The organism is Actinophytocola sp., assembly GCF_045807065.1.
Classification (GTDB): domain Bacteria; phylum Actinomycetota; class Actinomycetes; order Mycobacteriales; family Pseudonocardiaceae; genus Actinophytocola.
The window spans coordinates 1-44,959 of the sequence record NZ_JBJMIE010000698.1 but is presented as its reverse complement, the minus strand read 5'-3'; the positions used below and the strand labels follow the sequence as shown (position 1 = coordinate 44,959).

Here is a 44,959-nt window from a genome sequence, read left to right as displayed (position 1 = left end):
GTGGGTGGATCCGGCCTCGCCCACCCTGTTCGCCGACCCACCACCCGGGTCGCAGCTGACCCAGATGGGCTGGGCGGTCTACCCGGACGGCCTGCGTCAGATCCTGCACCGCGCCGCCCGGACCGGGTTGCCGCTCTACGTCACCGAGAACGGCATCGCCACCGAGGACGACGACGAACGCCTCGGCTATCTCCAGTCCCACCTGGCCGCACTGGCCAAGGCCCGTTCCGAAGGCGTTGACGTGCGGGGCTATCTGCACTGGTCGGCCTTCGACAACTTCGAGTGGGCCGAGGGCTACCGCCCGAAGTTCGGACTCATCGCCGTCGACCGCGACAAGAACTTCACCCGCACCCCCAAGTCCAGCGCCCACGCCTTCGCCCGCCTCGCCGCCACCGGGTGCCTCGACGCCCTGCGCGAACCAACTGTCCACACCGCACAGGACCCGTCGGCGGACCCACTGGTCACCGGCTGACACTTCACCGTCCACAAGTGGCCGGTCCGCGGCCACCGCCACCGAGGAGTAGACCGATGTCCGTTCCGAGCGACCAAGCAACAGCGAGGCACAGCAGTTTCCTCATCGGCGGAACCTGGACCGCGGCCGAAGGCCCCGATGTCGTCACCGTCAGCTGCTCCACGACCGGGGAGGCCCTTGGCGCCTTTCCGGACGCGACCGAAGCGGACATCGATCACGCGGTCGCGGCCGCCCGGCGGGCACTGGCCGATCCGTCCGGTTGGTCCATCTGGAGCCCCGACGAGCGTGCGCTCGCGATGGAGAGGTTGGCCGCCGCGGTCGAACGTCGCGGCGAGGCGATGGCGCAACTCATCGCGCGGGAGGTCGGTACCCCGATCGAGGTGGCGCGCGGGTCGAGCGCCCAGTACGCGGCACGGCTGCTCAGGTTCTACGCCGGTGTGGCACGCGGCCTCGATGGAGAGTCGAGCCGGCCGGCGCTCGCAGGCCACACACTCGTGCGGCGTGAGCCGGTCGGTGTCGTCGCGCTGATCGTGCCGTGGAACTATCCGGTGAGCCTGGCCTGCTTCAAGTTGGCGCCGGCACTGGCCAGCGGGTCGACGGCCGTGCTCAAACCGTCGCCGGAAACCGGGCTCTCCTCCTATCTGCTGGCCGAAGCCGTCGACGAGGCCGGACTTCCGCCCGGCGTGGTCAACATCGTGCCCGCCGGCCGTGAGGTCGGTGCCTACCTCGTCGCCCACCCAGGCGTTGACAAGGTCTCGTTCACCGGATCGACCGACGCCGGGCGCAGCGTGGCACAACAGTGTGGATCGCTGCTGCGGCCCGTGACCCTGGAGCTCGGTGGCAAGTCGGCGGCAGTCGTGCTCGACGACGTCGCCCTCGACGTCTTCGCCGACGCGCTACTGGGCAGCAGTTTCCCGAACAACGGACAGACCTGCACCGCGAGCACACGGATCCTGGCACCACGATCGATCTTCGCCGACGTCTGCAACGCGGTCACCGAGAAGGCACGCTCCTACCGGCTGGGCGATCCGCGGGACACCACCACGGACATCGGCCCACTCGTCAGCGCCCGGCAGCGAGACCGCGTGGAAGGCTACATCCGGGTGGGGCGGGACGAGGGCGGTCGGGTCACCGCGGGCGGAGGCCGACCCGACGGTCTGGACCCGGGGCTGTTCGTCGAGCCGACCGTCTTCATCGACGTGGATCCCGGCATGACCATCGTCGCGGAAGAGATCTTCGGCCCGGTCGTGGTCCTGCTGCCCTACGACGGCGGCGACGACGACGCGGTTCAACTGGCGAACGACTCGACGTACGGCCTGGCGGGAACGGTGTGGAGCGCCGACACGGGACGAGCCATCGACGTCGCACGCCGGATCGACACCGGGATCGTCGGGATCAACGGTTGGGACCTCGACATCGGCTCACCGTTCGGCGGCCGACGGCAAAGCGGACTCGGACACGAACTCGGTCCCGAGGGCATCGACGGATACCTGAGGTACAAAACCCTTTTCGTCGCGTAGTCGCCATGCTTCAGGTATGGGTCTTCCAGAACAGCCTTTCGTTTCTGTCTGGATCGTGGACGATCCTGCACTTGGCGTCGAGCCACATCGTGGCGCGGGACTGTGGTGTGCGGGCCATGTCGGCGCGTTTGTCGCGGTGGAACGGTCCCTACGAGCGAAGCCCGCCCGCAGTCCGCTTCATGTGCCGCGCGGTCGCGAGCAGCCCTGGCGGCTGATCCGCGTTGAGGAGGGAGTCGAGGTTCCTGTCGACGTTGGCGAACTTGAGGGTGATGTCGGACGCGTGCGGTGAGCCGATGGGGAAATCGGTACCGGGTGTCGTCGTGGAGAACCTGGGACAGGTCGCCGCGCAGGATCTCGATCTCCGAGATGTACCCGTCGCCGCCGTCGTCGTCCGCGCGGTAGGTCTCCAGCACGTTCCCGTCCGCGTCCACAGTGTACGCGCCGGCGGTCTCGGTGCGGGCCGCGCGCACCGCCGCGTCCAGCCCCATCCGCGCGAGGTGTGAAGGCGAGACGGCCGGCTCCTCGTCGAGCGGACTGCACTATGCTGCACTAGTGGCTGATAAGGTTTCGAAAGGCGACGTCATCGCATTTCGTCTCAACGCCCATCACCTCACCGCACGGTTGGGCGAAAACGAGCTGATCGACGCGGCCCACCGGTGCGGAATTCAGAACAGCCCGCCCGGGTCGGCTCTGCTGGCCCTGCACGCCAGGGTGAAGAACCTCACGCAGGAACAGGTGGAAGAGGCGGTCGCCGAGGAGAAGAGCCTGCTGCAGACCTGGTGCATGCGCGGCTCGCCGTTTTACTTCCCGGCTGCGGACGCCCCGGTGTTCACCACCGGCGTGCTGCCGCCGACCGAGGAGGCGATGCGCCATTTCATTCCCGGCGTGGAGCCGACGTTGGACAAACTCGGCATGAGCCTGACCGAGGCGATCGAGCTGTGCGGCGACGAGGTCGACGCCGTGCTGTCCGGGCGCCAACTCGCCATCAACGAGCTGGGCGCGGAACTCGCCGAGCGGATCGCCCGCAGACTGCCGAAGAAACAACGCGAAATCTGGGAAGCAGAAGGTCCCTACGCCCCGGGGCAGCCACACGGCGAGGCTGTCGTGCATTTCGGCATCCGCATCCTTACCTTGCAACGGGTTGTCTGCTTCGCGCCGCGCACGGGCAACAAAGCACCGTTCGTCCTGGTCGACGAATGGCTCGGCCATCCGATCCCGGACATCGACCCGGAGGCCGCGCGCGCCGAACTGCTTCGCCGCTACCTGCGCTGCTACGGACCGTCGACACGCGGGGAGTTTGCCGCGTGGGTGGGGATCAAAGCCGGTGACACCGACCCCTGGTGGAGCCTGGTCGAGGACGAACTGACGCAGGTCGAGTTCCGCGGCAAGTCGTGGATCGTTACTGAGGACCTCGACGCACTGCAGTCAGCACCGATGCCAAAGGGGGTGCGTCTGCTCCCACCACGTGACCCGTACACCCAGATGCGCGACCGCGAAACGATCGTCGACAAGAAGTACCACCGGGAAGTGTGGAAGACACTCGGCGAACCGGGCACGGTCCTCGCCAACGGCAAGATCACCGGCATATGGCGGCCACGCAAGAGCGGCCGGAAGCTGACCATCACCATCAAGACGTTCGGCCCGGTGCCAGCTCAGGACAAAAAGCCGCTCCAAGACGAGGCCGAGCAGGTCGCGTCGTTGCGCGGCGCGTCATCCGTGGACGTCGAGTTCGACACCTACTGACGCTCCTCGGCACGAATCAGCCGCTCGAGCATCCGAACCAACCAGCCCGGCGTGTCCTCTTGCTTGGTGCAGAGAAGTAGCCAGCATTTCAAGGCATGGCCGTTGGACACGGTCATCGCCGAGCTGACCCAGGGCCAGCCCTACCGGCACGTCATGGGGTACGACCCCGAGTGCCGCGATTAGGTTGCACTCCAGCGGCCCCAGGCGGGCGGCCCGCTCAGGGGACCATCAGATGTTCAGGTCGTCGGCGTGTGTGGACGGCAACGTTGCTCATCCACCTCTTGACGCCACGCCAGATGAGCTCCTAGCGTGAGCTGCAACACGTGGATAACGTTACCCAAACCGGAACGCGGAAGCGATCGCTGGGTCGGCGGTCTCCTGTACCCCTCGGATGAAACGTTTCAATATTCCCAGGGCGCAAGCCGTGTGCTCTCCGAAGGAGGAGGTCCGATGGTGGGCTCAAGGATGACCCGCAGGGCGATGATCGGCGGCTCGCTGTCGATGGCCGCCGCGATGGGCATGCCGGTTCCGGCGCTGGCACAGGGGAGAACGGACGAGGCGGCGACTCGTTACGGCAGGGTGCGGGGGAGGCGCGAGGACGGGATCGTGAAGTTTCTCGGCGTGCCCTACGCCTCGCCGCCGCTGGGCGAGCTGCGGTTCAAGGCCCCGAAGCCGCCGAGAAGCTGGCGCGGCGTGCGCGACGCGGTGGACTTTCCCAACCCGGCGTTCCAGGTGGCGGGTGGCGAGATGGGCCCGACCGGCAATGGCCGGATGCCCGCACCTTCCGAGGACTGCCTCTACCTCAATGTCTGGACCCCTGCCGCGGACTGTAGGCGGCGGCCGGTGATGTTCTACAACCACGGCGGCGGCTACATGATCGGCTCCGGCTCGGCCACGGGGCAGGACGGCACTCATCTGGCCCAGCTGTATGACGTGGTGGTGGTCGAGTCCAACCACCGGCTCGGCATGCTGGGGTACTTGTTCCTGGGTGACCTCGCCGGCGGCGAGTACGCCGCGAACCAGGGGATGCTGGACATCCTCGCGGCGCTGCGCTGGACCAGGGAGAACATCGAGAATTTCGGGGGTGACCCCGACAACATCATGGTCTGGGGTGAGAGCGGTGGCGGCGCCAAGACCGCGGCCGTCTACACCATGCCGGCTGCCGCGCGGCTGTTCGCCAAGGCCTCGATCGAGAGCGCCGCGCCGCTGCGCTTCCCCACCCGCGACGGCGCTACCGCTCGGGCCAGGCGCACCCTGGAGTTGTTGGGGCTGACCACGGCGGACATTCCCCAGCTGCATGACATTCCAGCTGCGCGGCTGCTGGAGATCCAGCAGTCCGAGGCCGCGAACGGCGTCGCCCCCTGGGGTGACCCGCCTCCGCTGCCGGGCTTCGGCGCCTTCGTCGACGGCACCGTCATTCCCCAGCACCCGTTCGCCGATGGTGTCGCGTCCTTCTCGGCCGGCAAGCCGTTGATGTGTGGCACGTGCCGCGATGAGACGGTGTTCTTCAGTCTCTTCGGGCCGCCCGACATCTTCCGTATCGACGACGCCGGTCTGCGCCGGGAGCTGAGTAACACGTATCAGGGCGCCGAGCTCGACGACATCATCGCGACCTTCCGCATGTCGCGGCCCGAGGCGACGCCGGCACAGCTGTACTTCGCGATCACCACCTCGCCGATCTGGCGTGACGCGATCAAGATCGCGGAGGCCAAGGTGGCGCAGCGTGCGGCGCCGGTGTTCATGTACCAGCTCGCCTACAAGAACCCGACCCTGGTGCCAGGCACCGATTTCCCTCTCGGTTCGCCGCACGCCTCGGACATCAACCTCAAGTTCGCCAACACCGACAAGAACCTCGACTCCATCCTCAATGCGGATCAGTCGCCGGGGCGGCTCGCGACCGCGCGGCACATGAGCGGACTGTGGGCGGGCTTCGCCCGCAACAGCCGTCCCACCGCTACGCATGTGCCCGCTTGGCCCGCCTACACCCCGACGAGACGCGCCACGATGTGGCTCGACGCCGAATGCAGGATCGTCAACGATCCGGACAAGGACGAAAGACTGTTCTGGAACAACCACACCTGAGACACGTCAGCGACTCCACACACGGTCCACTCGTGATCAGGTGGGCCGAGGACGCCACGGGCCAGTTCCACCTCCAGGTTGTCGCACCGACCGGCACCGGCGGTGAGGTCTGGGTTCCCGCCGCCACCAGCTCACCACTCACCCCGGCGCAACCTTCTTGCGGCATGCCGGGAACTACGACGTCTACCGGGTGGGATCCGGAACCTTCGAGTTCAGTTCCGCCTCCTGACACCTCAAAGGAGAGGTTCCGTGCTGAGACGTTCCTTCACCGTGCTCGTGGTGCTCGCTACGGTTGGTTCGAGTGTGCTGCCGGTCGAGGCCGCGCCCGGCTTCGGCCCGGCGGCATGGCACCGCTACGTACTGGGTCCGCCGACGGCGCAGGTGCCTCCGGTCGGTTCGGAGGGCCGCGGGGACGTGTCCAACCCGCGGAATCTGTTCCGGGGTAAGGGAAAGTCGGCGACGTTGACGACGGTCGCGGGCCGGACACCGGCTTCGGTCGTGCTGGACTTCGGTCAGGACATAGCCGGCACGCCATCCGTCGAGGTCACCGCCGTCCTGGGCACCCCGACACTCACGCTGGTCACCGGTGAGGCACGCCAGTTCCTGCGCCGGCCGGCGGCCACGACCCTGGCCGCCGCGGCTGGAGCAGGCCAGACGGCGGTCACGGTCGCGTCCACGGCTGATCTCGAGGTCGGCAACACCATCACCTTCGGCACGCAGACCGCGACGATCACCGGGTTCGACCCCACGGCCCGGACCGTCTCCTTTGGACCCGCGCTGGCCGCGGACCTGCCGGCGGGCACGGCGGTGTCGACCTCGCCGGGCGCGCCGTCCTCCGACGAGTCCCGAGGGTTGGCCGGTGTCGGTGGTGTCGACACCCTGCAACCCACCGCTCCCGGCCGGGTGGCCGGGACGTTCCACGGCGGGTTCCGTTTCGTGTTGCTCACCCTGGCCACGCCGGGCAGCGTGTCGATTTCGGCTCCGCGGGTGGATTTTCAGGCGTTGCGGGCAACGCCGGCCGACTATCGGGGTTGGTTCCTGTCCAGCGACGACCAGCTCAACCGCATGTGGTACTCCGGCGCCTACACCCTACAGCTCAACCTGAAACCCGCCGGGCTCAACGGTTTGGCCGACCAGAGGATCTATGACGGTGCCAAGCGGGACCGCAGCATCTGGACCTGCGATCTTCTGGTCCAGACCCCGACGGCGATCAGCACGCTGGGCGACACCGGGGCGGCCTACGTCCGCTCCTCGCTCAACGTGCTGCTCGCGGCCCAGCGCGCCGACGGGGCTCTGCCCGGCTCGCCCGACTTCCGCAAGGGCGCCAACCCGGCCGGTTCCCCGTTGTTCTACTCGAACAACTACTCCGGTTGCGGTGCCCGTGGTGTGATCGCCTACTACCGCTACACCGGCGACGAAACCTACGTCAGGAGTGTGTTGCCCGCGCTGCGCAACGAACTCGCCTACAACGACACCTTCCTGGACACCAACAACCTGGTGGTGTCGGATGATCGTGACTTCTGGCAGGCGGTCCAGACCGGTGAGGTCACCAAGTACAGCATCGACTACTACCTGCTCCTCAAGGACATGGCCTGGGTCGAGCGCACGGTGGGCTCGTCCGCCACTGCCGACGCCCACGACGCCAAGGCCGAGGCCATCAGAACGGCGATCAACGCGCGGTTGTGGAACCCGGCGCTGGGTGCGTACGGCCAGAGCAGCGACCACCTCGACGTGCTGGTCGAGGACGCCAACGCCCTGGCCCTGGAATACGGTATCGCGCCGCCCGAACGCCGCGACAGCATTCTGGCCGCACTGACGACACTGTGGACACCTTATGGCGCGATCATCGGTCCCGGCCTGCAGGACCCGACCGGGCATGTCATCGAGCCGTTCGGCAACGGCATGGAGACCGCCGGCCGGTTCACGGCCAACGACGTGGCCGGGGCGTTCGACCTCCTGCGCCGCACCTGGGGACCCATGGTGGACAAGCAGAACCCGCTCTACACCGGCGGGCTCTGGGAGTTCAAGAACGCCACCGGCGGGGTGAACCGGACCACCGCCAGCCTCGCGCACGGCTGGGCAGCGTCCCCGACCGTGCAGCTCACCGAGCAGGTCCTCGGCGTCACCCCGGTCGACGCCGGCTACACGACCTGGAGCATCAAGCCCCACCCCGGGAACCTGACCTGGGCTCAGGGCGTCGTGCCCACCAGACACGGCGACATCACCACGCGCTGGTCATCCCTCGGGCCGGTCTTCCGGCTGCACGCCGAGACCCCGACCGGCACCAGCGGCACCATCGCCGTCCCGGCCTCCACGAGATCCCTGACCCTCGTCAACGGCCGCCCGGTCCACAATCATGTCAAGGACGGCTACGTCCAGCTCGCCGTCTCCGGCGGCAGGTACGACATCACCGTGATCGGAGGCTGACATTGTTCCGGACACGTCGTGTTGCCGCGACGCCGTTGATGGGTGCCCTGTGCGCCGCGGCGCTTGTCGTCGGTCTGGGTGTGGCCCCGGCGCTGGCCGAGGGCCGGGGCTCGGTGCACTGGGTCGGGGCGTGGACGGCGAGCCCGCAGGGCGGCGGCCCGGGGCAGGATCGCCCGTCGTTCACCAACCGCACGCTTCGGCAGATTGTGCACACCAGCGTTGGCGGTGACGTGGTTCGCGTGCGGCTGACCAACGCCCACGGGACCGCTCCGCTGGTCATCGGTGAGGCCCGCCTGGCGTTGCGTGGTTCCGGTGCCGCGATCCGTCCGGGCACCGATCGGCGGCTGACCTTCGGCGGCTCCCGCCGGGTCACCATCGCGGCCGGCACGGCGGTGGCGAGCGATCCCACGGTGTTGCGGGTGCCGGAGGCTGCCGACCTGGCGATCTCCCTGTACGTGCCGGGGCCCACCGCGGCGCCGACGTACCACGCGCTGAGCATGCAGACGAACTACACCTCGCCGCCTGGAAACCACACGAGGGCGACGAACATGCCGGTGGGGGAGACCTTCTGCTGGACGATCCCGCCCCGGCCGTGCATCACGCCCTGGTACTTCCTGGCCGGTGTCGACGTCCTGCAGAGCACACGGGTCGGCGCGATCGTGGCCCTCGGCGACTCGTTGACCGACGGCGACAGCAGCGGCGACGCCTCAGCCGTCGACCGGAACGCGCGCTGGCCGGACCTGCTCGCCCGACGCCTCGGCGAGGTCGGGGTGCTCAACGCAGGCATCGCCGGGAACCGGGTCCTCGCCGACGGCGCGGGCGACAGCGCGCTTCACCGGCTGGACCGGGACGTCCTCACGCAGCCGGGTGTGCGCTGGGTGGTGCTCTTCGAAGGCATCAACGACCTGTACAACGGCGGCACCGCCGGCGACCTGATCGCCGCCTACCAGCAGATCATCCGGCGCACCCACGCCCGAGGGCTGCCGATCCACGGTGTCACGCTGACACCCGCCGGGGTCACCGACAGCCGGGAGAGCGAGAGGCTGGCGGTCAACGCGTGGATCCGCACCAGTGGACAGTTCGACGCGGTCGTCGACTTCGACGCGGTCGTCCGGGATCCGGCGAACCCGGCGTTCCCGTTGCCGGCCTTCGACGGCGGCGACCATCTCCACTTCACCGTCGCCGGCTACCAGGCGCTGGCGAACTCGATCGACCTGTCCCTGTTCCGGTCCCGCGCCACCGCAGGACTCGGCCGATGACCAGGTTTGTCATACCGCTGCTACTCGCGCTGCTCGCCACCACGGTCACGCCGGCGAGTGCCGAGACCGTGATCGCCGCGAACCACCCCGACATCCGGTACCAGGGCCGGTGGGGGAGCCTCGGCGACGCGATGGTCACGGTGAACTCCGGCTCCCGTGCGATGCTGCGCTTCACCGGACAGCACGTCGCCGTGACGTTCGACCAGTCCACGGTGACGCATCCTCCGCAGGTCTACGTGCGGGTCGATCGCGGGGCTCCGGTTCTGTACATAGTGGACGGAAACCGGATAGACCTGACCGTCCGGCCAGGAGCCCACACGCTCGAGATCGTCGTCAAGGATGTGGACGAACGCGCCAACCGCTGGAATCCGCCGCTGCGATCCGGCGTGCTGCTGACCGGGTTCCGGCTGGACACGGGAGCGCGCACGCTGCCGCCGCCGCCCGATGACCGCCGGATCGAGTTCCTGGGAGACTCCATCACCCAGGGCGTGCGGGCTGTCGGGCCGGAGATCGGCGTCGACGGCTCGGACGCCACGAAGGACTACGCGGGGCTGACCGGACAGGCGTTGCACGCCGACTTCCGTCAGGTGGGCTTCGGTGCCCAGGGCATCGTCCGGCCCGGCGGCGGTGAGGTTCCGCCGGCCGCGCAGGCGCTGCCTTTCAACTTCGCCGGCTCGCCGGTCGACCCGTCCTACGTGCCTCGGGCTGTCGTGGTCAACCAGGGCACCAACGACGCCCTGGCCGCGGTGGATCCCGTGGTGTTCCAGGCCGCGTACAAGGACTACCTGCGTGACATCCGTGCCCGGTGGCCTGCCGTGTGGATCTTCGCGATGCGCCCGCTGGGCGGCTACTTCGCCCAGGAGATCGCGGCGGCCGCCGCCGGCGACGACCACATCGTCTACGTCGACACGACGGGCTGGCTCACCGCGAGCGACTTCACCGACGGGCTGCACCCGACCTACGCCGGTCACCTCCGGGTCGCCCACCGACTCGTGCCGATCCTCGCCCGCCGACTCGGCTGGACCGCCGGCGAACTGCCCGTCCCCAGGGCGGAACTGCTGGCCGCCGGCGCCGCCCCGGGCTTCGAGTCGGCCACGGCCCCAGGCTGGGTACCGGGCGCGTACGTCAGCGCTGTCGGTGTGTCCGCCAGCCAACCCTACGACGGCCGATCAGCCCTCCAGGCGACCTCCACCCTCGCGCCCCTCGGCGAGTGGCGCACCGTGTCGCTGCGGACCCGGTTGCGCCTTCCCGCCTACGCCCGTGATCTGTTCGTGTACCTCAGCCCCGACCTCGCCGGCGGCACCGTATACGACGCGCGGCTCACCGTGACCCAGGGCGACCGAACGTCCACAGTGGAGGCGGACGGACTACCGCACCTGGCGGGATTCATTCCGTGGAACCGGCTTCACGTCAACCTTCCCAGCACCGCGCCGGTCACCGGCCTCTCTGTCAGCGTCCGCGTCGAGGGCACCTCGGACAGCGGCCAGCTGTCCTTCCGGATCGACGACGTCGGCTGGACCAACATACGCGACGGTTGACCTTTCTCAGCCGACGCGGTGCGTGCCGAGGTGGCGTTGCCGACCTACCTGGCCGGCCTGCACGACCGTCGTGGGACCGCGCTGGTCAACCCGGATCGGCAGGGTGCCCGACCGCTCTGGCGTACCAGCCTCGCCGCCGGGGGAGTTCGCAACGCTGGACCAAGCCCAGCTGGCCATCGTGGGACTTGGAGCTGGAGGACTATTCAAACGCGACTTCGGGCATTGCGGAATCGGCTGAAGAAAACTAACCGACGTTTCGCGTGTATGTACGTCTGGCACAATTTTCACACAGGAGTCCCTGGGCGATCTGGCCGAAAGTCTCCCCAGTCCACGGTTTCGCGAATTGGGCCAAGCTCGTGCCGGCGGTCGAGTCGGTGCTGCGCAAGTTCGGGCGGATGCCTAGCCAGGCACCGATCACATCATCGCGACGAACCGCCCATAGGCGACATCCTTTCTCATAATGATCTAAACTTTCGTCGAAACCAGCCTAGCTTTTGCAAAGTTGCAACGTTAGTCTTCGTTCTGGCAGCGCCCTTCATTATCTGAATCGTTCCCCATCCCGTCGAACTGCCTTCGATGAACCCGCGCGGCACGGCGTCAGGCAGCGCGGCGATCCATGCCGCCCACAGCATCCCTCGACGAGGAGGAGCAATGCCCAGATCGACCCGTCCCAGTCTGAACCGGCGGAGATTCCTCAGCGCATCTGCCGGCGCGGCCGCGAGTGCCGCGGCGATCTCGCTCATCCCGGCCGTCGCGTCCGCGGACGACAAGCACGGGCGGGGCGGCGAGCCGACCGTGCTGCCGAGCCACCGCGGCATCATCCTCTACACCGTCCGCGACGTGGTGGGCCGCGCCCCCGACCCCACCACAGGCCTGGACGGCGGCTTCCGATACGTCTTCGAGCAGCTGTCCCACATGGGCTACCGGCAGGTCGAGTTCGCCGGCTACACGCAGAGCACCAGCATCCTCGGCCGGCAGATCACACCGGTCGAGATCCGCCGGCTGCTCGACGACAACGGGCTGGTCGCCAACGGCAGCCACATCACCTTCGACTTCACCAATCCGGACTCGTTCAAGGCCCAGCTGGACATCGCCGAGACACTCGGCATGGCGCACCTCGGCACCCCCGCGATCCCGACCAGCAGCCGGTACAAGTCGGACTGGGCGAAGGCCGCGGACAACTTCAACGCCTTCGGTGAGCTGGCCAAGGCTCGCGGAATCAAGCTGTACCAGCACAACCACCACGCCGAGTACCAGTTCCTGCTGGACGCCGGGCCGCTGGACGCCAACGGCAACCCAACCGCGTCCTCGGGCCTGCGCGGCCTGGAGTACTTCTTCACGAAGACCGAGCCGAACCTGGTCTGGTTCGAGATGGACATCTACTGGGGCTACGTCGCCCGGCACCGGTACCAGACCTACACCGACGCGCGCGGAAAGGTGCGAACCGACCTGTTCGACCCGATCCGCACGGTTGAGTGCCACACCAACCGGTTCCCGCTCTTCCACGTCAAGGACGGCGTCCCGGCCGACGTCGACGACGGCTACACGATGGTGCCGGCGGGTGCCGGCGTCATCCCGCTGAAACAGCTGCTCGACGCGATCGGCAAGCCAGGGTTCCGCCACCCGAACTACGAGCAGGACAACGCGCCCGGCGATACGGCGGCGCCCAACCAGTCGCTGGAGTTCTCGCAGACCAGCTACACGAACATCGCCGGCTGGCGTAACCGGAACCACCACTGACGGGGAGCGAGTCGATGCGGGACAAGCGAAGATTCCCCAGCCTGGTCGGCCTGGCCGCCCTGCTCGGGTCCGTGATCATGTTCGCCGGGGCGCCCGCCCCGGCCGCGGCGGCGCCAACCGCCACCGCGGCCTCGGCGCAGTCGGTGGAAGACATCAAGCTGAGCCGGGAGAAGGTCCGCTACAAGGTCCTGGTGTTCGTCGCCGACCACAGCTCCGCGACCGTGGCGGGTATCGCCGCCATCAGGAAGGTCGGTGACAGCAAGGGTTTCGCCACCACGGTCACGAGCAGTCCGACGGGCTTCAACGAGACCAACCTCAAGAGGTTCGGCGTGGTGGTCTTCCTGAACACCTCCGCCGCGGTGCTCAACGCCGCGCAGCAGGCGGCGTTCGAGGCCTACTTCCACGACGGCGGCGGGTTCGTCGGCACCTACTCGGCCATCGAGACCCAACCCGACTGGAAGTTCCTCTCCGACGCGCTCGGCACCCGCGCCAGCGGCAAGTCCGCCGTCACCAACGCCACGGTCAAGGTCGCCGACCGGGTGCACCCGGCGACCGCGCGGCTGCCGGAGTACTGGCACACCACCGACTCCTACTACAACTTCACCGGCAACGTCCGCGGTGTCTCCCACGTGCTGGCCACCGTCGACGAGTCCACGTACACCGGCGGCACCATGGGGTTCGACCACCCGATCATGTGGTGCAAGGACTTCAAGGGCGGCCGGTCGTTCTACACCGGCCTCGGCGCGACCGCCGCCGAGTTCAACAGCTCGGCCGTCCAGCGCAACCTCGGCGGCGCCATCGACTGGGCGGACGGGAACGGCAGCGGCGACTGCGGCGCCACTGTGCTGGCCAACTACCAGATGACCGTCGTCGCCGCGCCGCCCGACATCGGCGAGCCGATCGAGATCGAGGTCCTGCCGGACGGCCGGGTCCTGCAGACCGCCCGGACCGGCGAGGTCAGGCTGCACGACCCGACGACCGGAACCACCTCCGTCATCGCCACGATCCCGGTGTACAACCACGACGAGGACGGCCTGTACGGCGGGGCGATCGACGCGAACTTCTCCGACGACCACTGGGTCTACCTGTACTACGCGCCACCGCTTTCCACCCCGACGACCAACGCGCCGACCAGCAGCAACGACCCGAACGCCTGGGACGTGTACAAGGGGTACAACCAACTGTCCCGGTTCAGGTTCGTGGACGGCCCGACGCCGCACCTGGATCTGGCCACCGAGCAGAAGATCCTTCAGGTCAACACCGACCGCGGCGCCTGCTGCCACGTCGCCGGCGAGATCCGCTTCGACTCGCACGGCAACCTGCTGATGACCACCGGGGACGACACGCCCGCCGGCGGCGGCAACTCCGGCGGGTTCTCGCCGTTCAACGGGGAGCTGACCGTTCCCCCGACGGCCACCTGCCCCGACCCCTGCTACAACGCGCCGTACGTGGACGCCCGTCGCTCCGCGGGCAACACCAACGACCTGCGCGGCAAGCTGCTGCGCATCCGCGTGCGGTCCGACGGCTCCTACACGATCCCATCGGGCAACCTCTTCCGGCCCGGCACCACCGGCACCCGCCCGGAAATCTACGCGATGGGTTTCCGCAACCCGTTCCGGCTCAACCTCGATCCGCACGACGTCGCATATGTCACCGACTATTCGCCGGACTCGCGGGTACCACAGGTGTTCCGCGGCCCACCCGGCACCGGCCGGATGGAGATCGTCCGGCACGCGGCGAACTACGGCTGGCCGTACTGCGTCTCGCCCAAGCTGCCGTACTACAGGTGGAACTTCGCCGCCAGCACCCCGCTGGACAACCCACCGCAGCCGTTCGAGTGCGACAATCCGAGCCATGGCCCGGAGAACACCTCCCGGCACAACACCGGCCTCGCGGTGACCCCACCGCTCACCGCGCCGGACATGTACTACTCCTACCAGGACAACAACCAGCCGACCCCGCTCGGCACACCGTGCGCCGCGCAGTACACACAGGACTCGCCGGGCACCTGCCCACAGCTGTTCCCGGAGCTGGGTCCCGGTGGCGGCGTCGGTCCACACGGCGCGGCGCCCTACCATTTCGACGCGAAGAACCCCAACCCGACCAAGTTCCCGGCCTACTACGACAAGTCGATCTTCTTCGCCGAGTTCACCCGGGACACGATGCGGGAGATCCGGCTCGACTCACAGGGTCACATCTTCAAGATGAACGACCTGCTGAGCTGCGGTGACGTCTCGGCCGACCGCAATCGGTTCCCGTTCATCTGCGACGCCCCGATGGACATGCGGTGGGGGCCCGACGGCGACTTCTACCTGTTGTCCTATGGGGACGGCTTCTTCCGCGCCAACCCGGACGCGCTGCTGGTGAAGTTCAGCTATGTCAAGGGCACCAGGGCGCCCACCGCGGTTGAGGCAGCAACGCCGACCAACGGGCAGGCGCCGCTGACCGTCAACTTCTCCAGTGAAGGTTCCAACGATCCCGACCCCGGTGACTCGATCACCTACAACTGGGACTTCGACAACAACGGCACGGTGGACTCCACCGAGCCCAATCCGGCGTTCACCTACACCGCCAACGGCGTCTACACGGCGAAACTCACGGTGATCGACTCCAGCGGCAAGACCGCGGTCACCAGCAGGACGATCGAGGTCGGCAACACCGCACCGTCGGTCACCCTGACCACGCCGGTCGACGGCGGCATCTTCAACTGGGGTGACCGGGTTCCGTGGTCGGTGACGGTCACCGACCCAGAGGACGGGCCGATCGACTGCGCCAAGGTCACGGTCTCCTTCGCACTCGGCCACGACACCCACGGCCACGGCGAGGGATCACAGACCGGCTGCTCGGGCGTGCTACAAACCGACCCGGCCGACGCGACGCACGCCAACGGCTACCTCTTCGGCGGGTTGACCGCCTCGTACACCGATCTGGGCGCGAACGGTCAGCCACCGCTGACCACCATCGACCAGAACGTCATCCAGCAGAAACGCCAACAACTGGAGTACGCCACCGACCAGTCCGGCACCAACACCGCCGTCACAACAGATCCGGACGGCGGCGACCTCGACCGCGGCAGTCTGGATCCGGGTGACTGGGTGGCCGTCAACCAGAACATCAACCTGGCCAACATCGACTCGGTCAGCTTCCGAGTGGCGGGCGGTACCACCGCCGGCGCACCCCAGGGCGCGGTGCAACTACGCCTCGACGCTCCCGACGGGCCAATCCTGACCACGGCCCCCATCGCGGCGACAGGCGGCACGTCCACCTACACGACACAAACCGTTCCCATCGCCGATCCCGCCGGTGGCCACCGGCTCTACCTGGTATTCCAGGCAGTCGCCGGCGGACCTACCACCAGTCTGTTCAACCTCAACTGGATGGAGTTCACCGGTACCGGCGTAGCCGGGCCATAGATCGCAGGCATGGTGCGGGGCCCGCCCCGCACCATGTCACGCGTCGCCTAAGTCGTCCTATGTGGACGATTAGGGTCGTCGATCAGCCGGCGAGCCGCCACTTGACGGTTACCGGTTCGGGGCCGCCGAAGGCGGTGCACCAGCAGGTGGACAGCTTCGTCTCGGAGGGTGTACAGCAGTGCCGCCAACGGTCACTACCACGTGAGGGGTACGAGACGCCGCTCCCAACCTTTGATGCCAACAACTATGCCGGTACCTCGCGTCCCAGTTCGCCGCCGAGGAGGCGGTGGCGATGCTCGACTACGTAGAAGACCTCTACCGGGACTGGAACGATCGAGCCCGCTCCGGCGGCAGCGCGGCCCAGCGGATCGACGGCGAGTTCGAGCGCGTGCGTCGCGAACTGGGCGACCTCCCGGGGATCGTGTCGGACGAGCCCCGGCTGGGCACGATGTTGGCGCACCTCACGAAGACCCCGCACCCCGGGGTGCTCAACGATTGCTTCTTCAACGCCGCCACCGCGCCTTGACGATCTCCAGCCTGTGTCGGGAAGCCGGCGTCGGCCGGGACTCCTACTACCGGTCCCCGCAGCAGTTCAAGGACACCGCCGCCGCTGCGTTCGCCCGCCGCGAGGCACAGCAACCCGAGTTGGTGACGTTGCGGGAGGAGCTCGCGACGCTCAAGCGCGAGAAGAAGCAGACCGCCCAAGACAACGCACACGCCGTGCGGCCACCGTCTCCCAGCTGGCCAAGAACGCCGGCGTCGCCCGCTCCTGGCTCTACACCCAACCCGACCTGATCGCCGGACTCCGCCAACTCGCGGGACAAGCACCCAAACCACGATCAACCCCGGCAGCGAACGATCCCTGCACATCCGCCTCGCCACAGCCCAAACGCGAAACGAACGGCTCCAACAGTGCGCCCCTCACCGAGCAGAACAACCAACAACGCCAACAACTCGAACGCGCCTACGCCGAGCTGCGACGCCTCCAAGTCGTGCAACCACCGCCCGACGCCAAGACATGAATACCTGAGACCGCTATGTGCTGCGCCGACACAGCATGGTTGTCTAGCGCCAGACCCGTCCGCGCCGGGCACCGCACTCAGTCGCTCCGCCGTCCGCGCAGCGGACGCTCAGGTGGAACGGGCGGTCAGCAGGCAGCCAGGCGAGATCTCTGGTCTCCCACGACCACGGCGCGGTAGCCGCTGTCGGAGGCGCTTGTGGGAACAAGCCCTCGGTTGTACGTGGGCCCGATGCCTGAGTCCGCGACGGTGGCCATGTACGCGCGCCCGCTGACGTGGCGGCCGAAGTACGCCGTGAAGCGGCTGGCCCTGAGTCGGGCGACCAGCCGGGCCGAACCGACTACCAGCGTGGTTCGGTGGCCGGATCGACGACGGCACAACTTGGTGCCCGCCACAAGCTGACCATTAGAGGCCGTGCAATTAGGTGATCTTCATGGGCGGCGTGTGGGTCGTGTGTCCCATCGGTAGAGGGTCCAGGCTTTCCGGATCAGGCTACGCACTGTGATGATCGCGTCAGCGAAGTCGAAGAACGCGTCGATGACGTGTTCGCGGCGTTCGTAGCAGCGTTGCAGCCGGTTGAACGCGTTGTGCCAAGAGTTCGTGCGCTCGACCTGCCAACGCCCGCTGGCTTGAATGGGTGCTTTCTTGCCCTTGTGGGCGATCTGCCCGTGCAGGCCGCGGCCAGCCAACTCCTCACGGGTCTTGCCCGAGTCATAGCCGGAGTCCAGGTGCACGGTGATGTCCTCAGGCAACGGCCCAAGATCGTCGAGTTTGTCCAGAGTAGGGGCCAACAGCGGTGAGTCGTGACGGTTCGCTCCGGCCAGGACTCGGCCCAACGGGATGCCGTAGCCCTCGACCACCATCGACCGTTTCATGCCTTTGTTTGCGGCGATCGACCGGAGACGGGCCAGCGCATTGCCCGCCGCCGGGAGCTTTGGTGATGCACCCGTCCACGGCGATCTGGTCCAACAGCAGGCCCACGACGCGGTCGTAGGCGTCCAACGCGATCGTCTTCAACTGGGCGAACACCCCGAGTTTGATCCACTCGTCGCGCCGGTTGCGGATCGTGGACGCCGAGCAGGTGGCATCAGAGATCCCCTCGGAGGGACAGCCGAACCGCAGCACCTGCACCAGCTTGTCGAACACGATCCGATCCGGGATCCGACGACGATGACACCCCAGCGATGAGACGGATCGAACACTGGTCGAACGGGCAACAGCGCGGCGAATCGCCGGGCCAGGGCGGTGGCCCCGTCGCGCATGCGCTGTGCAACCTGGGGGTGATGGCAGTTCGCCCCTGGTGCCGTACTTCGTGAAGTGCACCACGACGTTGAGGTTATCGATTTCGAAGGCCACCGATACTTCGCGTACGAGGCATGGTATCGATAGTCAACTGTGCGCTGTTCACCTGCCGGTCAACGGCTTCTGCTGTTCAGTGCCCGCGAGCCGACGGTCGTGGAGCGGCGGAGCAGCAACTGCGCGACCAGCGCACCTCAGTACTCGACCGTGCCGTTCAGAATGAGCGGTTCCTTTCGCTGCCCGGCAAGGCCACGAACGGGCAGCCGCTGGAACCTTCCCGAAGGGTCGCTGACTCGTCGCCGGGGATGATCCACAACAGCGCGCCGCTGCGCAACCATTTCGTCAGTGCGAAGTCGTAGTCGGACATGATCGGGCTGTCGGCGTCCCAGCCGCCTCGGATGGCGTTCCGAAAGACCGGGTAGCTGGCCTTGCCCCAGGTGTTGACGAGCCGCACGGGTGGTTTCGGGCCGAAGTAGCTGATCGCCCAGCCGGTGTGGATGCCGACCGGCACCTCGGCGATCACCGCGCGGATGTCGGGGTTGTCGAGGATCCTGGGCACCACGAACGGCACCCCCGGACCCGGGTTGACGACGTAGGGTGTGTGTTCGATGGGCTCTGCGAGCCGCATGGCGCCGGTCATGGCCAGCCACGCGCCTGGCAGGCGTTCCGGGAGTCGGCGGATGGCGGTGTTGTACTCCCAGAACCAGCCGTCCAGCCCGAACGTGTCGATGCGCCAACGCACCAGTTCGCCGCTGTGTGGACACCGAGCGACGGTCACCTCCGGCAACATCGCCTCGTACAGACGAGAAATCTCGTCGACCCGGCGCCACAACGGGCGCGTCTTCTTGGTCCGACCGGCTTCGTCGTGTCGGTATGCCTGGGACCGCAGGCGATTCCCCTCCGCCATCAACCGCGCTCGCTCGACGGCGGGACCACTTCCGCTCATAGGTTCAATGATGCCGTCGGCAGGATCGCCGCGCCGGCCTACTCCGTCTCGAAGGCAGCCGCGTTCTCCCTGTCCCAGTCGCTTCGCGCTCTTGTGGCCGGGCAGGGGGTAAAGGTGCACGCGGTGCTACCCGGCCCGGTGGACACCGACATGCTCGGGGCTCCGATATACCTGGGCAGCGGTGGCTGGACTTCGGGTTTGCGTCCGGTACCCGGGGTACGGGGTTTACCGTCGAATCCATGAGCCGATCGAAGCTGAACGTGACCAGGTCCTGGGTGTTCCCACATGGGTCGGTGACCGGCCGGTGATGCCAGACGGCCCGTCGCGCGGCCTCAGACAACGGCTCAGGCAGTCCAGCAGCACGGTCCCCGACAGCGGTCTCACCGGCCCGGTCGACATTCCCGATCCGAAACCGGCCGACGAGCCGAAGGACCTGCGGTCCCGGCTGCGGCGGCTGCGGGTCGCCGCCGCCGGCACCGTGCGGGGGCTGCCGAAGGTGGCGAAGCTGACCTGGCAGGCCAGCCCGGCCATGACCATCATGATCCTGGTGTCCACTCTGGTCGGTGGGCTGGTGCCGACCGTCACCGCCTACGTCGCCAAGCTGCTGTTGGACTCCGTCGTGGCCGCGGTGGCGGGCCACGGCTCGACCGGCAGGATCGTCGAGGTCTCGGTCTTCCAGCTCGGCATCCTGACGTTCACCGCGGTGAGCACCGCGCTGACCAACGTGGCGCAGCAACTGCTGCAGGAACGGATGACGCTCACCATCCGCCACCAGGTGATGGACCATGCCAGCAGGCTGGACCTGTCGTTCTTCGAGGGCTCCGAGTCCTACGACCTGTTGCGGCAGGCTTCGCAGGAAGCGCCGTCGCGGCCGGTGTCGATGATGAGTTCGGCGCTGAGCCTGGTCCGCACGGGGATCACGTTCGCGAGCATGATCGTGCTGCTGGTCTCGGTCAGCCCGTTGCTGGCGGTGGTCGTGCTGCTCGCGCCGATCCCCGCGTTCATCTCGCAGTCGAAGTACGGGGCACGGGCTTTCATGCTGGCGCTGTACGTGTCACCCATCCGGCGCCGGATGGAGTACCTGTCGTCGCTGGTCACCACCGACACCTATGCCAAGGAGACGAAGGTCTTCGGCCTCGGCCCGTACCTGGTCGACCGCTTCCGCCGGCTCGGCCAGACCTACTACACGCGTGAACGCAAGCTCACGACGACCCGCAACCTGGTCGGCACCGCGTGGAGCATGCCGTCGACGGTGGCCGGCGCGGGCATCGCGCTCTACATCGCACTGGAGGCGGTCGCGGGGCGGCTCACCATCGGCGACCTCGCGCTCTACACCAGCGCCGCGACCGCGGTGCAGTCGTCGGTGCAGGGCCTGTTCAGCGGGTTCTCCGGGATGTACGAGAACAACCTCTACCTGGACACGCTCTACCAGTTCCTGGCTACGAAACCACAGATCACGGCACCGGTGAAGCCGCGTCCGCTGCCCGAGCCCGTTCGTGGCCACGTGCTGTTCGACGAGGTCTCGTTCAGCTATCCCGGCTCGGACGAGCGCGCGCTGGACAGCGTGAGCTTCGAGATCCGGCCGGGCGAGACCGTCGCGGTCGTCGGCCGCAACGGGGCGGGCAAGTCGACGCTGATCAAGCTGCTGTGCCGGCTCTACGACCCGACCGCGGGCCGGATCCTGCTCGACGGGGTGGACGTCCGCGAGTTCGATCCGGAGGAGCTGCGCGGCAGGATGAGCGCGATGTTCCAGGATTACGTTACCTACCAGGGCACGGCCGCCGAGAACATCGGACTGGGCCAGCTGAGCGCGTTGGAGGACCGGGCGCGGATCGAGGACTCCGCGCGGCGGGCCGGCGCCGCCGAACGTATCGAGCGGCTGCCCAGTGGCTACGACAGTCCGCTGGGCCGCTGGTTCGACCAGGGGGTGAGCCTGTCCGGCGGTGAATGGCAGAAGATCGCCCTGGCGAGGGCGTTCATGCGGGACGCGCAGATCCTGATCCTCGACGAGCCGACCTCGGCACTGGACGCTCAGGCCGAGCACGACCTGTTCGCTCGGCTGCGTGCGCTCGCCCACGGCCGGACCACCCTCTACATCTCCCACCGTTTCTCCACCGTCCGCCAGGCCGAGAAGATCCTCCTGCTCGACCACGGCAAGCTCACCGAACACGGCACACACGAGGAGCTGATGGCACTGGACGGGCACTACGCGGAGCTGTTCACCCTGCAGGCGGCGGCATATCTGGAGGACTGACACCGGTATGGTTGGCCGGTCAGCGTGCTCGGTGCCGCCGCGGGGGTCTATCTCGTGATCGGTGTTTCCGGCGTTGTTGATCAGTAGGTTTCGGCGACCGCCTCGGCGGAGCGGGTTGTGCTGTGGGTCGGGGGTGGCGGCCGTGTTGGGCTGGCTGGTGACTCAGGCGGAGGTGGGCAGGACCCCCTCCTGGCCGCTGCCTCGGCGGAGCGGCTTGTTCCACGAGCGGCCAGTCGGGCCTGGCGGCGGCGTTGTGGTGGCCAACTTCGTCGGGTGGGGGTGGCGAGTCGGGGCGCGGCGTTCGGGTGGGTGGCGGTTCAGCCGGGCGGAGCAGGAACCTCTCAGCGCTGCTTGGGCGGAGTGGGTTGGTTCCGTGAGTGGGGTGGGTGGCGGTTCAGGCTGGCACGGGTAGGACCCTCCCGGTCCCCGCTTCGGCGGAGCGGGCCGTCCCGCGAGTGAGCGGCGAGCCAGGTAGGCGGCTTCGTCGGGGTGCGCGGTGGATCAGGCGTCGCGGCTCAGCCGAGTGTGGCCAGGAACCTTCCCGTCACGTCGACCGCTGCCGAGGACGTGCCCGCCTGTTCCACGAGGACCGCGAAGGCGAGGTCGTCGCGGTAGCCGGTGAACCAGCCGTGGGCGGTGCCGTCGCCGGTCTCGGCTGTGCCCGTCTTGCCGAGGACCTTTCCGTAGCCCGCCAGTGCCGTGGCCCGGCCGGACGTCACCACCTGGCGCATCATCGTGCGGAGGGAGCGGAGTACGTTCGCCGGGGGGCCCTGGTAGCCGGTGGCGACCTCGGTCGGGCGGTCGCGCCACAGGCGGGGCGTGAGGGCGCGGCCCGCCGCGACCGTGGCGGTCATCAGCGCCAGGCCGAAGCAGCTGACCTGCACCCTGCCCTGGCCGATGCTGTCCTCCACCTGCTCGGTCCCGTTCGCCGGGACGGGAACGTCGCCGGTCTCGGTGGTGATGCCCGGGATGGTGAAGTCGGCGCCGAGGCCGAACTGGTTCGCCGCGGTGGGTAGTGCCTCCGGCGCGAGCTTGGCGCCCTGCTCGGCGAACGTGGTGTTACAGGACATGGCGAACGCCGTGCGCAGTGGGCCGTCCGGCAGGGCGAAGGCCGCGTTGTCGATCGTCCTGGAGTTGACGCGGGTCGAGGCGGGGCACGGCACGACCGTCTCGGTGTCCGCGACGCCGGCCTCGATCAGCGCGGCGGCGGTGGCGATCTTGAACGTGGACCCGGGCGGGTACAGGCCGTTCATCGCCACCAGGGAGTCACCGGCCGCCGAGTTCTGCGCCACGGCCAGGATGTCGCCGGTCGAGGGCTGGATGGCCACCAGCATCGCCGGGTTCCGCTGCGTGTCCACGGCCGCCTGCGCCGCCTTCTGTACCGGCACGCTCAGGGTCGCGGCCTGCGGCGCGGTCTTCGTCCCGTACAGGACCTCGATCTCGGTGCCCGCGCCGTCGATCAGCGCGACGTACCAGCCGCCCTGCCCGCCGGCCTCCCGGCCCAGGGCCCCGGTCAGCCGCGGCGCCACCGCCGGGTCCGCCGGTGCCGTCCCGTCGTCGGTCGTGACCACCAGCGGGGTGCCGTCGCGGTCGACCACCGCCGGTTGACCCGTTCCGCCGCGCACCGCAAGGCTCTGTCCGGCCGCGAGGCGCGGGTGCACGATCGCCGGCTGCCACCGGACCCGCCAGCCCGCCGCGGTCCTGGTCAGGTGCAGGCCGCTCGGGTACGTCCAGGTGCGGCCGGGGCCCAGCTGCCAGGTCAGGGTGAACTGCTCGTCGACGTCGGTCGCCGCCGCGGGCGGGTTCACCGGGGTGGCGCCGGCCGTCGCCGAGGACGGTTGGAGCGTGCGCCACACCTCGCTGAGCTGGGTCGCCGCGGCCTGGACGTCGTCGGTGAGCCGGCCGGCGTCCTGGGCCTGGTTGTGTGTGAGGGCGTCGAGGAACTGGTTGGTCACGTCCGCCGCGGTCAGCTCCGGCGGCGGCGCGGGTGTGCTGGCACCCGCCGGGTCGGCCGTGTCGCCGGACGAGCGGAGCTGGAGCACCCCGACGACCGTGATGGCGGCGACCAGCACCGCCCCGGTGGCGATGATCAGGCGCTTCTTCGTGCGGGAGGTAGACCTCTCCCCGGGCTCAGCGGACACGGAATCCCCCAGGATGCTCGTCCCCCGACCCAGCCACGTCAAACCATACCGGTTGGACCCGTGCACGCGGGGGGCGCCAGGGCGGCGCGGCCCACCCGTCCATACTGGACCACGTGTCGAAGGTCCTTTCTGAGCTCCCGGTCGGCGAGCGGGTTGGCATCGCGTTCTCCGGCGGTCTGGACACCTCCGTCGCCGTCGCCTGGATGCGTGAGCACGGTGCCGTGCCCTACGCCTACACCGCCGACGTCGGCCAGTACGACGAGCCGGACCTCGGCGCGGTGCCCGACCGCGGCCTCGCGTACGGCGCGGAGCGGGCGCGGCTGGTCGACTGCCGTGCCGCGCTGGTCGAGGAGGGGCTGGCCGCGCTGGCCTGCGGCGCCTTCCACATCCGGTCGGCCGGCCAGACGTACTTCAACACCACGCCGCTCGGCCGCGCGGTGGTCGGCACCCTGCTGGTCCGCGCCATGCACGCCGACGACGTCGACATCTGGGGCGACGGGTCGACGTTCAAGGGCAACGACATCGAGCGGTTCTACCGGTACGGCCTGCTCGCCAACCCCAACCTGCGGATCTACAAGCCGTGGCTGGACCGGGCGTTCGTCACCGAGCTGGGTGGCCGCCACGAGATGTCCGAGTGGCTGACCAGGCACGGCCTGCCCTACCGCGACTCGGCGGAGAAGGCGTACTCGACGGACGCCAACATCTGGGGCGCCACCCACGAGGCCAAGCGCCTGGAGCACCTCGACACGTCGATCGAGATCGTGTCCCCGATCATGGGCGTCGCGTTCTGGGATCCCGCTGTTGAGATCGCCGCCGAGGACGTCACGGTGGAGTTCGCCCAGGGCCGCCCGGTCGCGATCAACGGCACTCGTTTCGAGAGCGCCGTCGACCTGGTGCACGAGGCGAACGCGATCGGCGGCCGGCACGGCCTGGGCATGTCCGACCAGATCGAGAACCGCATCATCGAGGCGAAGAGCCGCGGCATCTACGAGGCACCCGGGATGGCGCTGCTGCACGTCGCCTACGAGCGACTGCTCAACGCCATCCACAACGAGGACACCATCGCGATGTACCACGGGGAGGGCCGCCGGCTGGGCCGCTTGCTGTACGAGGGCCGCTGGTTCGACCCGCAGGCGCTGATGCTGCGGGAGAGCCTGCAGCGGTGGATCGGCTACCCCGTCACCGGGAGCGTGACGCTGCGGCTGCGGCGCGGCCAGGACCACTCCGTGCTCGACACGACCGGGCCGGCGCTGAGCTACCACCCGGAGAAGCTGTCGATGGAACGCAGCCACGACCCGGCGTTCGGCCCGGACGACCGGATCGGGCAGCTGACCATGCGCAACCTGGACATCGCCGACTCGCGCAGCAAGCTGGAGCAGTACACCGCGCACGGCCAGCTCACCCCCTGGGACGGCATGATCGGGCTGATCGGCGAGCTGTCCCCGGGCGGCGCGGCGGCCATCGCGGGCGTGGGCGCCGAGGGCGAGGAGGCCGACGCCCTCGACCGCGCGGCGATGGAGTCCGGCACCGACTGACGCGTGGCTCCGCGGCGGTTCGTGTTCGCGGGCCGACATGCCGGCGGCACGGCTGTCCGCATGGCGATTCTCCCGCGGCGGCGGGGTGTGCGGGAACCTCCCGTGCTCGTCGGGGCGTGGCGCCTCTGCTGAAGAGCTGATCTGTCGGTCGCGGCGGGTAAGATCACTCCGGTGGTGGAGCAGCTGAGCTGGGGCGTCATCGGCCCCGGGAGGATCGCCCGTGCGTTCGCCGGGCAGTTGCCGCGGTCGGCGACCGGACGGCTCGTCGCGGTGGGCAGCCGGGATGTCGGGCGGGCCGAGGCGTTCGCCGCCGAGTTCGGGGCGGCGCGGGCCTACGGGTCCTACCAGGAGGTGCTCGACGACCCCGACGTGGACGCCGTCTACCTCGCGACACCGCATCCGGGGCACGTCCGGTGGGTGGTGCGTGCCGCGGAGGCGGGCAAGCACATCCTCTGCGAGAAGCCCCTCGCCATGACGTGGGCGCACGCGATGGCCGCGGTGGAGGCCGCCCGCCGGCACGACGTCTTCCTGATGGAGGCGTTCATGTACCGGTGCCACCCGCAGATCCAGCGCCTCGCCGAGCTGGTCCGGGAGGGCGCGGTCGGCGCGGTGCACCAGATCCAGGCGTCCTTCGCGTTCGCGACCTCGCTCAACCCCACCGGTCGGCTGTTCGCGCCGGAGCTGGGCGGCGGCGGGATCCTCGACGTCGGCGGCTACCCGGTGTCCGCGGCCCGGCTCGTGGCGGGGGCCGCGCGGGGACTGCCGTTCGCCGACCCGGTCGGGGTCACCGGCGCCGGCCACCTCGGCGAGACCGGCATCGACGAGTGGGCCGTCGCCACCCTCGACTTCGGCGACGGGCTGACCGCGCACGTCAACAGCGGCGTCCGCCTCGGCGCCGGCAACGTCATCCGCGTCCTCGGCGGCGAGGGCTACCTGGAGGTCACCGACCCCTGGGTGCCACGGCCGGACACGCCGGGCCGGGTCGCCGTGCACCGGGTCGGCGAGGAGCCGCGCGAGGTCGCCACGGCGGCCACCGCGCAGTACGCCGCCGAGGCGGACGTCGTCGCCGCGCACCTCGCGGAGCGCCAGGCACCGCAGATGTCGTGGGCGGACAGCCTCGGCAACGCGGCGGCGCTCGACGCGTGGCGCGCCGCGATCGGGCTCGAGTACCCGAGCGAGCGGAGCGTGCCGACCGTCCACGGCAGACCACTGCGTGCTGGTTCCCGGGTGCCGCACGGTCGCCTGCCCGGCATCGACAAGCCGGTGTCCCGGCTGGTCATGGGCGTGGACAACCAGCGCGACCCGACCCACGCCGCCGTCATGTTCGACGACTTCGTCGAGCAGGGCGGCAACACCTTCGACACCGCGTGGCTCTACGGCCACGGCCGGCAGGAGCGGCTGTTCGGCCAGTGGGTCGCCAGCCGGGGCATCCGCGACGAGGTGGTCATCGTCGGCAAGGGCGCGCACACGCCGCACTGCGACCCGGCGTCGGTGCACGCGCAGCTGACCGAGTCGCTGGACCGGTTGGGCACCGACCACGTCGACCTGTACCTGATGCACCGCGACAACCTGGAGGTGCCGGTCGGCGAGTTCGTGGACGCGCTCGAACAGGAGCGGACCGCCGGCCGGGTGCGGGCGTACGGCCTGTCGAACTGGACGCTCGACCGGCTGGCGCAGGCGATGTCCTACGCGGAGTCGCACGGCTACGCCGGTATCGCCGCGTTGAGCAACCACTTCAGCCTGGCAGAGGCCTACGACGTGCCGTGGGCGGGCTGCGAGCACGTGACGGACCCGGAGTCGCGGACGTGGCTGCGGGAGCACGATCTCGCGCTGCTGCCGTGGTCCAGCCAGGCCCGCGGCTTCTTCACCGGCCGCGCCCGCCCGGACGACCGTTCGGACGAGGAGCTGGTGCGCTGCTACTACAGCGACACCAACTTCGCGCGCCTGGCCCGCGCGGAGGAACTGGCCGCGTCCCTGGGCGTGCCGACCACGGCGGTCGCGCTCGCCTACGTGCTGCACCAACCGTTCCCGACGTTCCCGCTGATCGGTCCCCGCACCCTCGCCGAGACCCACGGCTCACTGCGCGCGCTGGACGTGACGCTCACCCCGGAACAGGTGGCGTGGCTGGAGACCGGCGCCTGAGGAACGTGCCGCCGGACGCGCGTGTCCAACCCGCCCGACCCGCGAGTTCGACAAAAGCGGTCGGCACGATTTGTCGAACTCACCCGACGCGAGCGTTGGACACGCGTGTCCCGGGCGTTGGACACGCGGGGTCGGTATCGTCCGCTCAAGGGCGCGGAGGAGGGGGCACCATGGCCGAACAGCAGATGACCACCTCGGACGAGGAGTCACCGTCCGACTCTCCGGTGGTCCACCGGCCCGTGCGGGACACGGTGCGCCTGACGCTGGTGGTCGGCGCGTTGGGCGTGGTGTTCGGCGACATCGGGACCAGCCCGCTCTACGCGCTGCAGACGGTGTTCAACCCGCACGACCCGCACCCGGTCCCGGTCTCCGAGACCAACGTGCTCGGCGTGGTGTCGCTGATGTTCTGGTCGGTGATGGTCATCGTCACGATCTTCTACGTGTTGTTCGCCCTGCGGGTCGACAACGACGGTGAGGGCGGGATCATGGCGCTGATCACGCTGTTGCGGCGGTGGGGTGCGCGGCGGGGCAGGCGGGCCACGGTCGTGTTGGCCGCGCTGGGGATCTTCGGCGCGTCGCTGTTCTTCGGGGACTCCATGATCACCCCGGCGATCTCGGTGCTGTCCGCGGTCGAGGGGCTCAAGGTGGTCGAGCCGGCGCTGGGGGAGCTGGTCGTGCCGATCACCGCGGTGATCATCCTGGGGCTGTTCCTGGTGCAGAAGCGCGGCACCGGGGCGGTCGGGCGGGTGTTCGGGCCGGTGATGATCGTGTGGTTCGTGGTCATCGGCGCGCTCGGGATCACCGGTATCGCGTCCGACCCGGCGATCCTCCGGGCGATCTCGCCGACCTACGCGGTCGGGTTCCTCGTCGGCCACTTCGGCACGGCGTTCTTCGCGATGGCCGCGGTGGTCCTCGCGTTCACCGGCGCGGAGGCGCTGTACGCGGACATGGGCCACTTCGGGCGCCGCGCGATCAGCCGGGGCTGGCTGGTCCTGGTGTACCCGGCCTGCATGCTCAGCTACCTCGGCCAGGGCGCGCTGATCCTCGACGACACCCGCAACGTCAGCAGCCCGTTCTTCCTGCTGGCCCCGCAGTGGGGACGGGTGCCGCTGGTGCTGCTGGCCACGGTCGCGACCGTGATCGCGTCCCAGGCCGTCATCACCGGCGCCTTCTCGGTCGCCTCCCAGGCCGCCCGCCTCGGCTACCTGCCGCGGCTGCGGATCGCGCACACCTCGGAGACCGAGATGGGCCAGATCTACGTGCCATGGGTCAACTGGCTGCTGATGGTGTCGGTGCTGACGCTGGTGTTCGCGTTCCGCACCTCCACGTCGCTGGCCTACGCCTACGGCGTGGCGGTGACGGGGACGATCACGTGCACCACCCTGCTGTACTTCGTGGTCGCGCGCGCGAGGTGGGGCACGCCGCGCTGGCTGCTCGCCGCGGGCGCGGGCGTGCTGCTCGTGATCGACGTGCTGTTCCTCGCCGCCAACCTGACCAAGATCGCCCATGGCGCGTGGCTGCCGCTGCTGATCGGCCTCACGATCTTCACCGTGATGACGACGTGGCAGCGCGGCCGGGAGATCGTCACCGCGGAACGCGAGCGCCGCGAGGGGTCGCTGCGGGCGTTCGTCGAGGAGCTGCGCGGTGGGCGCGGGCTGACGCCGGTGCCGGGGACGGCCGTGTTCCTCAACCGCGGCAAGGAGACCGCGCCGCTGGCCATGCGGGCCAACGTGGAGCACAACCACGTGCGGCACGAGCACCTGGTGATCATGTCCATCGACACCGAGCCCGTCCCGCGGGTGCCGGCGGACCAGCGGATCGAGGTCGACACCCTGGGGTACACCGACGACGGGATCACCTACGTCAGCGCCCGGTTCGGCTACCTGGAGCGCCCGGACGTGCCCGCCGCGCTCGCGTCCCTCGAACCGGCGCAGACCGAGGGCAGGCTGCGACTCGACCAGGCCTCGTACTTCCTGTCCAAGATCGAGCTGCAGGCCGGCGACGCCCCCACGATGGCCCGCTGGCGCAAGCGGCTGTTCATCGCCACGTCCTACCTGGCCGCCGACGCCGCCGAGGCCTTCCGCCTGCCGCGGGACCGCACGGTCGTGATGGGCTCCCGCATCGACGTGTAGGCGGCACACGCCGACGCGGGAGCGCGGGACTCACGCGTGCGGCACGAGTGCGTAGCCGGTGTCCGAGCCGCTGCTGATCGCGGCGACCGCGGGGAGGCCCTGCACCTGGACGGGTGACTTCGCGTCCGTGTCGACCGGTGTCGCGGTGGTGCCCAGCGAGCCGGACCAGTTGGCGCCCCAGGACCACACGGTCCCGTCGGCGCGCAGGACGTAGGCGCCGTAGTCGTGGCTCGCGACCTGCCGGCCGCCGGTGATCGACGCCTGCACCGGCGTCCTGCTGACGCAGTAGGAGGTGGCGCAGTCCTGGCCGTTGCCGAGCTGCCCGTGGTAGTTCACGCCCCACGCCCACACGGTGCCGTCCGAGCGCACGGCGTAGCCGTTCTCCCAGCCGCCCGCGATCGCGGTCACGCCGGTCAGCCCGGAGACCTGCACCGGCGACTGCGCCACGCACGGATCCGGGCCGCCGCAGTCCTGGCCGTTGCCGAGCTGCCCGACGCCGTTGTCGCCCCACGCCCAGACGGTGCCGTCACCGCGCAGTGCGTAGCCGCCCAGGGCGCCGCCGGAGATCGCCGTGACGCCGGTCAGGTTCGAGACCTGGACGGGCACCGCCGAGCCGTCGTCGTACGTGCCGTTGCCGAGCGCGCCGTGGCCGAGGCCCCAGGCCCACACGGTGCCGTCCGCCCGCAGCGCATAGCCGTTGGCGTACGACCGGTTCCCGGCGATCGCCACGACGCCCGTCAGGCCGGACACCCGCACGGGCACGTTGGACGCATCGAAGGTGCCGTTGCCGAGCTGCCCGTTCCAGTTCGCGCCCCAGGACCAGACCGTGCCGTCGCCGCGCAGCGCGAACGCGTACGCGCCACCGGCCGCGATCGCCGTCACCCCGGTCAACCCGGTGACCGGCACCGGGACGGTCGAGCCGCCGTAGCCGCTGTTCGTCCAGCCGTTGCCCAGCTGGCCGCTCCAGTTGTCGCCCCAGGCCCAGACGGTCCCGTCGGCACGCAGGGCGTAGCCGTCGCCGTTGCCGCCGACGACCGCGCGCACGCCGGACAGCCCGACCACCCGCGCCGGGGTGGCGGAGGTGAAGACGCCGCCGGTGGTGCCCAGCGGGCCGCGGCCCCAGGAGTAGACGCAGTCGGTCGCGCACGGGTTCGGGTCGACCACGACGAACGCCCCGGCCACGTCGGCCACCAGGTGGATGGAGCCGGCGAAGTTGTAGAACGCGATCTGGCGGTCGGTCGCGAACCCGATGTCGGCCGCGTTCGCGACGGTCTGGCCGGGCGAGACGTTGAGCGTCGAGGAGTTCGGCAGGTCGCCGACCGGGGCGTGCGCGGTCACGTAGGTGCCGGCCGTCGCGCCGACGCCGGTGACGTTGAGCAGCACACCGACCGAGGACGTGGGCAGCTCGCCGCCGAGGTCCAGCTGGAGGAACCCGCCGGGGCCGAGCGGTCCGGCGGTGCCGCCGGTGCCGTCGCGGGTGTCGAGCACCCGCGTCGGGTTCGTCGGCAGGAACGCGGCGCCGTAGTCCGGGGTGTAGAAGCCGGTGAGGTCCACGAGGAGGTCGACCGAGCCGAGGTGGTTGTACAGGCTCACCTTGCGGTCCGCGCCGACCGCGACCGTGACCAGGTTCGGCCGCGTGTCACCGGCGGCCACGTTGAGGCTCGACGCGGTCGGCCGGGTCGTGCCGGCGGGCCACGCGGTCACGAACGTCGTGGCGGTCGGGTTGGTCGCGGTCAGGTTGACCGTCACCGCGGTCGCCGAGGCGGGGATCCGGCCGGTCAGGTCGACCGTCCGGCTCGTGCCCGCCGCGAGCGGCCCGCCGGTGGCGCGGGTGTCGAGCGCGCGGTCCGGCGGCAGCGGCGTGAACCCGGCGCCGGTGCCCGTGCCGTAGTACCCGGCGAGGTCGGCGACCAGGTGGACGCTGCCGCTGAAGTTGTAGAGGCCGACCTTGCGGCCCGTCCCGAGCGCGACGGTCACCTGGTTGGCCCGGATGTCCCCGGCGGTCACGTTGAGGTTCGACGCGGTCGGCCGCGCGGCGCCCCCGGGGAAGACCGTGACGAAGGTGGCCGAGGTCGGCGTCACGGCGGTCACGTTGAGGGCGACCGCCGTCGCCGTGGCCGGCACCCGCGCCGAGAGGTCGAGCGTGATGGTCTGCCCGGCACCGACCGGCGCCGTGGCACCGCCGGTCCCGGTGCCGTCGCGGGTGTCGAGCACCCGGGCGGGGGAGAGCGGCGTGAACATCGACGCCGGCCCGGCCGGCTGGGCGGCGGGCGCTGCCCCCGCGCCGCCCGGTGGACCGGCGAGCAGGAGCCCGGCGGTCAGCAGTGTGGTCAGGGCAGCGGGCAGTAACCGGCGCGTCATGAAGTCCCCCAGTGCGATCAGATCTTCCGACCGGCTGAGGACAATAGTGACAGTTCACCCGCCGGTGACACCGCCGTCCGGCCCAGTCAGGCGGGCAGGACGGCCTCGACCGCCGAGACCACGGCGTCGTCCTCGGGGGTCGTGGCGGGCCGGAAGCGTCCGACGACCTTGCCGGCCGGGTCGAGCAGGAACTTCTCGAAGTTCCACTGGACGTCGCCGGCGTTGCCCTCACTGTCCGGTGTGGTCACCAGCTCGGCGTACAGCGGGTGCCGCTCGGCCCCGTTGACGTCGATCTTGGCCATCATGGGGAAGGTGACGCCGTAGGTGGTGGAGCAGAACGTCCGGATCTCCTCGGCCGACCCCGGCTCCTGACCCCCGAACTGGTTGCACGGGAAGCCGACCACCGAGAACCCGCTGCCCGCGAACCGCTCGTGCAGTCGCTCGAGCCCGGCGTACTGCGGGGTCAACCCACACCTGGAGGCGACGTTGACGATCAGCAACGCCTTGCCTGCCAGGGAGGCGAGCGTGGTGGGTGCGCCGGCCAGCGTCTGCAGCGGGATGTCATGGACGTTCGTCATGGGCACAGGCTAGTCAAGCCTTCAATCATTGCGGCCGCCGCGTGTCCGCTATTCCTGTCACAGTGGCGCCGTGCTACCCACCATCACCACTCGGGCGCTGGGCCGGGCGACGCTGGCCCGGCAGCTGCTGCTCGACCGTGCCGACCTGCCCGTGCTCGACGCCGTCTCCCACCTGTGCGGGCTCCAGGCCCAGGAACCGCAGGAGCCGTTCGTCGGGCTGTGGTCGCGGGTGCGGGCGTTCGACCCCACCGCGCTGGACGAGCTGCTGACCGGGCGGCGGGTGGTGCGCACCCACCTCATGCGCCGCACCGTCCACCTCCTCACCGCCGAGGACGTGCTGGCCTGGCGGCCACGGCACGACGCCATGCTGCGCCAGCGGGTACTCGCGACCTACCGCCGCGAGCTGGCCGGGATCGACCTCGACCAGCTCACGGCGGCGGGCCGGGCCCTGCTGGCCGATGGTGAACCGCGCTCGATGGGTGAGATGGCGCGGGCACTCGCCGACCGCCTGCCGGTGGCCGGGACCCGGGCGCTGGGGGAGGTGCTGGTCGCCGCGCTCCTCCCGATGGTGCAGGTGCCGCCACGCGGGCTGTGGCGCACGAAGGCGGGGGCGCGCTACGCCCTGCTGTCCGCGTGGCTGGGCCGGGAGATCTCCCCGTCGGACTCCAGCGGCAGGGCCGGCGACTCGGCCGGCGGCGCGGTCTGCGGCGTGGCCGGCGACAGGACTGGTGGCGTGTTCGGCGGCGCGGCCGGCGACGGGACTGGTGGCGCGTTTGGTGACTCGGCTGGTCGCGCGGTTGGTGGCTGGGCTGCCGGGGTGGGTGGTGATTGGGCTGCCGGGGTTGGTGGCGGCATGGCCGGTGGCGCGGCCGGTGGTGTGGCTGGTGGCGCAAGTGGGGGCGCGGCCGGCGGTGTGGGTGGCGACATGGCTGGCGGCGCGGCCGGTGGTATGGCTGGTGGTGTGGGTGGCGGTGCGGCCGGTGGTGTGGCGGGTGGCGCAAGTGGGGGCGCGGCCGGCGGTGTGGGTGGTGGCGTGGGTGGCGGCGCGGCCGGTGGTATGGCTGGCGGTGCGGCCGGTGGTGCGGCTGGTGGCGTGGGTGGTGGTGTGGCTGGTGGCGTGGGTGGCGGTGCGGCCGGTGGTGCGGCTGGCGGTGCGGGTGGAGGTGTTGCTGGTGGTGGTGTGGCTGGTGGCGCGGCCGACGGTGTGGCTGGTGGCGGCGCGAGCGGCGGTGCGGTTGCTCGCACGGCCGGCGACACGGTCGGCGCGGCGCTGGTGCGGCGCTACCTGGCCGCGTTCGGCCCCGCCGCCACCAGCGACCTGCGTGCCTGGTGTGGCCTGGCCGGACTGCCCGCCGCGGTGGCCGCGGTGCGTGCGGAGCTGGTGAGCTTCCGGGACGAGCGCGGCCGGGAGCTGCTGGACCTGCCCGACGCGCCGCGTCCCGATCCCGGCACACCCGCCCCCGTGCGGTTCCTGCCGGCGTTCGACAACGCGCTTCTCGGCTACCAGGACCGCGGCCGGATCGTCGACGACGCCCACCGCGGGCTGTCGGTCGCCGGGGAGCGGGTCGTGCTGGTCGACGGGCGGGTGGCGGCGACCTGGACCGTCGAGGACGGCGGCGTGGCCGTCACCCCGCTGCGCCGCCTCTCCCGGGTCGACCGCGCGTGCGTCGCGGAGGAGGGACGGGCCCTGGCGGGGTTCCTGTCCGCCGGGGAGGACCACCGGGTGCGGGTCGACTGACCGGAGTCAGGCGGCCAGCGCGGCCGCCTCCTCGTGCACGTCCACCACCAGGCGGCGGCGCAGACCGGCCAGCACCTCGTCCCCGCCGGCGGCGACGATGACGCCGTGGCGGTCGAGGTTGTCGGTGACCCTGCCGACCTCGCGGCCGGGCCGCACCCACAGGTCGGCGGCCAGCACTTCCGGGTGCGCGGCGACCTCGGCCCACCCGTGCACGGCCCGCAGGTGTCCCGGCGGCAGCAGCAGGAACTCCGCGCCCGCGGCCCTGGTCTGCGGCGGCACCGGCGCCGGCGCGCGGCCGAGGAGGTCGTCGACCAGCAGCCCGTACAGCTCCAGCCCGGGCCGGCTGTGCTCGACCAGCGCGTGGATGTAGTCCCCGCCGGGCCGGGCGTGCACCTCGCCGAGCACGACGCCGTGTGGCGTGCGCCAGAACTCGACGTGGAACGCGCCGTGCGTGACCCCGGCCGCGGTGACCGCCCGCGCGACGGTGTCCGCGGCGGCGGCCAGCGCCGGGTCGGTGACCGGGGCGACGCGGTGCCCGGTCTCGATGAAGCTGTCGTCGGTGCGCTTCTCGGTGACGGCCAGCACCCGCGGCACCCCGCCGACGAGCACGCCCTCCGCGGAGAACTCCGTGCCCCGCACGAAGGTCTCGATGAGGAACTCCCGCGGCCCGGCCGCGGCGCGAGCCCCGAACTTGGCGAGCGAGGCGGCGACGTTGTCGAGGGCGGCCAGCGCCTCGGCGAGCCCGGCGCGGTCGTGCACGAGCGTGACGCCGGTGCTGGCGAGCCCGTCCCGCGGCTTGACCACCCACGGGCCGCGGTGCGCCAGCATGAACGCCTCGGCCTCCCGCCGCGAGGCGCACACGGCGACGCGCGGCTGCGGGAACCCGGCCGACCGCAACCGCTCCCGGCACAGGTCCTTGGTGCGGATGCCGCGCACGACGTCCGGGTCGTTGCCGGGCAGTCCCAGCTCCTCGGCGATCTCCGCCGCCGGCAGCACGCACAGCTCCTGCACGGTCACCACCGCGTCGATGTCGCTGCGCCCGCGTGCCCACCGCCGGGCCGCGGCGGGGTCGTGGATGTCGAACGCGACCGTCTCGTCCACGACCGACAGCCGGCTCATCGGGGCCGCCGCCAGTCCGGCACGCGTGTCGGCCCCGACCAGCCGCACCCCGCGCCGGCGCGCCTGCTCGCCGAGCCGGACCAGCTGGTCCCGCGTCCATGGTGTTGCCGCCGTACAACCGAGCACGAGCACCCGAGCCTGAGCCATGACGAACCTTCCCGACGACATCCGAACGCGGCTCACGGTCTGCCGGTTCGCTCAACGCCTGCTCGAGATCCGCTAGGAGTCGGCGGGCCTGCGGACGTGCCGGACCACCAGGTACACGGCGACGGCGAGGACGATCAGGACGATCGGTCCCCAGGCGAGGTAGTGCCCGACGGTGTCGAGGGACGCGGAGAAGCCGTAGCCGAGCAGCACGCAGCCGCCGCCCCAGATGACGCCGCCCGTGACGTTCCACGGCAGGAACACTCGCAGGTAGGGGAGGTGGGCGCTGCCGGCGACGCCCGGGGTGAGCGCGCGGAGGACGGCGGTGAACCGGCCCAGCAGCACGGCCTTGCCGCCGTGGCGGTGCAGGAACTCGTCGGTCCTGTGCCAGCGCTCGGCGCCGATCCGCCGGCCCACCCGCGACGACCGCAGCCGCGGCCCGATCCGCTTGCCGACCTCGTACCCGACGCTGTCCCCGAGGATGGCCGAGCCGATCGCGACCACCACCATGGGCCACAGCGAGATCCAGTGGTGGTGCGCGGCGAACCCGGCGACGAGCAGCGCCACCTCCCCGGGCAGCACCATCCCGACCATGATCGCCGCCTCGGCGAACGCGAGGCCGCCCGCGATGAGGTAGAGCCACGCGCCCGCGTGCTCGCCGATCCGTCGCAGCTGGTCGAGCACGCGCACCTCCGTCTCGTCGGGACTCGGGTCCGACGTTACGTGCGTTCTGGCCGCCGTGCTGGGTTGAAGATCCTCTGCAAGCCGCCGGATGATTGTCGAGCCCGCGTTTCCCGGTCACCTGACCTGGTACGCGTCCAGGACAGTCTGAGCCGCGCGAGCAACGGGGTGTCGAGGTTGCGCTGAAGCACGCCTTCCGGACCGTGGGCCCGAGGATCGCGTCGCTCGTCGCGTTGTGTGAGAGGGCGGGTGCGCAGTGTGTCCGGTCTCGACGGCGGCTCGCGCGTGGTGGAGCATGTGAGCGCTTCCACGCGTCAAGCGAAAACTTCCGGAGGACTGCATGCCACACGTGCCACGGCGGCTCGGGTGGGCGTTCGCGCTCGTGCTCGTGACGGCCACCATCACCGGCACCCCCGCTCAGGCCACGCCCCCGCCCGGTCTCGGGTCGAACGTCACGGTGTTCGAGCCGAGCACACCGGTCGAGCAGATCCAGGCGACCCTCGACGCCGCGAACGCGCAGCAGGTCGACAACGAGATGGGCGCGGCCCGGCACGCGTTCCTCTTCGCGCCCGGCACCTACGGCAGCGTGGAGCACCCGCTGCAGATCAAGGTCGGTTACTACACCGAGATCGCGGGGCTCGGCGCGTCACCGGAGGACGTGGTCATCAACGGCAAGGTCGAGGTCTACAACCGGTGCCTCGCCGACGGCGGCACGAGCAACTGCCTCGCGCTGGTCAACTTCTGGCGCACCCTGTCGAACCTGACGATCGACATCGACGCGGCCGGGCAGGACGGGTGCCGCGCGTCGGCGAACTTCTGGGCGGTGTCCCAGGCGGTGTCCATGCGCCGGCTCGACGTGCGCGGCGGCGGCCTGTCGCTGATGGACTACTGCACCGTCGGGCCGCAGTACGCGAGTGGCGGGTTCATCGCCGACTCGCGGCTGCCGGCGGTCACCAACGGCTCCCAGCAGCAGTGGCTCATCCGCAACAGCGAGATCGCCGGCTGGTCGAACGGCGTGTGGGACCAGGTCTTCGCCGGTGTGGTCGGCGCCCCGGCCGAGGCCGGCTTCCCGAACCCGCCCTACACGACGCTCGACAACACCCCGGTGAGCCGCGAGAAGCCGTACCTGTTCCGCGACTCCCGCGGCCGCTACGACGTCCGCGTGCCCGCCGCCCGCACGAACACGCGTGGCGTGTCCTGGGCAGCCGGGCTCACCCCGGGTCGCACGGTGCCGCTGTCCGACTTCTTCGTGGCCACGCCGGCGAGCTCGGTGCGGGAGATCAACGCCCAGCTCGCGCGCGGCAGAAACCTGCTGCTCACGCCCGGCGTGTACGACATCGCGCGGAGCATCGAGGTCCGCAGGCCGCACACGGTCGTCCTCGGGCTCGGGCACGCCACGCTGACCGCGGTCAACGGCGCGATCCCGCTGGACGTCGCCGACGTGCCCGGGGTGGTCGTCGCCGGCGTCACGATCGACGCGGGCAGCAAGGAGTCGCCGGTGTTGCTGCGGGTCGGCAGCCGGCACGGCCACGGGTGGAGTTCGCCGGGTGACCCGACCACGCTGTCGGACGTGTACTTCCGGGTCGGCGGCCCGCACGTCGGCAAGACGGACACCGCGCTGCAGGTCAACAGCGACGACGTGCTGATCGACCACACGTGGGTGTGGCGGGCCGACCACGGCGTCGAGGGCCTCACCGACACCCAGCGGTGGCGCACCAACACCGGCCGGTACGGCCTGGTGGTGAACGGCGACCGCGTGACGGCGACCGGCCTGTTCGTCGAGCACTTCCAGCGGTACAACACCGTGTGGAACGGCGAGGGCGGGACGGTGGTGCTGTACCAGAACGAGCTGCCCTACGACCCGCCGACGCAGGCCGACTGGATGAACGGCCGGGTCGAGGGCTTCGCCGGCTACAAGGTCTCCGACCGGGTGCGCAGCCACCACCTCTACGGCGCCGGGGTGTACGTGTTCAACCAGAACAACCCGAGCATCCACACGGAGAACGGGTTCGAGGTGCCCACCAGGCCCGGCGTCCGGCTGCACCACATCATGACTGTCAACCTCAGCGCGGGCGTCATCGACCACGTGGTCGACGGCGTCGGCGACCCGGCCGACACGACGAAGATCGGTGTCCCGGTGTACGTGCCCGACTACCCAACCCCGTAACCCGCGTGTCCAACGCTCCGAACCCGCGTGTCCAACGCCCGTGACCCGTGAGTTCGACAAAACCGGCCGCTCCCAGGCGAACGATTTGTCGAACTCACCGGTCCGTTTCGTTGGACACGCGGGTTCTCCGCGTTGGACACGCGGCATTCACACTATTGATCGAGTCCCATGTGGACTTACACCTTTGGGTGAATTTTCAGTGTGCGCTGGTGTGCGGCAGCAGGTGGCGTAGAGTGTCCGACGGCTCGAGCCCCAGCTCCTCCAGCAGCACGCGCCGGCACTGCTCGTACTGGTGCTGCGCCGCGCCCCGGTTGCCGGCGGCGAGGTGGGCGTCGATCAGCACCCGGTGCGCGCTCTCCCGCAGCGGCTCGGCCCGCACGGCGGCGAGCCCGGCGGCCACCGCCTCCCCGTGCCGGCCGGCCGTGGTGAGCCGCTTCGCCATGGCCTCCAGGGCGTACAGCCGCAGCTGGTGGTACTGCTCCTGCTCGATGAGCACCCACTCGTTGTCCAACCACTCGGGCAACAGGTCGGCGGACAGCTCGTCCCGCGTGTGCCGGTTGAGGATGTCGTCGCACAGGCAGGACTTGTCGAGCAGCCGGTGCGCGCGGGCGACCGCGTCGTGGATGTCGACGCTGATGTTGCCCGCCAACGCCATCTCGTGCGCCGACGCGTCGATGACCCCGTGCCCGGCCCGCGACGCGCGCCACAGCGACGAGCGCAGGTTCGCGTTGGCGCGGGCCGTGGTCGCCTCGGGCCACAGCGTTCTGGCCACGTACGTCCGGGTGCGCGGCCGGTCCTGCAGCGCGAGGAAGGCGAGCAGCCGCTGCGCGCTGGACGACAGCGTCACCCGGTCCTCGCCCACCAGTAGTGCGAACCCCTTCAGCAGTCGCAGCGTCACGATCTGAGTTACTTCAGTGCGCATTCGTCCCCCACGCTACGCGGCACCGATCGATTCGCCCCCACCCGTGAAAGAATTCGCGAACCCGGCGCCGGACGTTACGGGGGAATTATCGATGATGCGGCGTTAGCGCGGCGTCACGAAAACGTCATCGGTCCAGATCGAAGCTCTTCCAGCCAACTCTGCACGGCCGCGTGGACCGCCTCGGTGGACGTCACCGCGACCGAGTTGGTCTCGTCCATGCCGATCGTGGACAGGATGCGGACCCGCAGGGCGTCCGGCGCACCGCCTTCCAGCCACGCACGCAGGACCATGCTGCCGGCGCGTTCCTCGGATGGCTCCACCCCGGCAGGATGCGCGCAGCCATGTCACCGCTGCGTCGCCGCCGCGTGTGCGGGCCCGTCAACGCACAGGGCGGGAACGCGGCCGTGACGCCGCGGCGACGGTCGGATCGCGGGTCTGCCACGCCACCCCTGCGATGCTGCCGCTCGGCAGGTCAGCGCCACTCGCCGACCTGCCGCAGGGGGAGGGATGGCATGGGCGATTTCGGTGTCGTCGCCGACGTTTCCACGATCATCGTGGACCGGCTGACGTTGGCGCTGCGGGGCCTGTCTCCGGACCCGTCGGACGCCCCGCCGACGGCGATCCTGAGCGACCTCGTGGATCAGCCTCAGACACCGCCGCCGATCCTCTCGGTGTTCCTCTACGAGGTCGCCGAAGACCCGACCTCGCGCAACCGGCCGCCGGTCCGGGCCCTGCCCCCGAACGCCCCGACGAGCCGCAAACCGCCGATGGCCCTGCTGCTGCGGTACCTGATCACCCCGTGGGGCGGCAGCCCGGAGACGCAGCACCAGATGATCGGCCGCGCGCTGCAGGTCTTCTACGACGACGCGATCTGGAGCGGCCAGGAGCTGACGGGCAGCCTCGCGGGGACCACGGACGTCCTCCAGTTCACGCTGACCCCGCTGACCCTCGACCAGAAGTCCTGGATCTGGTACGCGATCCAGAAGCCGTACCGGCTGTCCCTCAACTACGAGGTCCGGGTGGTCAACTTGGACTCGCTCGACGTGGCGGACCTGCGGCTCGTGCGCAGCCGCGAGATCAACGGGGCCACGACGCCATGAGCGGAGCCTGCGGAGCGAACTGTCAGCGCTCAGGACGCCGCGGAGCGGGTGAGGCAGCGTCATGACTCACTTCTACCCCGTCGAGACCTCCGTTCTGCACAGCCCGGCCTGGTTCGTGCCGGTCGACGAGTTCGCCCAGCGCGGCCGGACCGCCGGCGTGGTGACCGAGCTGGACCGCTTCGACCCCGACGCGGGCGTGTGGGTGCCGCAGGAGACGCAGGCGATCCGCACCCCCAGCGCCGCGATCGCCTACCCGGAGCTGGGCAGGCGGCGCGGCGCGGGTGCCGAGCCGGAGCGGTTCCGGGTGCGCTTCGCGGCGATCGGGCTCGCGCCGCTGTACCCGGCCGACGGCGAGCCGTTCGACGCGACCGCCGTCGGCGTCGAGTTCTTCGCCTACCCGTACGACGACGTCAACCCGCCCGCCGTGGGGAGCGAGCCCAGGGTGGTGCGGCTGCTGCCGAGCGTCGCGTTCCCGTACGGGCCCGGCGTCCGCACGGTGTACGGCGTCGTCGTGGACGCGGCCACGGCGCGGCCGGTGGCGAACGCGCTGGTCGAGGCGCGCGGCACCACGAGCCGGGACGGGATCCCGTGGCTGGAGCGAACCCTGACCGACCAGCGCGGCGCGTTCCGGCTCGCACTGCGCTGGGAGGGCGAGCCGGCCGGCACTGACCAGCTCTTCCACCTGCGAGCCACCGAGCGGCCGGGGCGGACCGGGGCGACCGACGTCCGGCTGCCCACCGAACGGGACCGCCGGCACGTCATCGAGATTTCGGAGGGCCCGCTCGCCGGGTCCGACCATCAGCGCGAGCAGTAGCGGCAGCAGAGAAGGAGCCAAGCCATGCCCGAGTACCTGAGCCCCGGCGTCTTCATCGAGGAGGTCGACGCGGGGCCACGGCCGATCGCGGGGGTGAGCACCAGCACGGTGGGCATGGTCGGGGTCACCCAGCGCGGCCCGACCACCGGCAAGCCCAAGCTGGTCACGAACTTCCTGGAGTTCCAGACCACCTTCGGCGGCTTCCTGCCCGAGCCGGACCCCTCCATCCGGGACGCCTGGGCCGCCAACCCGACCGAGGGCGGCCGCTGGTGGCTGTTCCCGTTGGCGGTCAAGGGCTTCTTCGACAACGGCGGCCAGCGCCTGTACGTCAAGCGGGTCGCCAGCGGTGCCGCGCAGGCCGCCGCCAGCACGCTCGGCCAGGGCCTGGTGAGCCCGATCGCGCGGGACGCCGGCGTCGGCGCGACCACGCTGGAGCTCGGCCACCTCATCGGCCTCGCCGTCAACAACGACGTGACGATCGTCCGCGGCACCGACAACGTCGAGATCGGCGGCGGTTCGATCACCGGCTTCAACTCGACCGCCCGCACGGTCCAGCTCGGCACCCCGCTGACCGCGGCGGTCAAGGCCGGGCGAGGGGACTACGTCCGGGTCGACTCCCAAATCCACAACGACATCCACAGCCTCCGGTTCTCCGCGTCGAGCCCCGGCTCCTGGGGGCAGAACGTCCAGGTGCGGATCCAGCCCTCGGTCAGCGCCACACTCCCGATCCTGCCCGACCCCAGCCAAGGACCCCTGTTCGTCACCGCCCTCGCGGAGGACGCGCTGGAGCCGGACGACACCACGATCGTCGTGAACGCCGTGCCGGGGCTCGACGACACCCTGCCGGCCGAGGTGTGGGTCCTGATCAACAACCGGCGGTTCCTCGTCACCGTGGGCACGCCCGCCGACGGCAGGGTGACCCTGACCCTCCCCGACGGCACCACCCACGGCCCGTGGCGGATCGGCCTCACCGTGCGCCGGGTGCGCCTCGCGAACTCCGGTGCCGGCACCACGCTGGTGATCGGTGGCGCCAGCCGGCTCTACGAGGGCGCGGTCACCCAGCTCGACACCGGTGACGCGCTCACCGTACTGAACGTCGTGTCGATCAAGCCCGACGGCACGGTGACCTTCGTCGGCGACACCGACACCCCGGTCCCGGAGCAGGTCTTCGAGACCGACCGGCTCTCCCTCGTCGAGGCCACTGTGGACACCCGGTTCACCGACCCCGGCGGCACCTCGGTCACCGAGACCTTCCGCAACCTGCGCCTGGGCGGCACCGACCCCGGCAGCGTGGTGGGCACGCTGGCCGCGCAGTCCCGGTTGGTGGGTGCCACGGCGCTGCCGGACCTCTCCCTTGACCCGAGGTTCTTCCCCGTCCCGGCGACCGGCCTGTGGGTGTCGCTGACCGAGGGCGGCACGGACGCCTTCGAGGGGCTCACCGTCGGCGACTTCGTCGGCGCCGACGGCGGGAGCGGCAGGCGCACCGGCATCGTGGCGCTCGAGGACATCGACGAGGTCGCGATCTGCGCGGTGCCCGGCGTGTGGGCCGGCACCGTGGAGTCGGCGCTCATCACCCACTGCGAGCAGCTCAAGGACCGCTTCGCCATCCTCGACCCGCAGGACGGGCTCGACATCGAGGGGATCCAGGCGTTCCGGGAGCCGTTCGACACCAGGTACGCCGCGCTGTACTACCCGTGGCTGGTGGTCAACGACCCCTCGACGAACCAGTTCGTCGAGGCGCCGCCGTCGGGGCACCTGGCCGGCATCTACGCCCGCACCGACACCGAGCGCGGCGTGCACAAGGCGCCGGCGAACGCGGTCATCCGCGGCATCCGGCTGACCGACGGCATCGCGCAGGACATCACCAAGCGGCACCAGGACCTGTTGAACCCCAAGGGGATCAACGCGTTGCGGTTCTTCCCCGGCCTCGGCCAGCGGGTGTGGGGCGCGCGCACGCTGTCCTCGGACAGCTCGTGGAAGTACATCAACGTGCGCCGGCTCTTCCTGTTCCTGGAGGAGTCGATCGACGAGGGCACGCAGTGGGTCGTGTTCGAGCCGAACGACGAGTCGCTGTGGGCGCTGGTGCGCCAGACGGTCGCGAACTTCCTCACCACGGTCTGGCGCAGCGGCGCGCTCGCCGGCACGACCGCGGACGAGGCGTTCTTCGTCCACTGCGACCGCACCACGATGACCGACGACGACATCGCGAACGGCCGGCTCATCTGCGTGATCGGCGTGGCACCCGTCTTCCCGGCGGAGTTCGTGATCTTCCGCATCCAGCAGAAGACCCGTGAACCACAGCTCGTCTAGCCGACGCGGCGCGGCGACCACCAACACCGAGAGGCAACAGCAATGCCACCTGTGACGCGCGACGACCCGTACGCCGCCTACAACTTCCTGGTCATCGTGACCAACGTCAGCGACGACGGTGTCGCGGTGAGCGGGTCGTTCACCGAGGCGAGTGGTCTCGACGTGGAGATGCCGGTGATCGAGTACCGCACCGGCAGCGAGGACATCACGGTCCGCAAGCTCGTGGGGCTCAAGAAGTTCCCGAGCGCGCTCACGTTCAAGCGCGGCGTCACCGGCCATGTCGGCTTCTGGAACTGGGTCAAGGAGGCACTCGACGGCCGGGTGCGGCGCACGTCCGGCTCGATCGTGATGCTCGACGAGAACCGCCAGGAGGCCATGCGCTGGAACTTCGACCGCGCCTGGCCGACCAAGTACACCGGCCCGTCGTTCAACGCCACCAAGAACGAGATCGCCATGGAGACGCTCGTGCTGGCGGTCGAGAGCCTCCTGGTCGACGCCTGACATGACCAGCGCGGCGCTTCCCGGCGTATCCCTGACCTTCGAGCGTGCGGCCTCGGACGACGAGCCGCTGCGCACGGACGTGGCGGTGTTCCTCGGCCGCACCCGGCGCGGGCCGGTCGGCGAACCCGTCCGCGTCGAGAGCTGGAACGACGTCGTGGGTGCGTTCGGCCCGCCGGACGGGACGTCCTCGACCCCGTACGCGCTGCGCGGGTTCTTCGAGAACGACGGCCGCACCGCCTGGGTGCTGCGCGTGTCCGGGCCCGCCGAACCCGCGCACGCGGTGTGGACGGACGACCACGTGGTCGTGGCGGCGAGCCCCGGGGCGTGGGCGAACGGCGGCCGCGTCACCGTGCGGTACCAGGCGAGCAGTGTCGCGGGCCCGCCGGCGGTCACCGTCCGGGTGCTCGTGCCCGGCGAGCCGGCGGAGATCTTCGCCGGGATGGCGCCCACCGAGGTGGTCGACCGGCTCACCGCGTCCCGGCTGGTCCGGCTGGTACCGCTGGGCCCGGCCGCGCCGGCCGACCCGATCCCGCCGGACGCGCCGATCTCGATGTCGTGGGACCTGACGCTCACCGGCGGCACGGACAGCCCGCCGGGACGGGCGGAGTACGCGTCCGCGGCGGCGGCTCAGGCCGAGCTGCCGGAGCCGGCGCTGGTGGCCCTGCCGGACCTTGGCACGGACCTGACCGGCGACGACCACACGGACCTCGTGCTGGCCCTGCTGGGCGTCGTGGCGCCGCTGCTGGACCGGCTGGTGCTGCTGGACGTGCCGGCCGAGAGGTCCACTGTGGACGATGTGCTGGACTGGGTCGGGACGCTGGCGGACCTCGGCGACGAGGCGTTGCTGGCCGCGGCGGCGGTG

Annotated in this window: 30 protein-coding genes and 5 pseudogenes; 26 read left to right on the top strand and 9 right to left on the bottom strand. The window is 70.3% G+C overall.

What is annotated here, in order from left to right:
- The 13 genes and pseudogenes from ACJ73U_RS41110 to ACJ73U_RS41050 all read left to right on the top strand — a co-directional run.
- Window positions 1–472, top strand: a 472-nt coding sequence (locus ACJ73U_RS41110) for a family 1 glycosylhydrolase (RefSeq protein ID WP_407783196.1), incomplete at its 5' end; no start/stop codon positions are given.
- 56 nt (window positions 473–528) lie between these two features.
- Window positions 529–1,992, top strand: a complete 1,464-nt coding sequence (locus tag ACJ73U_RS41105; RefSeq protein WP_407783195.1) for an aldehyde dehydrogenase — start codon at window positions 529–531, stop codon at window positions 1,990–1,992.
- A gap of 293 nt (window positions 1,993–2,285) precedes the next feature.
- Window positions 2,286–2,495, top strand: a complete 210-nt coding sequence (locus ACJ73U_RS41100; protein ID WP_407783194.1) for a hypothetical protein — start codon at window positions 2,286–2,288, stop codon at window positions 2,493–2,495.
- A 49-nt stretch (window positions 2,496–2,544) separates the two neighbouring features.
- Window positions 2,545–3,735: a winged helix DNA-binding domain-containing protein gene (locus ACJ73U_RS41095; protein WP_407783193.1), complete on the top strand. Its 1,191-nt coding sequence runs from the start codon at window positions 2,545–2,547 to the stop codon at window positions 3,733–3,735.
- A 465-nt stretch (window positions 3,736–4,200) separates the two neighbouring features.
- Window positions 4,201–5,817, top strand: coding sequence for a carboxylesterase/lipase family protein (locus ACJ73U_RS41090; RefSeq protein WP_407783192.1), 1,617 nt, complete (start codon window positions 4,201–4,203; stop codon window positions 5,815–5,817).
- A pseudogene (locus tag ACJ73U_RS41085) lies at window positions 5,757–5,936 on the top strand (alpha-L-rhamnosidase C-terminal domain-containing protein); the annotation flags it as partial. The gene ACJ73U_RS41090 and the pseudogene ACJ73U_RS41085, both read left to right, overlap by 61 nt.
- A 130-nt stretch (window positions 5,937–6,066) precedes the next feature.
- Window positions 6,067–8,244, top strand: coding sequence for an alpha-L-rhamnosidase C-terminal domain-containing protein (locus tag ACJ73U_RS41080; RefSeq protein ID WP_407783191.1), 2,178 nt, complete (start codon window positions 6,067–6,069; stop codon window positions 8,242–8,244).
- A 38-nt stretch (window positions 8,245–8,282) separates the two neighbouring features.
- Complete coding sequence (locus ACJ73U_RS41075; RefSeq protein WP_407783190.1) at window positions 8,283–9,503, top strand: SGNH/GDSL hydrolase family protein; 1,221 nt, start codon at window positions 8,283–8,285, stop codon at window positions 9,501–9,503.
- A complete protein-coding gene (locus ACJ73U_RS41070) occupies window positions 9,500–11,041 on the top strand; it encodes an SGNH/GDSL hydrolase family protein (RefSeq protein ID WP_407783189.1) in 1,542 nt (513 codons plus the stop codon). The genes ACJ73U_RS41075 and ACJ73U_RS41070 overlap by 4 nt, the downstream gene beginning before the upstream one ends.
- 651 nt (window positions 11,042–11,692) lie before the next feature.
- Entirely contained in the window at window positions 11,693–12,781 is a 1,089-nt protein-coding gene (locus tag ACJ73U_RS41065; protein ID WP_407783188.1) for a sugar phosphate isomerase/epimerase family protein, read from the top strand.
- Window positions 12,782–12,795: 14 nt separating this feature from the next.
- Window positions 12,796–16,194 carry a ThuA domain-containing protein gene (locus ACJ73U_RS41060; protein ID WP_407783187.1) on the top strand — a complete coding sequence of 1,133 codons (3,399 nt, stop codon included), beginning with the start codon at window positions 12,796–12,798 and terminating at the stop codon, window positions 16,192–16,194.
- Window positions 16,195–16,486: 292 nt separating this feature from the next.
- Window positions 16,487–16,720, top strand: coding sequence for a hypothetical protein (locus ACJ73U_RS41055; protein WP_407783186.1), 234 nt, complete (start codon window positions 16,487–16,489; stop codon window positions 16,718–16,720).
- On the top strand, window positions 16,717–16,989 hold the full coding sequence (locus ACJ73U_RS41050) for a hypothetical protein (RefSeq protein WP_407783185.1): 273 nt from the start codon (window positions 16,717–16,719) through the stop codon (window positions 16,987–16,989). Before ACJ73U_RS41055 ends, ACJ73U_RS41050 begins: the two co-directional genes overlap by 4 nt.
- A gap of 655 nt (window positions 16,990–17,644) precedes the next feature.
- Here the strand turns inward: ACJ73U_RS41050 and ACJ73U_RS41045 are convergent.
- Window positions 17,645–18,475: pseudogene (locus ACJ73U_RS41045) on the bottom strand (IS5 family transposase).
- A 251-nt stretch (window positions 18,476–18,726) separates the two neighbouring features.
- Complete coding sequence (locus ACJ73U_RS41040) at window positions 18,727–19,458, bottom strand: hypothetical protein (protein ID WP_407783197.1); 732 nt, start codon at window positions 19,456–19,458, stop codon at window positions 18,727–18,729.
- Here ACJ73U_RS41040 and ACJ73U_RS41035 point away from each other — a divergent pair.
- The gene (locus ACJ73U_RS41035) at window positions 19,378–19,701 is read left to right on the top strand and encodes an SDR family NAD(P)-dependent oxidoreductase (protein WP_407783184.1); all 324 of its coding nucleotides are present in this window, start codon (window positions 19,378–19,380) and stop codon (window positions 19,699–19,701) included. The two genes, ACJ73U_RS41040 and ACJ73U_RS41035, sit on opposite strands and share 81 nt — an antisense overlap.
- 64 nt (window positions 19,702–19,765) lie before the next feature.
- Window positions 19,766–21,712: an ABC transporter ATP-binding protein gene (locus ACJ73U_RS41030; protein WP_407783183.1), complete on the top strand. Its 1,947-nt coding sequence runs from the start codon at window positions 19,766–19,768 to the stop codon at window positions 21,710–21,712.
- Between the two features lie 515 nt (window positions 21,713–22,227).
- Here the strand turns inward: ACJ73U_RS41030 and ACJ73U_RS41025 are convergent.
- Window positions 22,228–23,853, bottom strand: coding sequence for a penicillin-binding transpeptidase domain-containing protein (locus tag ACJ73U_RS41025; RefSeq protein WP_407783182.1), 1,626 nt, complete (start codon window positions 23,851–23,853; stop codon window positions 22,228–22,230).
- Between the two features lie 113 nt (window positions 23,854–23,966).
- On the opposite strand from ACJ73U_RS41025, the gene argG reads away from it, so the two are divergent.
- The 3 genes from argG to ACJ73U_RS41010 all read left to right on the top strand — a co-directional run bounded on the left by argG (window position 23,967) and on the right by ACJ73U_RS41010 (window position 29,662).
- Window positions 23,967–25,388 carry an argininosuccinate synthase gene (argG, locus tag ACJ73U_RS41020; protein WP_407783181.1) on the top strand — a complete coding sequence of 474 codons (1,422 nt, stop codon included), beginning with the start codon at window positions 23,967–23,969 and terminating at the stop codon, window positions 25,386–25,388.
- Between the two features lie 171 nt (window positions 25,389–25,559).
- Window positions 25,560–27,530, top strand: a complete 1,971-nt coding sequence (locus ACJ73U_RS41015) for an aldo/keto reductase (protein WP_407783180.1) — start codon at window positions 25,560–25,562, stop codon at window positions 27,528–27,530.
- A 170-nt stretch (window positions 27,531–27,700) separates the two neighbouring features.
- The gene (locus tag ACJ73U_RS41010; RefSeq protein ID WP_407783179.1) at window positions 27,701–29,662 is read left to right on the top strand and encodes a potassium transporter Kup; all 1,962 of its coding nucleotides are present in this window, start codon (window positions 27,701–27,703) and stop codon (window positions 29,660–29,662) included.
- Between the two features lie 30 nt (window positions 29,663–29,692).
- Here ACJ73U_RS41010 and ACJ73U_RS41005 read toward each other — a convergent pair whose 3' ends face one another.
- Together ACJ73U_RS41005 and ACJ73U_RS41000 are read right to left on the bottom strand one after the other, a co-directional pair.
- Window positions 29,693–32,023, bottom strand: coding sequence for a hypothetical protein (locus ACJ73U_RS41005; RefSeq protein WP_407783178.1), 2,331 nt, complete (start codon window positions 32,021–32,023; stop codon window positions 29,693–29,695).
- A gap of 86 nt (window positions 32,024–32,109) precedes the next feature.
- Window positions 32,110–32,601 carry a glutathione peroxidase gene (locus tag ACJ73U_RS41000; RefSeq protein WP_407783177.1) on the bottom strand — a complete coding sequence of 164 codons (492 nt, stop codon included), beginning with the start codon at window positions 32,599–32,601 and terminating at the stop codon, window positions 32,110–32,112.
- Between the two features lie 70 nt (window positions 32,602–32,671).
- Here ACJ73U_RS41000 and ACJ73U_RS40995 point away from each other — a divergent pair.
- A pseudogene (locus ACJ73U_RS40995) lies at window positions 32,672–33,283 on the top strand (DNA glycosylase AlkZ-like family protein); the annotation flags it as partial.
- A gap of 570 nt (window positions 33,284–33,853) precedes the next feature.
- Window positions 33,854–34,339, top strand: a pseudogene (locus ACJ73U_RS40990) (DNA glycosylase AlkZ-like family protein); the annotation flags it as partial.
- A 6-nt stretch (window positions 34,340–34,345) separates the two neighbouring features.
- Here ACJ73U_RS40990 and ACJ73U_RS40985 read toward each other — a convergent pair.
- A complete protein-coding gene (locus ACJ73U_RS40985; protein WP_407783176.1) occupies window positions 34,346–35,605 on the bottom strand; it encodes an ATP-grasp domain-containing protein in 1,260 nt (419 codons plus the stop codon).
- A gap of 72 nt (window positions 35,606–35,677) precedes the next feature.
- A complete protein-coding gene (locus ACJ73U_RS40980) occupies window positions 35,678–36,286 on the bottom strand; it encodes a DedA family protein (protein ID WP_407783175.1) in 609 nt (202 codons plus the stop codon).
- A gap of 337 nt (window positions 36,287–36,623) precedes the next feature.
- On the opposite strand from ACJ73U_RS40980, the gene ACJ73U_RS40975 reads away from it, so the two are divergent.
- The gene (locus tag ACJ73U_RS40975; RefSeq protein WP_407783174.1) at window positions 36,624–38,450 is read left to right on the top strand and encodes a hypothetical protein; all 1,827 of its coding nucleotides are present in this window, start codon (window positions 36,624–36,626) and stop codon (window positions 38,448–38,450) included.
- 196 nt (window positions 38,451–38,646) lie between these two features.
- On the opposite strand, the gene ACJ73U_RS40970 is transcribed toward ACJ73U_RS40975, so the two are convergent.
- Together ACJ73U_RS40970 and ACJ73U_RS40965 are read right to left on the bottom strand one after the other, a co-directional pair.
- On the bottom strand, window positions 38,647–39,372 hold the full coding sequence (locus tag ACJ73U_RS40970; protein WP_407783173.1) for a BTAD domain-containing putative transcriptional regulator: 726 nt from the start codon (window positions 39,370–39,372) through the stop codon (window positions 38,647–38,649).
- A 113-nt stretch (window positions 39,373–39,485) separates the two neighbouring features.
- The gene (locus ACJ73U_RS40965) at window positions 39,486–39,692 is read right to left on the bottom strand and encodes a hypothetical protein (protein WP_407783172.1); all 207 of its coding nucleotides are present in this window, start codon (window positions 39,690–39,692) and stop codon (window positions 39,486–39,488) included.
- 192 nt (window positions 39,693–39,884) lie between these two features.
- On the opposite strand from ACJ73U_RS40965, the gene ACJ73U_RS40960 reads away from it, so the two are divergent.
- The 5 genes and pseudogenes from ACJ73U_RS40960 to ACJ73U_RS40940 all read left to right on the top strand — a co-directional run.
- Entirely contained in the window at window positions 39,885–40,472 is a 588-nt protein-coding gene (locus ACJ73U_RS40960) for a DUF4255 domain-containing protein (protein ID WP_407783171.1), read from the top strand.
- A 61-nt stretch (window positions 40,473–40,533) separates the two neighbouring features.
- Window positions 40,534–41,286, top strand: coding sequence for a carboxypeptidase regulatory-like domain-containing protein (locus ACJ73U_RS40955; protein ID WP_407783170.1), 753 nt, complete (start codon window positions 40,534–40,536; stop codon window positions 41,284–41,286).
- 24 nt (window positions 41,287–41,310) lie between these two features.
- Window positions 41,311–43,596, top strand: a complete 2,286-nt coding sequence (locus ACJ73U_RS40950; RefSeq protein WP_407783169.1) for a phage tail sheath family protein — start codon at window positions 41,311–41,313, stop codon at window positions 43,594–43,596.
- Window positions 43,597–43,638: 42 nt separating this feature from the next.
- On the top strand, window positions 43,639–44,097 hold the full coding sequence (locus ACJ73U_RS40945) for a phage tail protein (RefSeq protein ID WP_407783168.1): 459 nt from the start codon (window positions 43,639–43,641) through the stop codon (window positions 44,095–44,097).
- A 1-nt stretch (window position 44,098) separates the two neighbouring features.
- Window positions 44,099–44,959 (top strand): annotated as a pseudogene (locus ACJ73U_RS40940) (phage tail protein); the annotation flags it as partial.

Bases quoted from the DNA above. Each gene is read 5' to 3' on its own strand.
- ACJ73U_RS41055 (WP_407783186.1), top strand. From the start codon at position 16,487: ATGCTCGACTACGTAGAAGACCTCTACCGGGACTGGAACGATCGAGCC.
- ACJ73U_RS40945 (WP_407783168.1), top strand. From the start codon at position 43,639: ATGCCACCTGTGACGCGCGACGACCCGTACGCCGCCTACAACTTCCTG.
- ACJ73U_RS41060 (WP_407783187.1), top strand. From the start codon at position 12,796: ATGCGGGACAAGCGAAGATTCCCCAGCCTGGTCGGCCTGGCCGCCCTG.
- ACJ73U_RS41105 (WP_407783195.1), top strand. From the start codon at position 529: ATGTCCGTTCCGAGCGACCAAGCAACAGCGAGGCACAGCAGTTTCCTC.
- ACJ73U_RS40975 (WP_407783174.1), top strand. From the start codon at position 36,624: ATGCCACACGTGCCACGGCGGCTCGGGTGGGCGTTCGCGCTCGTGCTC.
- ACJ73U_RS41065 (WP_407783188.1), top strand. From the start codon at position 11,693: ATGCCCAGATCGACCCGTCCCAGTCTGAACCGGCGGAGATTCCTCAGC.
- ACJ73U_RS40950 (WP_407783169.1), top strand. From the start codon at position 41,311: ATGCCCGAGTACCTGAGCCCCGGCGTCTTCATCGAGGAGGTCGACGCG.
- ACJ73U_RS41010 (WP_407783179.1), top strand. From the start codon at position 27,701: ATGGCCGAACAGCAGATGACCACCTCGGACGAGGAGTCACCGTCCGAC.
- ACJ73U_RS40970 (WP_407783173.1), bottom strand. From the start codon at position 39,372: ATGCGCACTGAAGTAACTCAGATCGTGACGCTGCGACTGCTGAAGGGG.
- ACJ73U_RS41030 (WP_407783183.1), top strand. From the start codon at position 19,766: ATGCCAGACGGCCCGTCGCGCGGCCTCAGACAACGGCTCAGGCAGTCC.
- ACJ73U_RS41005 (WP_407783178.1), bottom strand. From the start codon at position 32,023: ATGACGCGCCGGTTACTGCCCGCTGCCCTGACCACACTGCTGACCGCC.
- ACJ73U_RS41075 (WP_407783190.1), top strand. From the start codon at position 8,283: ATGGGTGCCCTGTGCGCCGCGGCGCTTGTCGTCGGTCTGGGTGTGGCC.
- ACJ73U_RS40960 (WP_407783171.1), top strand. From the start codon at position 39,885: ATGGGCGATTTCGGTGTCGTCGCCGACGTTTCCACGATCATCGTGGAC.
- ACJ73U_RS41040 (WP_407783197.1), bottom strand. From the start codon at position 19,458: ATGAGCGGAAGTGGTCCCGCCGTCGAGCGAGCGCGGTTGATGGCGGAG.
- ACJ73U_RS40985 (WP_407783176.1), bottom strand. From the start codon at position 35,605: ATGGCTCAGGCTCGGGTGCTCGTGCTCGGTTGTACGGCGGCAACACCA.
- ACJ73U_RS41070 (WP_407783189.1), top strand. From the start codon at position 9,500: ATGACCAGGTTTGTCATACCGCTGCTACTCGCGCTGCTCGCCACCACG.
- ACJ73U_RS41000 (WP_407783177.1), bottom strand. From the start codon at position 32,601: ATGACGAACGTCCATGACATCCCGCTGCAGACGCTGGCCGGCGCACCC.
- ACJ73U_RS41090 (WP_407783192.1), top strand. From the start codon at position 4,201: ATGACCCGCAGGGCGATGATCGGCGGCTCGCTGTCGATGGCCGCCGCG.
- ACJ73U_RS41100 (WP_407783194.1), top strand. From the start codon at position 2,286: ATGGGGAAATCGGTACCGGGTGTCGTCGTGGAGAACCTGGGACAGGTC.
- ACJ73U_RS40955 (WP_407783170.1), top strand. From the start codon at position 40,534: ATGACTCACTTCTACCCCGTCGAGACCTCCGTTCTGCACAGCCCGGCC.